The sequence below is a fragment of the Marinobacter sp. X15-166B genome (assembly GCF_001752365.1).
Taxonomy (GTDB): Bacteria; Pseudomonadota; Gammaproteobacteria; order Pseudomonadales; family Oleiphilaceae; genus Marinobacter.
In genome coordinates this window covers 3033575-3090525 of sequence record NZ_MEIY01000001.1, presented here as the reverse complement: position 1 = coordinate 3090525, position 56951 = coordinate 3033575, and the positions used below count along the sequence as shown (strand labels likewise).

Genomic DNA, 56951 nt, shown 5'->3' with positions numbered 1-56951 from the left:
GTTCCAGGCGGCGTCACTCAGATCCGGCGGGGTCAGTTCATGGTCCTCTGCCCACTCGGTCAGTCGGGCAAGCCAGTTTTCCACGTGGTTGCTGCGCAGTTTGCTGCCGTTGAAGGCCTTGCGGTTGCGCGCCTCAGCCAGAATGGCGGTGAAGTCTGTAACGTTGGCGGGCAGCTCGGCCCGCGCCGTCGCGAACACCCGGCGGCGCGCCGCCACGAGAGTTCCCAGCAGTTCCTTCGGTGTGTGGGTGGCAGCGGGCAACAGGCCCAGGTATTTCTTCAACCCTGAGGCGGCCGTCTGCAGCGCCTCCGGCGTGGGTATCGCCTGCAACCAAAGCCCCGCTGCGTCTTCATCCAGGGGGCTGACAAAGGTACGCCAGTAATCCCGGGTAACCTCCGCGACCAGCTCACTTTCGTCGGTTTCCAGGGTCTGGCTGAACAGCCCGCCGCTGTCGAAGGCGTGCTCTTTCAGCATCCGGTTGCACCAGCCGTGGATCGTGTGCACCGCGGCTTCGTCCATGGACTCCGCCGCCAGTTCCAGCAGGCGCGCCTGCGCCGGCCAGGAGTCCGGGTCGTAACTGTCACGCAGCGCATACAGGGGATCGCCGTTAACCTGCCCTGCCGGGTCCGGGTGCGCCGGTTGGCGGAAAACACCGGCTGCTTCCGCCAGCCGTTGGCGGATCCGGTCACGGAGTTCCTCGGTGGCCGCTTCGGTAAAGGTGACCACCAGAATGTCACTGGGGGCCAGACTGCGGCCCACCCGGGCAATCTCACCATGGGCCAGCACCGCGCGGACATACAGCAGGGCGATCGTAAATGTTTTTCCCGTGCCAGCACTGGCTTCAATCAGCCGGCTGCCGGTTATCGGGAAACGCAGCACATCCAGATTATCGGCCATGGTTACCGTTTACCTCCCTTGCCTGCAGCCGTGTTGCTCTTGACCCAGTCCCACAAAGGCCGGTAAAGGACATCCACCCAGTGCTCAAACCCGCCACCGGCGATCAGCTCCTCAAAGGTGGGGTAAGCACGGCCCAGAGCCGGCGACCGACTGACTTCCCCACGGGTCTGGTAACCGTCCTCATAGGCCGCCCGCGCGTCGGCCCGCGCCTTGTCATCGCCTTTGTGCTGGCCACTGAGCCACGCAAACGCGGTGTTGGGGGCCACTGGCAAAGGCTGCGCCATCCCGGTAATCAACGCCATCAGCAAGCCACTCAGGTACTCTCGTGCCTGGGCCGAGGGCAGCGGCGCCAGCGTCAGGTCACCGGCCTTGCTGAGCAAAAACGTGTTACAGGGCTGGGGTAAAATCTGACAAGCCACCAGATGTCGTACCCAGGGTTCCAGAAAGTGCGACCAGCGGTACTGGTTCTTATCGGTGGTCAGGCCGCTGGTTTTCAGCTCAATGATCGCCAGATCCCCGCTTGGGCTCCGCCTGATTCCCCCCACCCAGTCTTCCAGCTGAATCCGCTGGCCGCCGTAGTCGAACGCATCGGCGTACAATTCCAGCTCCACCTCCTGTGGGTACTGGGCCAGCCGCTCATGGTAGCGCTCATAAAGCGCCGGCAAGTCCTTTTGCAACCGTTTTTTCTGCAATTGGCCGATGCCGCCGAAAGGCAATTCACCCCGCGCCTGCTGGCGATCGACCCAATAGTCCAGTTGCACCGACAAGTGGGTAGCCAGATCTCCGGCGGCGGGTTTATGAATCACCTGCCGAATCAGTTCGTCGGTCAGTGTCCAGTGCTCCAGACCACCCAGGACAAACGGTTCGTCATCGTCCGCCCGTGCTTCCAGAGGGGTCATATGCACCCCCAGCCGTTCCCGGAAAAAGGCATCGACGGGGTTTCTCAGAAAACGAATCACGGTCGCGAGTGCCATCGGGGTGTCCGCAAACCCGTCAGGCAATCCGGCCAGAGGTGGTGGCGGGCTGTCGATGGTTGCGGCCTCCTCGGCACGCACGTGCACCTGGCGCCACTCACTGGCGTAGCTGAACAGCTCCCCCTCACCCGCGCCCTTTGCGTCGGCGGTAAAATAGCGGGGACTGAAGGGTTGCAATGGATGTTCGGTGGTTAAGCGTGCTGCCAGCGCTGGCGTGTCGCGCTGTGCCTCCACCGGGTGGATGGCGGTCAGATGGTCCCGCAACTGGGCCACCAGAACGGACGGCGGCCTCTCAGAATTGTCATTAACACTCCGCCCTATCCAGCTGATATAAAACTGTTTTCTTGCAGATAGAAACGCTTCCAAAAACAAATATCGGTCGTCCTCCCGACGGGAACGGTCGCCGGGACGGTAGTCTGCGGCCATCAGGTCAAAGTCCATGGCCGGCTGGGTACGGGGGTAGTCGCCGTCGTTCATCCCCAGCAGGCAGATCCGCTGAAAAGGTATCGCCCGCATCGGCATCAGGGTGGCAAAATTAACCTTGCCGGCGAGAAACCGCTGACTCAACCCACCCTGTTCGAGCCCTCCCAGCCAGACCTCGCGGACCACCACCAACGGCAGCGGTGTGTTGTCCAGACCGGCACTTTCGCAGGCCGTCAACCAGGTTTCCACGACACCGTCGAGCCGGCTGAGCACCAGACTGTCTTCTTCGTCCAGATCAGCCAGAAACTCCCCGCGCAGATCCCGCAACAGCCGCGCCCACTGGGTCGGGGTCTGGGGTTGGCTCAATGTCTGCCACCACTGCTGTAAACGGCGCACCAGCTCATGCAGCTCACCGGCCAGCCGGCTTTCCAGACCGCCCACTTCGGGGTAAGGCTCGATGCCCCGCCAGGCTGCGGACTCCCCCGCCGCATAACCCAACAGCATGCGTTGCAGACCAAAATGCCAGGTGTTTTGCTCCATACCATCGGGCAATGCCAGGGCGTGGCGCTGACGACCATCCAGCCCCCAGCGGATGTTGGCCCCGCGGATCCACTCGTGGAGTTGTGGCAAATCCCCGGACGCCAGGTTGAACCTTTGTCTTACCGCAGAAATGTCCAGCAAATCCAGCACGTTGCTCACCGAAAGACGGGATTCCGGCAGGCTCAGCAGTATTTCCAGGGCGATCAGCACGGGGATTTGGTGGCGTTGCCCCTGATCCGAGACGGTGAATGGGATGTACCGGGGATCGGCGCCGTCCACCTGCCCGAACACCGACTGGATATGAGGGGCGTAGGCGTTAATGTCCGGCACCATCACAATGATGTCTTGGGGTTTCAATTCAGGGTCCGCACTGAAAGCGGCAAGCAACTGATCGTGCAGTATCTCGACTTCACGCTGGGGGCTGTGAGCGATGTGAAACACAATGGAGCGGTCGCCGGCGGCGACGGCACAATGGGTTTGTACGGATTCCGCCACCGGACGCAGGTTCAGGATGTCGTCCTGCACCTGCTGCAGCAACGTCGCTGACTGCGGGTCCCTGACCGGGCTGGAGAAGACATCGATACTGCTGAACCAGTGGCGGTAGTCCGCCTGGTTGTCGTACTCATCCAGCAGTCGGATGTAATCCCGCCCCTGTTTGCCCCAGGCCGCCAGCAGCGGGTGGGCGTGCAAATGCAGGTTGTGCTCGTCGAGTACCGCAGGCATGCCCGCCCGTTGTTTGCCGCGTTTATTGGCGGCCTGCAGCAGGTGGCGGTCTTCGACAATATCGGCCCAATAAAACTGGCACGGGTTGTGGACGCACAGCAGCACTTGACTGCACTGCCCCAGATACCGCAGTACCTCCAGGGTTTGTTGGGGTAAAGAAGACACCCCGAAAACAATAATCCGCTCGGGTATGCCCGCAGGCCGGTTGTCGGGGCGCAACGAGCCGGCCTGCCGGACGAAGGCGTTATGGATATCCGCACGGCTGGCATTGTCCAGCCCCGGGTTCCCACCGGCGGGGGGGGCCGCTTCAATATCCTTGATCAACTGGCGCCACAGCGCCGGTTGCCACAGCTGATCTTCCGGGACAGGCTTGTGGTCGCTGCCCGCGACCGGGATCAGATCATGACCGTCACGCCACTGTTCCAGCCAATCGGCACGGTAGACCTGATATTGGTCAAACAGATCCGCAACACGCTCGGCCAGCTGATACAGTCTGCGGTCTCCTTCGGCGCCCTCCAGAAAACGCGCCAGGGGCGCAAAGCCGGGTCGGTCAATGACTTCTGGCAGCAGTCGAAACAGACGCCAGGTGAGGTTGTCTTTGTCATAGGGTGAGGACACGGCCACCGTGGCGCTGCCCAGGACCGCCCGGTACACCTGCCACAGAAAACGCGACGGTAACGAGAAGGTCATGGCAGCAGCAATGCCCAGGCCGGCCAGTTGCGGGTCGTCGTCATCCCGCGCGAGGGCCAGCTTCAACCATTGCGCGATGCCATTGGAGTGCACCAGAAACACTTCCTGGGCCAGTGGCGCCAGCGGGTACTGGCGGATCACCTCGACAACCAACTCGCGCAGATCTTCCAGCCGGTTGGCGTGTATTACCTGAAAGCCTGCTGGTACAGTGCCCTGCGGCACACGCTGTCGGGTGGTCGGGGTTTGAGCCATGATTGTCCTGTGTGGTACCGGTTCGGATGATGTAATGCATGAGAATACCGTTACAATCAACACTATCCAATCTTTACGCAAAATCAGCACGTTGCTGTAAACGGTGCTGGTCACACCACAACCTGCAGGAGGCAGTGCGATGAGACGCTGGAACGGCTGGGGGGATGAGCAGGTCAACGTCGAGTTACCCAGGCCGGGTGGCCAGTTTCTGGCAGCCCGGATCGGCCCCGGCCGACCCTTGACCGACGCCAGTCTGGCATCGGTGTGCCAACAGGTGCCCACAAGCCGGCTGCCGCAACATCCGCTGATCCGCACGGACGCCGAAACCCGGGTGCGTCATGCGCGGGGTCAGAGCCTGCCCGACTGGCTGGCCATGCGCAGTGGGAAGTTCGGCAGCTTCCCGGATGGCGTCGCCTTTCCGGAGACTGCGGAAGACGTGCAAACCTTGCTGCAGCTGGCCCATCAACATGGCTTCTCAGTGATCCCCTACGGCGGCGGCACCAGCGTGGCCGGTCACATCAATCCACCAGCTGGTGACACTCCGGTGCTTACCGTTGCCATGGGCGCCATGAACCGCCTGCTGGATCTGGATACGGAAAGCCAGATCGCCACTTTCGGAGCCGGCACACCAGGCCCCCTGGTGGAATCCCAATTACGCGCCCAGGGTTATACGCTCGGCCATTTCCCCCAGTCCTTTGAATTGTCCACCCTTGGCGGCTGGGTGGCCAGCCGCTCCAGCGGACAGCAATCCTTGCGCTATGGCCGCATCGAGCAACTGTTTGCCGGCGGCCGGGTCGAAACCCTGCGGGGCACGCTGCACATCCCCAGTCTGCCCGCTTCCAGTGCCGGCCCGGATATTCGGGAGATGGTGCTCGGTTCTGAAGGCCGTATTGGCCTGATCAGCGAGGTCAAGGTCCGGGTCACGGCCTTGCCCGAGCGTGAGCAGTTCTACGCGGTCTTCTTTCCGGACTGGAACCGGGCCCGGGCCGCAACCCGCACCCTGGTGCAAAACAAAGTCGCGCTGTCCATGCTGCGCCTGAGCAACCCCGAAGAAACGCAAACCCAGCTGGCCCTGGCGGGCCGGCCCCGTCTCACCGGTGCCCTCGAACGGGTGCTGGCGTTTCGCGGGGCGAAGGACCGGAAATGCCTGATGACCTTCGGTACCACGGGGTCACGCAGCCAGTGCGCCCAGGCGCTGAATGAAACCCGGCGGATCTGCCGTCGCTTCAACGGTGTTTACACCGGTACCCATCTCGGCAACAAATGGGCCGAAAAACGGTTCACCATGCCCTACCTGCGCGAGGCGCTCTGGCGGCGGGGCTACGTGGTCGACACTCTGGAAACCGCCACCGACTGGGACAACCTGGACCACCTGGTGAACACCATAGAGACCAACCTGCGCGCCGGGCTTGCCGATGACGCCGAGCAGGTGCACGTGTTCTCCCATTTGTCCCACCTCTACAGTCAGGGCAGCTCGATCTACACCACTTACGTATTCCGGGCAGCCGACAGCTACCAGCAGACCCTGGAACGCTGGCACGCACTGAAGCATTCCACCTCGGCGCTGATCGTCGCCAATCGGGGCACCATCAGTCACCAACACGGGGTTGGCAAGGATCACGCGCCCTATCTGGCGGTGGAAAAAGGCGAGCTGGGCATGCTCGCCATCCGCAATCTGTGCCACACCTTCGACCCGGAAGGTTTGCTGAATCCGGACACCCTGCTCAGCACACCGCCAGACCCGAACGGCGGCACCCATTGACCCTGACTGCAACCGTCACATAACAGGAGGACCGGCGTGGTTTTCAGATCCCGTGAAGAACGTCTGACCCACATCCAGGAGGATGCCAGCGGGTTTGATATCGTGATCATCGGTGGCGGCATAACCGGTGCGGGGATCGCCCGCGAAGCCGCCGGCAGCGGTTTACGTACCCTGTTGGTGGAACAGCACGATTTTGCCTGGGGCAGTTCCAGCCGCTCCTCGAAAATGGTGCATGGCGGTCTGCGCTACCTGGGCAGCGGCCGCCTGCGCTTGACCCGGGACGCCGTTCGGGAACGGGAACGGCTGCTTCACGAAGCGCCGGGCCTGATCGACCCGATGCGTTTCTTAATGCCCCATTACCGCCGCCAGTTTCCCGGCCGCCGTACGATGGGCCTGCTGCTGAGACTGTATGACCGCCTTGCCGGCCAGTCATCCCGGCGCTTTTTTACGCCGGCGGAAACCCGTCAATGGGCCCCGGGGCTGATTACTGACGGCCTGACCGGTGCCAGCAGCTTTGTGGATGCGGTCACCGACGACGCCCGGCTGGTACAACGTTTACTGGAAGAAGCCGCCCGTGACGGCGCGGTGTGCATCAACTACCTGCAAGCCGTTGGCATTAAGAAAACCGGCGAGCGGGTGCGCGGCGTTACCCTTCAAGACGCTGCCGGTGCCACCCGTACGTCGTTTGAGGTCAGCACCCCGGTGGTGATCAACGCAACCGGTGTATGGGCCGGCGACCTGTGCGATGACCGCACCCAGCGTCCCTCCATCCGGCCCCTGCGTGGCAGTCATCTGGTCATCCCCTTCTCGGTGTTGCCGATTTCCTGCTGTGTTTCCCTGCTGCACCCGGACGACCGCCGCCCGGTCTTTGCTTTTCCATGGCTGGGCGCAACCATTCTGGGTACCACCGATCTCGACCATACCGCCGACCTGAACCTCGAACCCCGCATCAGCAACGACGAAATCGATTATCTGCTGCGGATTGCCAGCACCCTGTTCCCCGGTCTGGAGGTATCACGGAGGGATATTCTGTCCACCTGGGCGGGGGTACGTCCGGTGGTCAGTTCCGGCAAAGGGCTGGCCCCCTCCAAAGAAAACCGCGAACACGTTATCTGGGGCGATCAGGGCCTGATCAGCGTGACCGGTGGCAAGCTCACCACCTTCCGGCAGATTGCCCGGCAGGTACTGACCCGCAGCCTGCCCTATCTGGACGCCAAATCCTTGCGGGAGGAATCCGCCCGGCTGTTCAGAAAGCCCCCGGTGCTGACCAACACCAGCAAAATCGGTCGCCACAGCTGGAAACACCTGCGTGGCTCTTACGGCAAACTGTTCCCCCAGGTTTTGGCCTGTGTGCCCACCACCAGCCTCGGCATGACCGTGGGCACCACCGCGACCTTGTGGGCTGAACTCATCTGGGCGGCCACCCACGGCAGTGTGGTCCATCTGGATGATTTGCTGCTCAGGCGCACCCGGGTGGGGCTGCTGCTGCCCTACGGTGCCCAGGCCTTGCTGCCGGAAATCCGGCGCCATTGCCAGCCGGTACTGGGCTGGAGTGATGAACGCTGGCACCAAGAGAGCGAGCGGTACCTGCACATCTGGCGTGCGGCCTATTCAGTCCCGGAAAACTCATCGTGAGCAAACAATCAGGGCTGATTCTGGCCATCGACCACGGCACTCAGAGCATTCGTGCGCTGCTGTTTGACGCGCAAGGTGCACTGATTGGCAAAGGCAAGCAGGAGATTGAACCCTATTTTTCCCCCGAGCCGGGCTGGGCCGAGCAACACCCCGAATACTTCTGGGACAACCTGGGGCGGGCGTGCGCCACCCTGTGGCGATCCACCCGCGCCCACCCCTCGCAGGTTGTCGGCGTCACCGTCACCACCCAGCGCGGCACCGTGATCAATCTGGACAAACACGGCAAGCCGCTGCGTCCTGCCATCCTCTGGCTGGATCAGCGCCGTGCGGATGTCGACACCCCGATAAAAGGGTGGTGGGGGGTGGCGTTCAAAACACTGCGTCTGGAAGCAACCATCCAGCACTTTCGTGAACAGACCCAGGCAATCTGGATCCAGCAGAACCAGCCGGACATCTGGGCCAATACCGCTCATTATCTGCTGCTGTCGGGCTACCTGAATTACCGGCTGACCGGAGAATTCAAGGATTCCACCGGCAGCCAGGTCGGCTACTTGCCGTTCGATTACCGGCGGCATTGCTGGGCCAGGCGCGGTGATTTTCGATGGCAGGCGCTGCCGGTACTGCCGTCGATGCTACCCGAACTGGTGGCACCGGGGGCCCGTCTGGGTCAGCTGACCGCTGAGGCCGCCGCCCACATTGGCTGCCCCCAGGGCCTGCCGGTTATTGCCGCCGCGTCCGATAAAGCCTGTGAGATTCTGGGGGCGGGCAGTGTGTCTGCCGACACGGCCTGCCTGAGTTACGGCACCACCGCCACCATCAACACCACCAGCAGACGCTACGTGGAGCCCATCCGATTCATGCCGCCCTACCCGGCGGCCCTGCCCAATCATTATTCCACCGAAGTGATGGTCTACCGGGGCTTCTGGATGGTCAGCTGGTTCAAGCGGGAGTTCGGACTGCCCGAGCAGCGTCTGGCCGAAGCACGCAATATTGAACCGGAAGTGCTGTTCGATGAGCTTGTACGTGCGGTACCCCCGGGCTCCATGGGGCTTATGCTGCAACCCTACTGGACCCCCGGCGCCCGGCAACCGGGGCCGGAAGCCAAAGGCGCCATGATCGGCTTTGGTGATGTCCATACCCGGGCGCATATTTACCGGGCGATTCTGGAGGGCCTCGCCTATGCCATGCGTGAAGGCAAGGAGCGCATTGAAAAACGCAGCGGTGTGCCCATCCGGCGCCTGCGGGTGGCCGGCGGCGGCTCCCAGAGTAACGTGGCCATGCAGTTAACTGCGGACATTTTTGGCATGCCCGCCGCACGGCCCCATACCTACGAAACCTCCGGGCTGGGCGCGGCCATCACCGCCGCAGTGGGCCTGGGACTGCACGCCGATTTTGACACCGCTGTGGCCGCGATGACCCGCACCGGGGATGTGTTCGAGCCGCACCCGGATGCGCACCGGCTTTACGATCAATTGTACCGGCAGGTGTATCTGAGCATGTACCGGCAACTGCAGCCGCTGTATCACCGCATCCGGGCCATCACCGGTTACCCGGCCTAACCCCGCCGGGGCGCTCAGGCCATGATCTCCTTTGCCCAGTCTGGCAATGGCAAGCGGTGGGTAACCCAGTCACTCTGCTGCCAGGAGGCGATGCGCACATAGGGCGTGTCCAGACTGGAGTTATCAATGAGAAACAGCTCGTCCACCAGACCCACAAGCTGCCTGACGTTGTACAGGGTGCGTGGAATCCGCGCCCGGATCTTGTCTTCAGGCACCCGATGCCCCCCGGCGGCAACCCGCGAGTGCACCCGTGCGGCATTCAGATCGGGGGTTTGCAAATGAAAATAAAACACCCGCACGCGGTAGCCGGCAGCTTTTGCGGTGGCGACAAAATCGATTTTGGATGGGTGGGAAAACACCGTTTCGAAGCAAAAACTGTGGCGTTCTTCAAGCAGCCGAATCCGTTCCTTTTCGGCAATCAAGGCCGCTTCGTAACTGTGCTTTTCGGGCTCTGCCGGCCACAGGGTGCGGGCAAACAGATCCGCATTGACGAAAGGAATCTGTTTAGCGTGCAGAAAACGTTCATAGAAGGTCGACTTGCCCGACCCGTTGCCGCCTGCCAGAAGCCACAGATCAGGCGGCGTCATCGCGGTCATTCAAAGGCTCGAATTGACCGTTTTTAAAGCTGCCGATAACTTTTTGGCCGCCGGGGTGCAGTGCCTCCAGATATCCGGGGTGTTCTGTCGAGGCCTGATACAGCGTACGGCCCCGGGCGAGCGTCCGGGACAGCTCACCGGATTCACGGACAGCGTCTACCTCCGCCCAGATATCCTCACTGGTCACCGGTGCCGGGGTGACCGCTTCCACCTTGACCTGGCGGATGCCTTGCGCGATCGCGATCAGATCTTCGGCGCTCACCTTGGCGGCAATGGCCCGGCCAATCTCCGCCCAGAACTCGATCTGTTTGGGGGTCGAGCGCCGGTTAATCCGTGCTTCCGCTGCAGCCTGCTGCACTAACGCATCGTCGAGACGAACAGGAGTCGTCATACTGACCTCCAGCTTTCTGGCTTAACCACAAGTTTACAACGGCCCAAAAACGAGCTTTTGTTTCACACTACCACACCTGTTGCAGAACGCAACAACGGAACTCTATGACCGCAAAATGCCCCCGGTTAGCCTTCCCATTGCGGCGTGACGCTGCGCATAGACCAGGACGGCCCCCCAGGTTTGCAGACTTTACCCGGGTTAGTGCTCTGGCTGCCCGGCAACTCAGGAGTCGTTCCAATTCAGCAGAGCAAACTAGACACCATGCAGGGGTTCACTTAAGGTTACTTAAAGCTCTAAAACTTATAAAAACAAACCCTTCAGTCCATTCGGGATACCTGTTTATCACCATGAATCTTCCACCACTTCGATTGTTAGTGAACAGCAGCCTGATCCTGGCGTCGGCGATCACCAGCGTTCACGCTCAGCCGGCCGCCGATATAGTCGTTACAGCACCGTTGCTGGAACGCGAGTTATATGACACCCCGGTTGCCATGTCTGTCGTCAGCGGGCAAGACATACAGCGGGGCCAACAGCAGCTGAAACTGGATGAAACCCTGAACCAGCTGCCCGGTGTGTTTGTGCAGAACCGGGAAAACTTCGCCCAGGGTGAACGCATTTCCATACGCAGTTTTGGTGCCCGGGCACCGTTCGGGGTGCGTGGCATTACCGTGGTCGTTGACGGCATTCCTTATACCTTGCCGGATGGCCAGGCCCAGTTGGACGCCATAGATCTTGATACTGCAGAACGGATTGAAGTGATTCGGGGCGCCTCCTCCGTTCTGTATGGCAACGCCGCGGGCGGGGTGATTCGGGTTACTACCGCCGACGGTACCCAGCCCCCGGACCAAACCCGGGTGCGGGCCACGGGCGGCAGCGATGGCTTCGGCAAACTGTCGCTCAGCAACAGCCGCAGCGACGGCCCTTGGGCCCACAGCATCAGCCTCTCGGCGCTCAACTTTGACGGCCACCGAGACCAAAGCGAAGTTGAGAAATACCTGCTGAATACCAAGATTCGCCGGGATCTGGGTAATCAGCGCTCGCTGACCACTATCATCAACTTGTTGGACAACCCCCGGTCAGAAGACCCTGGAGCACTGACCGAAGCACAGGTCAACACTGACCGCACACAGGCCGGACGCTTCACTGAGGAATTCGACACCGGCCAAACCGTCGACCAGCAGGTGTTAGGCTTGCAGTACCGGGACGGTTCCGCCGGCCACGGTGAACTAAATCTGCGCACGTTTTATCTGTTACGAAACTTTGAACAGCAACTGCCCTTTCCTGGTGCCAGCCGCATCGATTACGACCGGGACTATTTCGGGATCAGCGGCGATTATCGTCAGTCGGTGCAGCTGGGCAATCTGCCCCTCACCTATATAGCGGGTCTGGAGGCCCGGCGACAGGAGGACGACCGTATCCGCAGACGCATGAGCTTTGCGGGGGAATTGCAAGGGTTGACGGCTGACGAGATGCAAACTGCGACCAGCCTCAGTGCGTTCCTGCAGACCGACCTGCTGCTCACTGACCGGCTGGGTTTGTCGGCGGGCGGGCGTTTTGACCGTATCCGCATGAAAATTGATGACCGCTTCGACGCTGACGATGACCAGTCAGGCAAGCGTTCCTTCAGCGAGTGGAGCGGTTCCGCCGGGTTGAGCTACCGGTATGCGCTGCTGCAACAGGCTTACGCCAACATCAGTACAGCCTTCGAAACCCCCACCTTTTCCGAGTTCGCCAACCCGGATAGCTCCGGCGGGTTCAATCCGGACATAGAGCCGCAAACCGCAACCAACTATGAGCTGGGTCTGCGCGGCGCGCTCACGAAGGGAGTCGATTACGATCTGGCTCTGTTCTGGGTGGATGTCCGCGACGAGCTGATTCCCTTCGAACAAGACGGCCGGACCTTTTACCGTAACGCCGGCAGTACCAACCGGAAAGGCATCGAAGCCTCGGTCATCTGGCTGTTGGCACCGGCCTGGACAATTGACACGGCATTAACACTGGCGCGCTATACCTTCGATAACTACACCGTCGACGGCAACCGCCTGGATGACAATCGCCTGCCCGGGTTGCCCGAACAGACGTGGAGCACACAACTGACCTGGGAAGGGCTGGGTGGGCCCTTCGCCACTCTGGAAACCCGCTACGTAGGCGATATGTTCGCGGACGATGCCAACGAGGTTAAGGTGGACCACTACTGGCTGATCAACCTGAGGGGCGGGACTACGCTCTACTCCGACCGGCAGACGCAACTGAAGGCCTTCGCCGGCATTCGCAACCTGACGGATAAGAACCACTTCGCCAACGTCCGCATCAACGCCAGCAACGACCGTTACTTTGAACCGGCGGCCGGACGCACCTTCCACGCCGGATTGGAGTTTGCATTCTGAGCTGACCTCCACGGGCCATAACGCTGCCGTTACTGAACTGCCAACCTGGCGGTTCAGTAACGGCGCCTCACTACAGCTCCGGCAGTGCGGTTCCTTCCGGCACCCGCACCTCAAAGCCCGATTTCACACTGACCGTCCCGCCCGCAGGCACGGTACGCTCCCAGGCCAATACACCTTTTTTATCGTCCACATCCCGCACAACCGGCTCACTGATTTGAAGAGGCTTTACCGTCAGAATGTCCTCCTGTGACACCGGCAACCGGTCAAACACCCGCACCTGGATGGGGGTTGGGTGGTGGTTGGTGAGCTCGAAGCGGTTTTGTCGTCGCTGCACATTCTCGCTTTTCCATAGGCCTTCCTCGCCGCTCAGTTCCAGCTCATTGATCACCGCCACCCGCAACGCCTCATCCACGCCGAACCCGAGCGTCAACTCTTCGCCATCGGCGAGTTCCGGTAGCCGGTATTCCCCCACACTCTGGGCGTCCCGATACAAAGTGACTCGTCCGGCGGGTATGGGAGCGTCTGCGGTGAACTTACCGGTAGCGTAGACGTAACCGGTAGGGTCCAGCACCGGCGCCGTCCAGGTGGCCACCGTTACCGGTATCCGGTGGTGGGCGACGGTCAGTCGCTGGCCAGCGGTGCCACTGGGGATGGCCACCGGCTGGGGCAACCGGTAGCTTTGGGTAAAGGTGCTCTGGCGTTCCACGACCGCGCTGCTGCCCATCAGGGCTTCGGCCTGCATATCCGCCAGGGGTGCTGCGGATTTCATCCGGTAAGGCTGGGGTTGCTGCGGGCTGACCACCCAGGAATGGAGTGGCGGCATCGCGGTACCCCGGCGGGCATTGGCGGTAGCCAGGTGCAGCTGCACCCCGTCCCAGTCGGTGCCGGTGGTCTGCCGCACCACCGCCATGTGTTCCAGAACCAGTTCACCGTCCGGCTGGGTGTCTGCTTCGACCTGCAAGCGAGCGTTGTATTCGCTCCGCCAGCCGGCTTCGGGGGTCTGGAACCGGAGCGAGACTTGCAACTCGCCCGGATTCTGGGCCTGATAGCGCACCAACACCTTCTTGGTTGCCTTGGCACCCTGCTTGATCCGGGACAGCTCCCGCTGCAGGCGGTCTCGGGTAGCGAGGTCGTCCGCCATGGTTGCGCGAATGCTGCGAATTTCCGTCAACGCGTTTTGGGTGCTCTCCTTTACCGCTGCGGCCAGGTCCTTCAGTTCGGAGGCTGACAGCTCCTGAGGCGTCTCCGCCGCTTTGGTCATCAGTGTAACCTGCTGATTCCAGGCCCGGATTGCGTCTTCCTGCGCCTCAATGCGCCGGGAAACCCTCGTCAGTTCGTGACGAATGCGGCGGGTGTCGGCGGCCACAAACTCCGCCTGCTCCACTTGATTGACTTGCACCTGCAGGATCCGGGCGCCAGCAACGCCGGCAACCGCCACCTGCAGACTTTGCTCCTGCAGACTGACGGGCAGTCCCGTAATTTCCACAACGCCTGTTCCCGCGGCGACCGTTTTGCGCTCTTCCCAGGTGAGGTCCGCATGGGACGGGAAAAGGGTTGCCAGGGTCACTTCGGCCCCGGCAGCCATGGGCATGGCGGCAATAGCCAGAGCCATCAGGCGGTGTTTATTCATCGGGAAGTCCTTTTGTTGGAAGCGTTTTTTGGTTATGCCATAGCAGTGCATACCATAGTGTATTAGTCTGCCTGACGAAAATGCAGTCGGGCCCTGTCCATCCTGGGGGCCAGAACAACAATCGCTGACGGAGGTGCAGATGCACGACGATATCCATTTTTACGAACCCACCAACGGCCACGGGCTGCCCCACGATCCGTTCAACGCGTTGGTGGCCCCGCGTCCCATCGGGTGGATATCCACGCAGAACCGCGACGGGGTGCTCAATCTTGCGCCCTACAGTTTTTTCAACGCGTTCAATTACCGTCCGCCCATCGTCGGCTTTGCCAGCATTGGCTACAAGGATTCGGTCCGCAATGCTGAGGAAACCGGTGAGTTCTGCTGGAATCTGGTGACCCGCTCGCTGAGTGAGGCAATGAACGAAACCTCGGCGACGGTGACACCGGAAGTGGATGAATTTGCCCTCGCCGGTCTGACCCCGGCGGACTCCCGGGTGATTGCCGTGCCCCGGGTCGCTGAAAGCCCGGTTTCGCTGGAGTGCCGCCTGTCCCAGGTGGTGCAACTGGCGGATTCCAATCAGAAAAAAGTCGACACCTGGGTGGTGTTCGGTGAGGTGGTTGGCGTTCACATTGCCCGGGAATTGCTCCGGGACGGTATTTTCGACACCGGGGCAGCCGAGCCGGTGATGCGTGCCGGTGGACCGGGCGATTATTTCAGCGTCGGGCCGGACCAGAAATTCCAGATGCGCCGCCCCAAACCCTGACCAACCGACAGCGGCAGCCTGCAGGGCCGCCGCGCATTGCGCCCGCTTCGGGCAGAAGGACTTCCTGCGAACACCTGAATCGCCATGAACTCAACCGCCGCCAGAAAAGACGCCAATCCGACGACTACGCCAATGACCGCAATCGGGACGGTTAACCAAATCACCAGCGGCTGCCATCGCCTTTTTATAGGCGATAGCCGCTGATGTTTTAATGTTTCCGGCGTAACAAACCTAAGGGCCCTTTGTCTAAGCAGTAACGGCAAGCAGACACCTTGAACTTGTCTTGCTTGCAACTTTCAAACTGCAAAGGGGTAGTAGTCATGAAGACCATCACTGCGATTCTGGCCTCTGTTTTACTGGCGCTCTCTGCCAGCAGTGCAGTTGCCATGGACGGTCTGGCGGACCGTATTAACGAAGCTTCGAGCTATCCGACCAAAACCATTGACGATAAAGCAAAAACTGCTGATATGGTGACCAAAAACCATGGTGCCGTGGCAGGCATACACCACCCTGAACGGTAACCAGGCACAGAAACCAACCGGCATCGGAGCCCGCCTCCGCGGCCGGTTTCGCGTTTGCACCCAGGCAAGCCACTGATTGAGCCCGTCTGTCACACCGGTCACCGCAAGTTGCTTCCGCCCGGATTTCAGAACACCGTTCCTGATGCCATTGCTGATGGCATGCTGCAGCGCAACGGCGTCAGTCCGGACGTCAATGCGCTGGCGGCGATCGTCATCGGCGTGGCCTTGCGCAGTATCATTGTTGTTGCGCTGTCTCGGTTGGTCACAGCTGTTGCATTAGGTGGAGCATTAATACTAATATAAATAAGCAGTTGACGGGCTCGGCAAGACCTACTTGACGTGAACGTCAACTGCGGACTTCCGCTTTTTCCGAGAATCAAAAAAACAATTCCATAAGCTACATTCCAGGGAAGATAAAATGAAAAAAACCACCCAATTTTCCATTACCGGGCTAGCAGCTGCGGTCGCACTTACCGCTTTCTCAACGACAGCGTTGGCCCAAGAAAAATGGACCATGACCACTACCTGGCCGGACAACCTGGCGCTGATCGAAATCGATCGCCACTGGGTTGACCTGGTCAACAAGCTTGCCGGGGATGAGCTGACCATCAACTTCCGTGCCGGCGGAACCTTGATGCCCGGTACCGAAGTCTTTGATGCCACCGAAACCGGCAGTATAGAAGCCGCCGGCGACTGGCCCGGTTACTGGGCAGGCCGCAACCCGGCGTTTTCACCGCTGGCGACCACCACCAGCCTGTTCAACGGCGTGGACTACCTGAACTGGATCCAGCAGTGGGGCGGGTTCGACCTCTACCAGGAAGTCTACGGCGACTACAACATGGTGTACCTGCCGTACGGCATCACCAACAACGAATCCGGATTCATGGGCCGCACTGCCATCAAGAGCCTGGCGGATCTCGACGGCAAGCGCGTGCGTCTTTCCGGTCGTGACCAGGGGCGTGTACTGGAGCAACTCGGTGGTTCCCAGGTCACCCTCGCCGGTGGTGAGGTTTACCAGGGCATTGAGCGTGGTGTGATCGACGCGGGTGAGTTCTCCACACCGGGTGTTGACTACGAGGCCGGCTTTGCCGAAGTGGCTCAGCACTGGGCCACGCCCGGCTGGCACCAGTCGGCCAGTGTCTTTGGCGTCATGATCAACAAAGACGCGTGGGACAAACTGTCTGAGGAGACTCAGGAAAAACTGAAGATCGCCGCTGACGCCACCATGGCCTGGTCACTGGCCTGGTCCGAGCGCGGTTCCACCGAAGGCACCGTCAAGTTCCGCGAGGCGGGTGTACAGATCAACCAGTTCTCGGCTGAAGATCTGGCCCACATCCAGAAGGTCACCAATGAAGTGATCGTTCGCGGCGCCTGTGAGAACAAGATGCACGCCAAGGTGTATCACTCAATGGTCAGCTACCTGGAGCATTACGCCAACTGGCGTGATGTGTCAGCGCCATTCAACATGAGCCGCACCATCGAAAACCTGCCTTCGCTGAAAGAAATCGAAGCCTGCCTCTAAGGCCCTAACCGCCGCCTCGGTACCCGATACCGGGGCGGTTCTTTTGGTATTGATTGCGGAGTTCCCTCATGAATGCAATTGCCAAGGCAATTGATACGCTCAATGAACTGTTCGGGCGGATCATTGCACCACTAATTGCAATTATCACCTTAGTGGTGCTTTACGATATTGCATTGCGCACCTTCACCGGTCGTCCCAGCGACTGGGCGTTCGACATCACCAAGATGCTGTTCGGGGCCCATTTCATGCTGATGGCGGCATACGGGTTGCGCCACCATGTTCACGTCGAAGTTGACGTGGTCAAACGGTTACTCTCACGCAAGAAGCAATCGATACTCGACATCATCGGTTATCTGATCTTCTTTGCGCCCTTTATGTGGATGCTGATCAACCTCGGCTGGAGTTTTTTCATGCGTTCATTCAGCCGCGGTGAAACCACCTACGGCATGGTGTCGATTCCGGTCTGGCCGATCAAGGGCGTCATCTTTATTGCGGCGGTTCTGATTCTGCTGCAAGGAATTGCGATCGTCATTCGCGCTATTCAGGAACTGCTGGAGGAGCAGGCATGAATATAAGTCCGGAAATGCTCACCCTGGTCATGTTTGCCGGGTTGATGGTGGGCCTGTTCATGGGCCACCCCCTGGCGTTTGTACTGGGTGGCGTCGCAGTGATTGGTGCCCTCTTGGGCCCCGGCCTGAACGTGATGGGTACCCTGATCAACAACATCTATGGCAACGCCATGGACAACTACGTGCTGGTGGCAATCCCCCTGTTTGTGCTGATGGCGCGTTTCTTGAACGACTCGGGGGTCACCGAGAAAATGTTCGACGCACTGCGCCTGTTGCTGGCCAACCTGCGGGGTGGACTGGCGTTGACGGTGGTCATCGTATCGGTACTGCTGGCGGCCACCACCGGCATCGTGGGTGCCTCAATCGCGGTGATGGGCATGATCGCGCTGGTGCCCATGCTCAAATACGGCTACAACAAGGAGCTGAGTGCCGGGGTCATCATGGCCAGCGGTTGCCTGGGTATTCTGATCCCGCCCAGCATCATGCTCATTCTGATGGCCAGTTACTCGCCGGTCTCGGTCGGCGCCCTGTTTGCGGGTGCCCTGGTACCCGGGCTGATGCTGGGGGTGATGTACGCCCTTTACGTGCTGATCATCTGTTACATCAAGCCGCAGTATGGTCCGAAGGTGCCGCCGGAAGAACGCGCCCAGACCAGCACCCGTGAACTGCTGGTGATGCTGGTCAAGTACGTTGTTCCGCCCATGGCCCTGATTCTTGGCGTGCTGGGCGCGCTGTTCACCGGTATCGCCACAGCTACGGAAGCCTCGGCCATCGGCGTGTTCATCGCCTTTGTGCTGTTCATGACCTTCGGGGACCGCAAACTCTCGACTTGCTACAACACCCTTATCGATGCCAGCAAGACCACCACCATGGTGATGCTGGTGATGGTTGGCGCCACGGCTTTCACCGGGGTGTTCTCCCGCGGTGGCGGAATGAGCGTGATCAGCGATCTGGTGCTGGCCATCCCCGGCGGTACCATGGGGGCTTTGTTCCTGATGCTGTTTCTGGTGTTCGTGCTGGGGATGTTCCTCGACTGGACCGGCATCGTGCTGCTCAGCTTCCCGATCATGCTGCCCATCATCGACGCCCTCGGGGTGGACATGTTGTGGTTCGTGGTGATGGTCGCAGTGGTCCTGCAGACGTCGTTCCTGACGCCACCGTTTGGCTACGCCCTGTTTTACCTCAAAGGGGTAGCGCCCGACGGTGTGGAAATCCTCGACCTGTACAAGGCGGTGATTCCGTTCGTGGCGCTGATCGTGCTTGCCTGCGTCCTCATGGCGTTCTTCCCCTGGCTGATTACCGGCTTGCCGGCCATGATGCTGGGCTGACCTGCCCGTGCCAACCGCCCGCCGCTGCACAGTGGCGGGCGACTCTCCGCTCGTCTACTCCCCCAATAACCGGTCTTTGGCCTCATTCACACGGGCCGCCAGATAATTGCTGCCGCCGCGGTCCGGGTGCATTTTCTGCATCAACCGTCGATGGGCCTGAATGATTTCCTCCCGGCTGGCGCCCGGCGCGAGCCCCAGAATATCCAGTGCTTCGCTTTCGGTCAGCGGTCCGCCACCGCCTTGGGGGTTATGGTCCTGATGCTCTGCGTCATCGCCGCCCGGATCGTCGGCGCGCCAGGAATCCCCGAAGCGCCGGTCCAGATAGGACTCCAGCAACCGGGCCGAATCTTCATCGTGGGCGCGGCAATAGCGCAGCAGAGTGATGAATTCGTCCTCCCCCAGATCCGCCAATGCCCGGCCCGCCATAGGCCCTTTCAACACCGTGCCGCTCATGGTGCCGGAGTCGTGATCCAGGGTCATGCTGAGGATCTCGCTGGCCACGTGAGACTGGTTGCCCGCAGTGGCTCCGGGGTCGCCGCGACCGGCGCCGGCCACCCCCCCCATCAGAATCGAGGTCAGTATGCGCCGCACCGCCGGCCACAGGAACGCCAGCAACGCCACCAGAAAATGCAGGCGGCCGGTGATCACCATGGTAATCACCATCAGGGTGGCGGCCACCACCACTAGTTTGAGGACCGCGTAAGCGCGCTGATTGGCCGGCTGCTGGCGTAACCAGACCCAGGCAAGCACGGTCATTGCGACTACCAAAAGCGTCAGTGGCACTCGGATACTCCGGGCCCGTGGGCCCACCGGTTCATGGGGACTCTGCGTTATCTGATCTGCCGGGTCAGACGTTTCACTTCCGGGGAGCTGCGGCTGGAAAAATCTTGCAGCGCCTTGGCTCCTCCAGAAGCATAGACCGCCACCGCGGCCATAAGATCCTTGAGCACCCGGGGGCTGTTACGGTCAAAGGGGGCATAGGCGCCCCCCGACAGTTTGCTCACTTGCTGAAACACCGCCCGGGCGTGAGCGTCCCCTCCCTCGTGAAACATGAACACCGGGGTGCGCAACATGCCCAGCTCGCCGGCCAGATGACAGAGGTCGTCCACCGGCTCCTCGCAGCAATCACCGATGAACACCACCGCCTTCACCGGTTTGGCCCGGGTCTCATCCCGGGCATGGGCCAATACCCGGCTGATCTGGGTGTGGCCGCCCAGACAGGTGACGGCGTTCATCAGTTGGAGCAGTTGCCCCGTCTGGCTGACAAAACCGGTCGCTTTGAACTCCCGGAACCCCCGGTAATAGCACAGCTGGATCGACAGGCCGCCCAACGCCCGGGTGGCCAGGAACAGTTCACTCTGCAGATGGCACGCCTGGTCCCACGTGGCCTCCCGGCTGGCGGTGGCATCCAGCGCAAAAATCAACCGGCCCTGCCCGCCGCCGCCCTTGGGCAGGGTGCGCACTTGATGGATAAACTGGTCGATCGCCTGCTTATCCGATTTGGCACGAAGTTCTTTGTCAGCCATACACGGTTGCCCCCTGACTTGCCCGGTACTGATTCAAGCTTAGAAGATCCCTTCACCTTTCACCGCGCGGCCCTCGCGCCTCCGGCCGGTCTCACTCACGAAAGCGCTGGATGAACGCTTCGGATTCCGCGATTGAGGTTTCCATTGCGCGAATCAGGCTGTCCACATTCTCGCGGATCTGCCCCAGCTCCCCTTCCAGCGCGCCGATGGCCTGGGCGTTGAGATTGTGCTTGAGATACAGCACCTGATCTTCAAACGCCTCCAGCACCGGGTCCATACGCTTTTCCACCCGGTGCATGCGGGCGATCAGACTCTGGTAGCGGTCGCGGGTTTCTTCCAGACGTCGTGCGCTGTTCTGACGCAAAGACGCACTCTCGTAGCGGCCCAGCTCATCTTCCCATTCATCGAACAGATCCTCGGACACATCTTCAACCTTCTCAATGCGCTCCCGCACCCGCGCTGCCGCCTGGCTACTCTTGTCATAGGCGGCACTGATCACGTCATACTTTTCCTGCAACGCCGTATCCGGAGTGTCGACCACGCTCTGGAACTGCTCCAGCGACGAGCGAAAGGTTTCACTGGCGTCACTTTGCGCATCGCGCGCCTCGCCCACCCGGTCCACCAGTATGTCGCGTTTCTCCACGCCCAGTTTCTCCATGGCACTGTAGTACATGGAACTGCAGCCGCTGAAAATCAGCAGCTGACAGCACAGACTGGCCAGCCGGGCGGTCACGGAAAGTCGATTGGTTTGTGTCAACATGGTGTGGGTCTGTCCTTTTGGCTGCGTGCATGTGTGATCGACCACAGGTACCCCTACTATCCTACACCGCCCGCGTGGCGCCCCGAAACCCTCAAAAACTGGGGCCGGGCAGGGTTTTATGTCACCATCGAGACTGACAGCAACCGGGAGCGCGATATGCTCGAGTTTCGCCATGTCCACAAAACCTACGCCACCCCCCAGGGCCCCCTGAGGGTGCTCTGCGGTGTCGACCTGCAGTTGCGCGCCGGAGAAAGTCTGGCGCTGATGGGCGAATCGGGCAGCGGCAAATCGACCCTGCTGCACCTGGCTGCAGGGCTGGATCTGCCCGACCGGGGCGAGGTGTCGCTGGGGGGGCAATCGCTGGCCGGCCTGGATGAAGCCGGCCGGGCGCGGCTCAGACGGGGAGCGCTCGGGCTGGTGTTCCAGCAGTTTCACCTCATCGCCAGCCTCAATGTGGCAGACAACCTGCGCCTGCAGGCCCGCCTGGCGGGGCGGGAACAGCCGGACTGGTCGGCCCACCTGATCACGCGTCTGGGGCTCGCCGGGCGCGAACGCCACTACCCGGAACAACTGTCTGGAGGCCAGCAGCAACGTCTGGCCATTGGCCGTGCTTTAGCCCCGCGCCCCGCGCTGCTGCTGGCCGACGAGCCCACCGGCAATCTGGATGAAGCCACCGCCGACACGGTGCTTGAATTGCTACTGGAACTGGTCGCCGAAAGCGGCAGCAGCCTGCTGATGGTGACCCACAGCCCCAAAGTCGCCGCGCCGCTGGATCGCCGCTTGATGCTGCGCCACGGCCAGTTGCTGGCTGAATCCGCTGGCAGCGACCATCAGGACAGCCGCCGGCCATGCGCCTGATGGGAGTGGCGCTGGCCACGCTCTTGTCCCACTATCGCCGTCACCCCGGCCAATTGGCGATGCTGCTGATGGGTCTCTGGGTGGCCGGAGCCTTATGGAGCGGGGTGCAAGCGATCAACGCCTCCGCCCGGGATAACTACGCCCGCGCCGAGGCGTTGCTGGGCGACGACTATGCCCGCCTCGAACGGGAAGACGGCCAGCCCCTGACCCGCGACGATTTCATCCGCTTGCGCCAGGCCGGCATCCTCGTCTCACCGCTGATTGAAGGGGAACTGACTACCGACGATGGCATGCAACTCACGCTCATCGGCATCGACCCGCTCACCCTGTCCGGCGACACAACGCTGACCCGAAGCGGTGCCCCGGGGGCGTTGCAGCACTTTCTGTCGTCCCCCTGGCAGACCCGCCTGGCCCCGGACACCCGTGCCCGGTTGGGCAGCCAGCCGACCGTACACGGCGGCACGGCTCTCCCCCCGATGATTGAAGTGCCGGCGCTGCCCCCGGACACCCTGGTGATGGATATTGCCATCGCCGCCCGGTTGCTCGGTACCGGCGACGCCATCACCGCCCTGCTCGGCAACAGAACGGCCCTGACCGCCGCACCCGACGGATTCGTCCTGACACCCGCGGATGCCCGCGCCTCCCCCCGCGAGCTGACCCAAAGCTTTCACCTCAACCTGACGGCCATGGCGCTGCTGGCGCTGGTCGTCGGCCTATTTATTGTGCAGGCGGCACTGGGGCTGGCGCTGGAGCAACGTCTGAGCCTGTTGCGCACACTGCGGGCACTGGGCGTGTCAGGGCGCACCCTGGTGGCCTTACTGGTGGTGGAACTGGCGATCCTGGGACTGGCAGGGGCGTTGGCGGGGTTGCTGAGCGGCGTATGGCTGGCCCAAACCCTGTTACCCGATGTGGCCGCCACCTTGCAAAACCTTTACGGCGCCACTGTCAGCGGCACCCTCAGCCTGCCCTGGCATTACTGGTTGGGCGGTGTGGCGGTATCCCTCGGTGGGCTGGTCATTGCCGGCAGCGGAGTGCTGTGGCGCGCCAGTCGCCTCAGCTTGCTGGGGCTGGGCCAGGCGCAGGCCTGGCGCCGCGGATATCAACGCCAATTGCGGGTCCAAACCCTGCTGGGTGCGGTCGCCGCCCTGGCGGCGCTGGCCTTGGGGCTTACCCCCGATACCGGTCTGATTGCCGGATTCGGGCTGGTCGCGGCCATTCTGCTGGCCGCCGCCCTGTGGCAGCCACCGCTGCTGGCGTGGCTGTTGGCCATGGCGCTGCGGGTGTTGGAAGGCGCATCCCGGCCGACGCGCCGCCTGGCCCTCACTCAATGGGCGCTCGCGGACCTGCAATTACAACTGCCACGGCTGTCGCTGGCGATGATGGCCCTGCTGATTGCCCTGGCGGCCAACCTCGGGGTCAGCAGCATGGTGGGTGGCTTTCGGCTGACGTTCCTTGACTGGCTCGATCAGCGATTGATTGCGGACATTTACCTCAACCCGCCCGCGGCGCAATTTGACGATATCAACCGCTGGCTGGCCCAGCACCCGGCGGTGCACGAACGCCTGACCACTGCCAACGCCGACTCGGAACTGCTGGAGATCGGTGCGCCCAACGCGCGCCCCCGCCGGCCCGGCCTGCCGCTGCCGGTGTTTGGCATCACCCCGGGTGAAACACTGATGGTGGACTGGCCCTTACTGGCCACCTTGGGCGATCGGGACGCCGCCTGGCAGACGCTGCAACAGGGCGGTGTCTTTATCAACGAGCAGCTGGCCCGCGGACACCACATCACCCCGGGGGACCGCGTGACCCTGACGACTCCCGGGGGCCGTCAATCCTTTTCCGTAGCGGGCATCTACCCGGATTACGGCAACCCGAGGGGCGAGCTGGTCATGACCACCGCTCAGGTGCGCCGTCTGTTCAGGGTGCCGCCCCGCTCCATGGGTATTGTCATCCAGCCGGGCGAGGACCCCGGCCAACTGCGCCAGCAACTGATGACGCGCTTCGCCCTGGCCCCCCACCACCTGCGGGACCAGCGGCAGCTGAAAGCCACCGCCACTGCCATCTTTGAGCGCACCTTTACCATCACCCGGGCGTTGAATGGCCTGACCCTGGCGGTGGCCGCCCTGGCCCTGCTGGCGACCCTGCTGGCCCAGGCGGAGGAACGGCGCCGGCGCCTGGCCACCCTCTGGGCGCTTGGTGTGCCGCGGCACCGGTTACTGACCACCCAACTGGTACAACTGGCGGGAGCAGCACTGGTGACCGGTTTACTGGCCGTTCCCCTGGGCATCGCCATCACCGCGTGCCTGGTGTGGGGCATCAATGTGGCCGCCTTTGGCTGGCGCCTGCCGCTGCATGTGTTTCCCGCTGAAATCAGCCTCACCCTGCTCACCGCGGTGCTGGTTGCGTTGTTGGCGGCGGGCCTGCCGCTGCTTAAACTGTGGCGCACCCCGCCCCGGGCGCTGCTCGCCGAGGAGGAGGCCGGATGAGTCTGCGATCGCACCCCGTGAGCGCAGGATTAACCCTTCTGTGCGCCCTGCTGCTCGCCGCCTGCGACCCGGCTCCGCAAACCGACCGGTACGGCGACGGTGGCCCTGATGCCGGCCGAGCCGGCTTTGCCGGTCTGGGTGCGGCTAACGACGGCTACGCCCACGCCCGCCCCGGCACCCGGCTGAACTTTCCCGGAGACCATGGCCCGCACCCGGGTTTTCGGATCGAATGGTGGTACCTCACCGCTAACCTGGAAGACGCCAGCGGCGAACCGCTGGGCATGCAATGGACCCTGTTCCGCCAAGCCCAGCAGCCCGATACCGACACGGCTCCCGACCCAAGGGCCCAACCCTGGGCCACGGACCAGTTGTGGATGGCCCACATGGCCCTGTCCCGTGGTGCCAGTCACCGTGTCGCGGAACGCTTCGCCCGGGGCACCAGCCGGCCCCGCCCGCAGACGGCCCGCCAGGCGGGCGTCACCGCCCAACCCTTTCGCGCCTGGCTGGACAACTGGCAACTGGAAAGCCTGGCCACTGACCCCACCATCGACGCCCTGAGCCACCTGCGCCTGAACGCCCGGGCCGAGGACGCCAAGGGCCCTTTTGGCTACCGCCTCGACCTCCGCGCCGAAGGCCCGCTGGTGCGCCATGGCCTGGAGGGCTTCAGCCAGAAATCCGCCGATGGCCAGGGCTCCATGTATTACAGCCAGCCCTTTTACCGTGTCCACGGCGAAATACTGCTGGACGGCGCGCAGCACACCGTGACCGGCCGGGCCTGGCTGGACCGGGAATGGAGCAGCCAGTTGCTGAGCCCCACTCAAACCGGCTGGGACTGGTTTTCATTGCATCTGAACAGTGGCGCCCGGGTAATGGCCTTTCGCCTGCGCGGCGGCGGGGACAACAACGGTGATTATTATTCCGGCAGCTGGATCACGCCCGAGGGCAAGGTGACCCCGCTGAAGGCCGACACGCTGAAGCTGGAGCCGCTGGCGCGCGCCGAGGTGGCGGGCCAGACACTGCCCGTACGCTGGCGCATGACCCTGCCCCAACAGGACCTCACGCTGGACATTGCCGCCCGCCACCCCAACCGCTGGATGCGCACCAGCGTGCCCTACTGGGAAGGTGCGGTCACCGTCAAGGACGCCACCACCGGCGCGCCCCGCGGCCAGGGCTATCTGGAAATGACCGGGTATTGAAACCGTCGCTGCCCTCCTCCCCGTCATCCGAGCGAACACCCAACTGTAAGCGTGAGTCAGTACGAATCATTTTTTAACCAGTACTACTGTGGGAGCAAATCAAAGCTGCCACATTATTACGTGGCAGCCTCTCGGGGGTTGGGCTAAGCTTTTGTTTTATAAGGTTTTTTAAGCGAGCGTTTGTGGGGCTCAGAAATTGTAATAGTGCAGCGGTCAGGTTTCTGCAATAACGAAGCGGTCTACCCAAGAGCTGTTAAGTTGCAAAAAATATGAATCAGTTTTACGGGAAAAACTGGAAAATTGATCTGTTGCCAGATTGGACTGGTGAGCATGAGGAAGAGTGCTCTTTAGTTTTCCATTCTGAGGGCATTGGGGCCTTGCAGATCAGCAGCTATTCGAAGGATGGTGCAGTCACTGATGAAGATTTGAAGGGGCTTGCTCAAGAGCATTTGGAGGCTGGGGCGAAATTAATTGATGTAGAGGCCGGAGATTTTAAAGGCTTCACGCTAGCTTTTGGTGTGAAAGGTGAATTTTGGCAACTCTGGTATGTCGCGAACGGCCCGAGAGCTCTTTTCATGACCTACAACTGCGATGAATCCGACCGCGCTGACCTGCCCCCAACTTTCTAATCCACTGTGATCTTAGCAATGTTCATCAAAGACTCTCCGATGCTTGAGCATGAAGTAGGGGGCAGGTCAGTTGCCGAAAACTTTACAAACTTGCGCCAGTTGATCGCAGCTGATGGCAAAACAACAAACCCTGTAGATCAGGTCCGGTGAAGAGTTTATCTACAGGCTCGTTATGGCCCACAGCGGATGAGTCAGTGTAAGATCTAACCCTAGAAAACCAATGGAGAAATTGGCATGGAATGCCCCGATATTAGCAGTCTCAAATTAGACAGAGCGGATGAAGAGGCTCTCGACGAAATCAGGAGAGCCCAGCGTGCCGGGAATCTGCTCGAAGTCGTAATGCCCGCCGGCGTGATGGCGACCATATTCCTTGGTAATAATGCCGCGCAAGCCACCTACAACATCCACTCTACCGATTAAGTTCTTTTTGCCCGCGCCATGAGTATCCTTCCTGACATGATCCGTGCGAGAGTTAGTCAGGTTGCCAAAATCCGAATTCTCACTAGTAGTCTCAGCTATGAACAACGGCAATTTTGGGACGCGGTAGACAAAGGCTGCGGAGGATATTGAGATGCTGAAGCTATTTGTGTCTGGGCTATTGGTTGCACTCTCGTCGTTGTCCGTGGCAGAAGCACCGGATGGAAATCATCACCACATCACGAGCAAAATCGCGGAGTACACTCAAGCATTTGACCGTTGTAATCAGCTTGTTAAGAGAAGGGATCTACCTAGTGAAGAAATAATCGCCAAACTGACCGGTTTCACTCAGCGTGATATCGAGCGCCTGCTGATGTCAAAGGCCGCATTGTTGCGTCACGAATGCGAAAAACCAGAATTGGCGGAACTCGCTTACACAATCCTGATCACGGAAAATGAGGAGCTTCAGCAACAAACCCGAGAGGCCATCTCAGCCATCAAGGTGCTGGCGTTCTCTGGCGACATTCGAAAATTTCAAGCGATTTACGAGTCCGTCCCCGCTGAAATTAGGCGGACACTAGAAGAGGTTGGCTATTTTGACCGACCTTTTGACGATCGTAAGGTACTCGATGCAATCCGCGAATAGCCATAACAATGCGGTCAACGAGACGCCAATTACGCTGCGCTCCGTTGGCGCCCATTACCACTGGGGGTATATTCTCTTGACCGCACCTGTTGACTGGTGCTAAAAATGATACCTGTTCTATTTTGGAGTATGTGTCATGCAGGTAAAGTTTTCAGAAGACGTTGTCCCCCTTTCAGATCTAAAGATTAATCCTGGAAAGGTAGTTAATCGAGCTCAGGATACGCATCGCCCAATCTTGCTTACCAGCCGAGGCCGTGGCGTAGCTGTGGTTCAAGGGCTTGAGGAATTCGAGAGAACTGCCGAAGAACTTCGGTTTGTTAAAGCTGTAGCGCAAGGTCTCATGGATGTGCGCGAGGGCAACACTGTTTCGCTGACTGAGGCAAAGAAAGCACTGGGTATTCGGTAAATGGAGCTACGCATCGCCCAGTCTGCTCTTGAGGATTTGCAAGACATTCAAACGCACTATATTGATGAGGGTGTGCCACAAATCGGTGATGAATATGTCGTTGCCATGCTGGATCATACCGAAATGCTGGTGCCTCACCCTGATTCCGGCCGAATTGTTCCCGAGTTTGGTTTGAGCCATATCCGAGAGTTAATCCATGCGCCTTTTCGAGTTGTTTACCTGAGGCAAGAAACCGAGGTTGTGCTCATTCGGGTCTGGCGAAGTGAGAGGCAGCTTGAGTTACCCGAAAGCTAAATATAACCAATGGCTGTTGTCGGACGCGCCTACGCTGCGCTCGGGCACGTCGCAAAGCCAGGCGTTGGGCATCACAGCGGGACCAGTCATGTCAGAGGTAATTCTTTCGAGGCTAGCGGAGGCAGCAACTGAGGCCAGAGCTCACTACCAGGTTTGGTGGGCAATTGAGCACGACGGCAGGAAAAGCTTCCTTGCGCAGCTAAACCACTACTACGACTTCTTTGAAGCAACTCGCATCGCGCACTTTCGAGCCATGATTGTTGCCGCATGGAAGCCATTTGATTCAAACTCACGCACGGCATCTTTTAGCGCGCTCCTAAATTCGAATCCGTCCTTCTTGACTCCTGGACTGGAAACGGCGATCAGAGCCCATATTGCGCCGTCTAAAATGATCACGGCGCTACATCAGGTTAGGCACTTGTTTGTCGCTCATCGGAATGCAGCTCAAACGGCAGAGAAGATTTTTCGACGCGCAGATGTCACGCCATTTCAGCTCAGCGACCTAATCGACGGCTCCGCTGATATCGTGAGAGAGCTGCAGCGTAGCAGCGGCATCACGAACACCGTCTTTGAAAGCGATCGTGGTTACAAGTCCACCATTGAGCTCTTCGAGGCACTGGCAAAGTGATGCCCAACCATCGAAGCCACGCGCGTTAGCCCTCAAGGAAGCATGGCGATGATCTCGACAGTGGAAATTGAACAGCGTAGGACATCAGACCAGTTAAAAACATTCGTGAAAGACGTTCGGAAACGGATTGAGTCATGCCCCGGAGAGTTGCGACGCGCTCAGAACGGCGAAGGGCGCTACAGAGAATTTATCAACGAGGTCTGGCCACTCTCCCAATTCGCTCACTTGCTTTATCCGCCTGGGACGTTATTTCTTCCAGTGCTTGGAAACCAAGGTTATGACGTTGAAGTTTTTGATGAAGAAGGTGAGCCCCTGGATAAAATCGAAATCGCTAAACCGCATGATGGCCAGGCGAACGCAGAAAATAACCGCCTCCTGAACGAACGGAGGGTTGGCCATATTCGGGTTTGTGATTTTGGAGGCCAGTTGGACGCGCTGAAACCCTGGATTGCGAGCACCGCAGAAAACAAATCACTCAAGGACTACAGCGATTGTACTCTTGTACTTGTGGCGTTGACCGATCCACCATTCGATGAAGAGCTGCCAATCTTAGAACAACGGTGTATCGAGTTCGTGCAGAGGTTGAAGCAAATGGCCTATCGCGCAAAGCGCGCGTTCTTGGCTGTTCCATCGCTAGATAAGTGCTTTGAAATTCAGGGCTAACAAGGCGGTCAACCGGACGCCAAAAGCTTACCGCTTTTGGTTCCCTCCGCTGCTGCTCTGGCGCCGGTTACCTCAGCGTTCGAGGCCATGAGTGTGGTTCTGTTCCAAGCCTTTAGTCACTAGGAGGCACCACAAAAAAGGAGGCAATCCATATGCTGTCGATACCATTCACCGTCCGGCGTTCCATCGAAATCGACAAACCGCCAGACTCGATCTTCACCTCGATCTCTGACTTCAATACCTGGCGTAGCTGGTCGCCTTGGCTGAGCCAGGAACCCGAGTGCCCGGTGGAGATCGGGGGCGTCCCCGGCAAACCCGGTCACAAGCAGTCCTGGGACGGGAAGAAGATCGGTTCGGGGCACATGGAACTCTCAACAGTGGTGCCTGGTCAGACGCTCGAGTACGATCTCTCCTTCGTCAAGCCCTGGAAGAGCCAGTCCAAGGCCGCCTTCGAGTTCGAGCAGGAAGGCCAGGCGACAAGGGTAACTTGGTCCATGGAAGGCACCCTCCCGATATTCCTGTTCTTTATGAAGAAAAAGATGTCTGCCATGGTGGCAAAGGACTACGAGCGCGGCCTCGCCATGCTCAAGAAACTGCTGGAAGCCGAGACCTGAGCAGGCTCGAACAAGCAAATCCAGGCGACGGGTAAAGGCGTGACCTGCCCCCCCAATTTTACGCATGTGAACACGTAAAGTATGGCTCTGGCTGAGGCTAACCCACGAGGTGGGGGGAGCCCCCCAGAGGGGAGTCATGTGTTCCTCCTCTGTGTTATGAGGAAGGAGCGTCAACTTCGTGCTTACATGCTGGAAAACAGCTGACCCTACGCGCCACACAAATGCCCTTGCCTCCGCTTCGCGTCAAGGTCACCGGTGCGCTTTGCGTTAGCACCTCAGGACCGACGGCTATCGTTCACCTCATCCGCAAGCCAAGCCTTGATCAGCGATTGATAAGCCATATCCCGCTTGTTGGCGTCGATTTTGATCCGGTCAGGCAGAGTTTCCGGCAACCGGAGTGAAATCGTCTTGGTAGAAGGTTTCAGCGTCGGTATCGTCTGCACAACGACCTGTTTTACGCCGCTGCGCGGCTCCAAAATCGCCGCAAAGTTTCAGCGTTAACGCGGAAAAACCGAGCCGTGGCACCGGCAAGCCATCCGTATCAAAATTGAGTAACACGAAAATACCCGGCAGCGTAAGCCGAGTACCTGGAGTCAGTTGGTTATTACGAATCACAAGTTCCGGGATTGGGTGGTGCCTTGATAGAGGAATTTGAGGTCCGGGCCGGTTTGATTGGCGGGTCACCATAAGGCTGGCAGATCGAGTTGCCGCCAGATATTCGCAGATCGCCCCGAACACAGTAGACCGGTTCCTGAAAACGAACAATCCGCAACAGCTCCAGCCCGGGACCTTTGATCACTCTGTTCATGGTCTGGCGTAGTTCAGATCAGGCGGTGAAAAGGCTTTTCCTGCAGACTCGTCAGGCACTCTAGAATACGTAAATGAATCCGACGCCTGCTTCGGCTTCATAGTTGTTGCGTGAGATTGGGCTATCCTCAATTTCACTGCTATAGCGCTCATAAAGCACTTCGCCGAACACCTGCCAATTCTCGTTGATATAATTACGGTAATTGTAATGGGCTCCAATCGAGCGAAATCCGCCACTCAGGTCGGTCTCGTTCAGTCCCGATGCAGCAGACTGTCCTGCGTCTATGCCAAAATCTTTATTGGCATATTCGCTGTCGTGAAAAACCACGGCGACAGAAAAATCAGAACCGGTTCCGTCGTTCTGTTCGCCGAAGCGCCGCCCCACCCCAAAAATACCAAGATTTCCGTTTTCACCGGTTATCAACCGACCATCCAGCCAATAACGCCAATCGGCAACAAAAGCACGACGCGCTTGCAGCACAAACTCCAGACTTTCATCTGCATCGCCGAGTCCGTCCAGTCGACCGTCATCGGAATCACTCTCGTCTCTGCCCTCATCGTAGGCCACGGCGGCCTCAATCAGCCAGGTGTTAGAACGAAGACCACGCCACCCCAGCGACTCACCCGCCCAATAAAAAACATCATCGCCTCTGCGCCACTGTACCGCACCCGCAGGCTGGACTTCGAAGCCGAATTCATCCGACCCTTCATAGGCAGGTTCGTATTCAACACCCAGGCCCAACCCCAAGGCCCAGCCATCAGTACCCCTCGTGAAGTCGGCGACCGAGGGCAAGGGCACCACAGCTGCTTTCCCGTCTTGTGCTGATGCTGTGAGCATGAAGAAACCATGCATGAACATTACCAGCAATACACTCGTCACCTTTTTCATTTGAACCCCGCACCCGTGTGTGTCAGCACAAATTGAAGCCGTAAGGTAGGTGGATATGACCTGAAGTATAGCAGCGCTTTTGCGTGCGGGTACTACGGCGAACGCAGCAACTGCAGATGCCTGGCGGCCACCTGCAAGTCAGCCACAAAACGCTCCAGGTCATGGGGACTCTCGCCATTGCGCAACAAATACGCCGGGTGGACGGTGATCAGGTAATGGCGACCCTGCCGGGTAATTACCTTGCCCCGATCACGCGTCACTTGCATGCCCTGCCCTAACTGCGCCTGCGCGGCGGTGGCACCCAGGCAGACGATGATGTCCGGCTGGACCTGGTCGATCTCTGCCGCCAGCCACGGAGCGCAGGCCTGGATCTCTTCCTCGCGGGGGCGCTCGTGCAGGCGGCGCTTGCCGCGGGCACGAAACTTGAAATGCTTGACGGTATTGGTGATGTACAACTCGTCCCGGCGCAGACCCGCCGCGGTCAGCGCATGGTTCAGCAACGCCCCTGCCGGGCCGACGAACGGCTTGCCCGTCAGATCTTCCTGGTCCCCCGGCTGTTCGCCGATCAGCATGATTGGTGCGGGTACGGGTCCCGCGCCAAACACGGTCTGGGTCGCCGGCTGCCACAGGGGGCAGTTACGGCATTTCTGCGCTGCCAAGGCCAACTGCTGAATCGATCCGGGTTCACTGTGTTGAATCGCGTCATTCAGTGTTTGCTCAGGTGCGGCGGGACGGGGACCGCAGCGGAGCTGCTCCGCGGTTTTAACCTCGTTTGTCATGGTGTCTACCCGGTTGCCCGACTCTCGGACCAACTCCGGGATCAGCCGGGCTTCCGGTAAGTTCTTCCAGTACTTTTGCGGCATCTCCGACAGCATGGCCTGAATTTTCACCCGGGCCGGGTTGAATATACTGCGGTAATAACAGCGCCAGGTTTCTTCCACCAAATCGTCGCCAGGCGCTGCTGCCTTGTCCGCCCCGGCGCTGAACCACACCTCGCCCCTGCCCTCCCAGTGCGCGCAGCAATCGGGTGTCAAAATCGACCAGCACATATTAGCGAAGCGCCGCTGAAAAAAAGGTGCGGCGTACTCGACGATATAATGATCCGGTTCGAACCAGGCGATGTAGCGCGGGTCGCCGTCTGCACCATCGACGGCCCGAAAACGCACGAAGGCTTTCATTTTATGCACATCGCGACTCACCGCTTTGGCGTAATAGTGCAGCTGGACAACAAGCGGGTCACTGCTGAGCGCCATGAGATGGTGTTCGCCATGGGTCATCCGCCACAGCAAGTGGTACAGCAGCGCCCAGCGGTCGCCGTTGCGATGACAACTGGCGGCGCGGGCTTGAGTCAGGAAGGGTTTCGGTACGCGAATGTTTGCGTTGCCGGCCGTCGCAATCGCCCGTGACTGGGTCTCATCGGCTTGCCACCACACCCGCTGCGGCGGCACCTCATCCAGCAACAACTGCCGTGCCCGCTGTTGCCAGCTGGTAAAGTCTGGATGGATGCGCACGGCGGTCAGGGCGGGCGTGTCCGCATCATCAAATAGCGATTTTTGCGTCATAACGGCACCGGTTCACCTTACCACAGGGATAGTTGCTGCGCGGAAGGGGTGTAGCGTATGCGCAGCCTGTCGCTGTCGAGCTCATTGAGGGAGGGGTGATGATTCGCGCAAACGACGAAGGGCATCGCCTTTTTCACGCCGGCGCGCATGGCAACGAGGTCTTCCAGACGCACTTTGTGAAACCTGCGCATCTTCAGTATGCGGTCAACGCTTTTCACACCAATCCCGGGGATACGCAGCAACCGTGCCCGGGAGTCGCGATTCAGGTCGACCGGGAAGAAGCCACGATTGGCGAGCGCCCAGCCCAGCTTGGGATCGACCTCAAGGGACAGCATGCCGGGCGCCCTGCCCGGCTCCGCAGACTGGGTGATTTCATCGGCCGTGTAGCCGTAGAAACGCATCATCCAATCGGCTTGATACAACCGGTGCTCCCGCAACAACGGCGGTTGCCGGACGGGCAATCGCAGCGACGCATCCGGAATGGGGCTGAACGCCGAATAATAGACTCGCCGAAGCCCATAACCGGCATACAGCTCCGACGAGGTTTGCAGGATCTGCGCGTCGGTGGACGGTTCTGCGCCCACGATCATCTGGGTGGATTGCCCCGCAGGTGCGAACGCCGAGGGTTTCCCCTTTTCAGAACGACGGGATTGCCTGCGCCAGTCTTCCCGATCCGCGACCGCTTCGTCTCGGCGGGCCCGGATGCGCGCCATCGACAGCTTGATGGTACGCTGGTCTTTTTCCGGCGCCAGGTCTGCCAGGGCCTGCTGCGTGGGCAGTTCAATATTGATGCTGAGACGGTCGGCATAGCGGCCCGCTGCGGCCAGCAATGCACCGTCGGCATCGGGGATGGTTTTTAAATGGATGTAACCGCGAAAATCGTGTTCCTCCCGCAGCGCGCGCGCGACGGCAACGAGCTGTTCCATGGTGTAATCCGCATTACGGATCACACCGGAGCTTAAGAACAACCCTTCAATATAATTTCGCTTATAGAAATCCAGGGTCAGACTCACGACTTCGTCGACGGTGAATCTGGCCCGCTGCACGTTGGAGGAGTTTCGATTGACGCAATAACTGCACTCGTAGATGCAATAATTGGTCAACAGGATTTTCAGGAGGGAAATGCAACGGCCGTCCGGGGCATAGGAATGGCAAATCCCCATACCTTCGGTAGAGCCTACCCCACGGCCCGTCGACGAGTTCTTGGCATCTGTACCACTCGACGCGCAAGACGCGTCGTATTTAGCGGCATCGGCCAGGATAGCGAGCTTTTCGATCAGATCCATACTGTATAATTATACAGCCCTGATGTCAGTGCGCCACTGCAAGAATCTAAAAATGATGTAATCGTAGCGAGGCAGCCTGCATCAATTTCCGGGCGCCGACGCTGCGACGCTCAGGGCATAAGCACATCCGGCGCCCCCACCGCAGGCAGCTCGATCAGGGCATGGCTTTTATCGGCCCTGCCCGTCAGGGCTTTCACCAGTAACTTGTAGGAATCCAGGTCGAAGGTGACAGACTGGCCGCGCAAAGACAGATCGTAGAGTTCGTGTTCCTCGTGCAGTGTGGTGACGTGTATCCAGTTATAGACCACCAGAATGTCCGATTCCGCTCCATTACCCCGGCGCTCGACAATCGCTACCGGCCCTTTCCACGGCCAGGTTTGTAATCGCAACCGGTGAAAGGCAATCTGCACCCTCAGATTGTAGCGGGTAGCGTCTTCCATGCCTTCACAGGCGCCCTTGCACCGCCCCAGCGCGCGCTGAAAACAGGGACCATCCCGTTCCGGTTCAAGGCCAAGCAACCGGTTACACAGCTCGTTTTTCACAGCAATGCCGCTTAACGCTCGCTCGGCATCGCGCTTGCTCCGAAACAGCCCAAAATAACTGGCGAGCCGATGGGGCACTATCTCCCGCACCAGGCGCGCCTGCAGGTAACCGGAATCGTTCGGCACCAGCTCGATGCTCACCAGCTTTTTCGCCGCGCGGGAGCGGCGGTTGAACAGGGGGTTAAGCGTTTTGATCTGGCGAAGCTCCAGCAACAGTGCCCCGAGCTCGCCGGCGGTTTCTGTGTATTCGACCCTGCGCAAGCTTTCGGATATACGCACGCCTCGACTGGTGTTGTGATCACCGGAGAAATGGGAAGCCACACGCTGGGCAATATTGGTGCTCTTGCCCACATACAGAAGCACATCGTTTTCGCCGTAAAATCGATAGACCCCCGGGCCCCGGGCCCCGGGGTAAGTCTTGCAACGTGTCCGCCGGAAGGTGCGAAGGGATGCTCGGTCTTTGCAGCAGGGTGGCAATGGCCTCCTCCAATTGCGCAGCGCCTTTGTCCGCCAGTGCCTGGGTGAAAAACGCGAGCATTGCAGAAACATCCCCCATGGCCCGGTGCCGCTGCACCGGGGCCAGGCGGTGGCGTTCAATCAGCGCGTCCATGTTGTGCCGGCGAAATTCCGGATACAGGCGCCGGGAAAGCTTCACCGTGCATAAAACCCGCGCAGAAAACAGCCGCCCCAGGCGACGGTATTCCGATTTGATAAATCCGTAATCGAAGCGTGCGTTGTGGGCCACAAATACTGTGTCCCGCAGCTTCTCTTCGAGCGTATCCGCTATGGTTTCAAACGCGGGGGCATCGGCGACCATGGCGCTGGAAATACCGGTCAACCGTTCGATAAACGGCGAGATCCGCACCCCCGGATTGAGCAACGTTTGCCACTCCCCCACTACCTCGCCCGCGCGCCAGAAGCGGATCCCGATTTCAGTAATACGGTCACGGGACGAATTCCCACCGGTGGTTTCAATATCGAGAAACGCAAACGTGGTCTGCTGGAGATAGCTATGCCTGGAGGCCATCGAACCATCCTGATACGGTCATAAACACGCTGTTACTGGTATGGGTTCAGTATTTCATACGTCATTAAGCCAGATGAAGCTTACCTTGACGACAAATCCGGTGAGGTGCAGCTATCCTGTAAGGCACGGGGCCGGCGATGGCGGTATCCTTGTCGATCGACACTGCCGTGCGGACTCCGGCGAACAAGCCGCCCCTGCTACCGTAAGCGGCAGACCTGAGTTGGAGGACCTCATGCGCATCGACGTACAGATCGTAAACGCCTTCATTGACGGCACCAGCGGCGGCAACCCGGCCGGTGTTGTGGTGGATGCAAATGCCCTGACCGCAGCGCAGAAGCTGAAGATTGCCCAGCAGGTCGGTCATTCGGAGACCGCGTTCGTTTCGGCGTCCCGTTCGGCAACCATCAAACTCGAGTTCTTCACGCCCACACGACAAATCGCCCACTGCGGGCACGCCACCATTGCCACCTTTGCTCTCTTGCGACAACTAGGCATCGTCGGCGAGGGCCGCCTTTCCAAAGAAACGATTGATGGCAATCGGGACATCCTCGTGGAGGGTGACACGGTCTTCATGGAGCAGCGGGCCCCAACGTACACACGAGTCTCCGTTACATCTGCACTAGGCGTGCAGGCGCTTACCTCGCTCGGTCTTTCGCAAGCGCAGGTACTGAGCGGACTCGATCCGTTTGTGGTCAACACCGGGAACGGTTTTCTTCTCGTACCCCTGGCGGACGAGCGCTCGGTGGCTGACCTGAAACCAGACCTTCGCCTGGTGGAATCCCTCAGCAACGAATTGGATCTTATCGGGTATTACGTCTTCTCGACCACGACCCAGATACCGGGCCGACACGCTGGCGCCCGCATGTTTGCTCCGCGGTTCGGAGTGCCCGAGGAAGCAGGAACCGGAATGGCGGCAGGCCCGCTGGCGTGCCTTCTGCACGATCATCTCGGCGTGGCGGACCTGGAGATACTGATTGAACAGGGCCGGCTGATGCAGCCTCCTTCGCCGAGTGTCATCAAGGTTGTACTCGACGTTGCCGGTGGCAGGATCGCTGGCCTGATGGCCGGAGGCACCGCCCGTGCGATGTCGTCTGTGCGGGTTGAGGTTTAAAAGTGCCGGGCACACCCGGTATCACCAAACGGTCAGTGTTCCGTCCCGGCAAAGGGCACGATCCTCCAACGGTTATGTGATATGAGCGCAGAATGATGGCCAATATTGATAATCTGTTTGAATCACTTCCTGAATCGATTGACGAAGAAGTGTTCACTGAAATTATTCGTGGAGAGACTATCAAAATAGAGCGGATTGTTTCCAAAGGCCATACGTCTCCGAAATCCGGCTGGTACGACCAAAAAGCCAACGAATGGGTTGTGCTTCTCAAGGGTGAGGCAAAGCTAGCCTTTGCAAACGGCAATGATGTGCATTTGATGCCAGGGAGTCATGTCAACATCCCGGCTCATACCAGGCACAAAGTACGATGGACAACCCCGGAGACAGAAACCATCTGGCTGGCCATTCATTACACCTAGCCATTTCACCTGCCGGCAGGTGCTTGGGGTGCCCGTTGTTCGCCACTGCAGTGCCAAACCTCATGAGCGGCGCTCAACGGCCCGATTTCCCTGCGCGCAGGCGTGGAACCCTTTGTGAACATTGGCCGTCTGCGGATGCATGAAAACAATCGGCGCACCCCAGCCCAATACTTGTCCGTTCGAGTACAATGAGATTTAAAAAAGGGAGGTCGGTATGCAAGGTACGTTTACACGGCGAGTCGCCCCCTACGTTGGGGCCGAGCTGGCGAATGCCCGGCGGGCCCGGTCAGCTGGTGACCGCCAGCAGGAATTTGCCCACCTGGAACGGGCCCATGTGCTGGGTCAGGAATCCACATACTGGCACGTCAAGGTCCATACCCTGATGCTGTCCTGGGCCATGCGGAACGGCGCTTTGCGGGAGATATGGGGGCAGCTGTTCCGGATTGCTGGCGCGGCCACCAAAACCGCCTTCGGGCTGGTGCCGCAAGGCAACACTGGCGGTGCTGATGTCAGTCCGTTCAAGACAATGCCCATAGCGCCAGAGCTGGCCGCCTTGATCCAGAAGGCGAAGGCCGGAGAATAGGCCCCGGGGTCGGACAGATGCCTGTAACCCGGTCCACTCGCTAAGCCCCCGGTGCAATCTGCGTTAAATGAATAAACAATGACGAGGCAGAATGCCATGACACCCAAACTCCACGCTATAGACCATATTCACATTCACGTTTCGGACCGGCCAGCATCGGAGCAGTGGTATAACCGGGTTCTCGGTCTGCGGCGGGACAACAACCCGGACTCATCGGTCACAGGCGACGGCCCCCTGACCCTCTCAAATGATGAGGGCAGCGTTCACCTTGCGTTATTTGAATCCGCCAGCGACCAGCGCACCGTGGTCGCGTTTGCAACATCAGGCCACGAATACATGGCGTGGTTTGCCCACCTGAGAAAAGAAGGGCTGCAGGTCAGTCATGTTGATCATAAGGTGTCTTGGTCGGTGTATTTCAGAGACCCGGACCACAACCCCTATGAAATAACAACCTATGACTACGAACGTGTCAAACAGGCGTTAGAGCGTAGCTGACACCAAAGATCAACAGACCATTTTGCGCAACAAGGGGACAACCATGCAATCTTCACGGATACGAATCGGCCTGCCCCTTGTCTGGGCGCTGCTGGCGTCTGCCGGCTGCGCCGCGGCCGCTGATCGGGTGATCGAAGGCAATGCGGGGTCGCGGCTCATGGCCGAGAGCTTCGGTACCTTCAGCGAACCCTGGGCCATGACCTTTTTACCGGACGGAAATCTTCTGGTCACGGAAAAACCGGGCACTTTGCTCCTGGTCCGGCTGGACGACCGCGCAAAGCTGGCCGTCGCGGGTGTGCCCGAGGTCGCGTATGCCGGCCAGGGCGGTTTGGGCGACATTGTGCTCCATCCCCAGTACGAGGATAACCACTGGGTCTACCTTTCATACGCCGAGCAGGATCCGGCCCGCAACAAGGGCGCCGCTGTGGCCCGGGCGCGCTTGAATCCCGCGAGTGCACAGCCAACTCTGGAAGACTTTGAAGTCATCTGGCGCCAAACCCCCAAAGTCACCGGCAGTGGGCATTACTCCCACCGGTTGGCCTTCAGCCCGGACGGGCATCTGTTCATCACCTCCGGTGATCGGCAAAAGCAGACGCCGGCGCAGAGCTGGGAGCAAAATCTGGGCAAGGTCATCCGTATCAACGCGGACGGCTCCGTACCGCCAGACAATCCGTTTCAGGACAAGGGAGCACTTGCCCGGACCTTCTGGTCACTCGGCCATCGCAATCCGCTGGGTATAGCGTTCGACCGACAGGGGCAGCTGTGGACCCATGAAATGGGCCCCAGACACGGCGACGAATTTAACCTGACCATAGCGGGCGAGAACTACGGTTGGCCGGTGGTCTCCTGGGGGGATCAGTACTCCGGCTTTCCCATTCCCGATCACGACCGGCGACCGGAATTCCATGCCCCGGAAGTTTACTGGGTGCCGACTGTGGCCCCTTCAGGTCTGGCCATTTATTACGGCGCCATGTTTCCCGACTGGCAGGGCCAGGCCTTTATTGGCGGACTCAGGTCGGAGTCGCTGTTACGAATCAGCATCGAAGGTCATCAGGCCGAAGAAGCAGAGCGCTTTGCCATGGGTGAACGCATCCGCGAGGTGGAGCTGGGGCCTCACGGCGCTCTGTGGGTATTGGAAGACAAGCCCGACGGTCGCCTGCTGCGGCTTACGCCTCACCAGTGAGCGACGAAACAGTCCTGCCGGCAGCCGTCTATCCTGTGGCTGGAGCGCATTCGGCAGTTTCGGGGCCAGCCGGCCAGTCGCTTGGGCCCGAGCGCGATCGCGGATGGCGTAAGCTCGACTGGCACTGGCGCCTGCGTGCAGCTTTGGACCGGGGCCCCTTGCGCTATTTTATACATCAGCACTACGGATTGGTGACCCTATGCAGTTAACCAAAATCGAAAAAAACAAATTTTCGCTATGGAAAAAATACCGGAATGCGGTTTACAACTCCGTGTCCGACGAATTCCATAGCATGGAAATGGAGCGAATCTACCAGGATAACGAATGGTTTTGCCATTTCATTGCAGACGAAAACCATCACATTATTGGCTTGGTTGAATTATCATCTCGAAACGTGGTGGATGGCTGTTTGAGCAGCCCCGTGGCCTATATCGAAGGGTTATATATCGAAGAGCAATATCGCGGCCGGGGTCTGGGCAAAAAGCTTATCAAATCCATACTGGACTGGTGCAAACAAAACGGTTTTACTGAACTGGCAACCGACACAGAGCTGGACAATCTCGACGCGCAAAAGTTTTTTCATGCGGTTGGTTTTAAAGAGACTTTTCGAATAGTCGAGTTTTGTAAAAAAATCACATGACGCATGTCCGGACCGCCCAGGTCGGCGCGGCCCGTCGGTAGAAATTGAAAAAAATGGCCGTTTTCTGTGTAGAAGGACCGAGTTATGAGCCTCGCCAAAGATCCGATCGGCGCGCGACCGCCTCCCGCCTCCAGCGCACCCCTGCCGACCCATACTCTGGATGAGGCCGCGGATCGACTCGCGAATTTTCTGGACCGTCACCCTCGCACGTTTGTGCTGACCGGCGCTGGCCTGAGCACCGATTCCGGCATCCCGGATTATCGCGACCGCAACGGCGCCTGGAAACGACGACCACCGGTGCAGCATCAGGACTTCATGGCGCATCTCCAGGTACGCCAGCGGTATTGGGGCCGCAGTCTGATCGGCTGGCCAGTCGTCCGCGACGCCCAACCCAACAGTGCCCATCGGCACCTGGCCGAACTGGAACGCCGCGACTACATAGGCCAGGTGGTCACCCAGAACGTCGATCGCCTGCATCAGCGAGCAGGCAGCCACCAAGTGATTGATCTGCACGGTCGCGCCGATGAGGTGGTGTGCATGGGTTGTGGCGAGCGCATGGCCCGATGTCAGGTGCACCAGCGCTGCTGGCAACTCAACCCGGATTTTCGCCACTTTACCGCCCAGGCTGCACCGGATGGGGACGCTGACCTGGAACTCGATTTCAGCGAATTCCGCACCCCCGATTGCCATCAGTGTGGTGGCATCCTCAAGCCGGATGTGGTGTTTTTCGGTGCCAATGTGCCCAAACCCCGGCTGGCTGCAGCCCTGGCGGCCCTGCAGTCCAGCGATGCCCTGCTGGTGGTCGGCTCTTCGCTGATGGTGTTCTCCGGATTCCGGTTCTGCCGCCACGCAGCGGACTGGGGGATACCGATGGCCACCTTGAACCTGGGCCATACCCGCGCAGACGGTCTGGCCGACCTGAAGCTCAACGCCCGCATCACTGAAACCCTGGCGCTCACTCTGGCGCGCCTGTAGCCTGACAATATCCGCTCACGCGTCGCCCGATGGAGGGTAGCTCATGCAACTTGCAGGTTCGTGTCACTGTGGCAGCGTCCGTTTCACCCTTGACTCCCCCCACCCCTACCCGTTCAACCTGTGCTACTGCTCGATTTGCCGGAAAACGGCAGGCGGTGGCGGCTTTGCGATCAATCTGGGCGGAGACTACGCAACTCTGGCGGTTGAAGGCGAGAAGTTCATAAGTGTTTACCAGGCCGTGATCCCGAATGCCAACACCGGAGAACCTCAGCAAAGCCCCGGGCAACGGCACTTCTGCAAACAGTGTGGGAGTGCACTGTGGCTGTGGGATCCGAGATGGCCGGAGTTGGTGCATCCGTTTGCCTCCGCCATCGACACCGATTTACCCGTGCCCCCCGAGCGGACTCATATGATGCTGGAATCAAAAGCCAGCTGGGTCAATGTGCAGACGGCCCCACACGACACGATGGTAGATGAGTACCCACGCGAATCGCTTGCCGCTTGGCACCGCCGATTAGGCCTGGAGGATCGGAACTCTTGAAACCGTCACCAGTCTCCGGTCCCGACGTTACCAAAAGGGCCCCAAGATGAAACTCGTACTGATGGGCAATGCCGGGGCGGGCAAAACAACCTTGTCCCGAAAACTGGCCGCCGGTCGTGATATCCCGTGCCTGTCTCTGGATCAGGTGGCGTTTACTGCCGGCGTCCACCGTCGGCCACTGGCTGATAGCATAAAGGCCGTGTTGGACTTCATAGCAGCCAATGACAACTGGATCATAGAGGGTTGCTACGCCGATATTATCGAACCGATTCTTGCGCATTGCGAAACACTGGTGTTTCTCAATCCAGGTCTGCATGCCTGCATTGACCATTGCCGTAAGCGTCCGTGGGAGCCGGAAAAAATTCGGTTCGCGAGCAGAGCAGGAGCAGAATCTGGCAAACTTGATAGACTGGGTGTGTGCGTACGAACAACGAAGGGACGAATATGGCTTGCAACAACACCGGCGTTTGTTTGACGCCTTCCCGGGTAACAAAGTTGAATTCACAAGCGTGGTGCCCGATGCAGCCCGGCAAATCCATGCAGCCGGCGTGTGAGCCACAGCCATGACACCTCTGTCGCGCAAAGAACGCTGGCTGTTCTCGATAATTTTACCCTTGTGCGCCATGACCGCCGGCTACTTTCTGGTCATTGCGACGACCGACGGTCAAGGTTCATCGATCGGGTTCCGCGCCATTGGTGTCCTCGTCGCCTTCCCCATCGCCGTGTTGGTGACAGCCCTGCTGAATTTCCTGTTTGTCTTTTCCCGGAAAACAACCCGCTCTGCTTCATTCGCTGCCGGAATGGTGGTGCCCATCCTGCTTCTTTCAATTGAATACGCTTACCTGTGGCAAGTGTGGGAGCAGTACCCGGGTATAAGCTAGTGTTGCAGTGTTCCGGCCGGAGTGGCGGCGGCCCACCCCGGCTGCTAACCTCGATTACAGGGTGCCTGCAGGTCGCCAGTGGCAGACTGCAATTTGACCATACGGTAAGTATAGATACACTTGTCACATAGTCGTATCGAGCAAGAACAACAATGACTTACACAAAGGATCAATAATCATGAGAAAAAAACCTTCCCTTCGTTCGCTTTGTGTTGCAGTTGCTCTGGCGGGTTTGCCGCTGGCCGTACAGGCCAAAGCGCCCCAGATCAGCCAGTCGGTGTATATGGATGGGCTGGAAAGCCCCTGGGATCTGGCCTTCATGCCCGACGGCACCATGTTCTTCACCGAAAAGTGCAAAGGCCTTTCGGTCCGGCTACCCGATGGCACGGTGAACAACCTGCTGGGCATGGGTGACACCGACGGCTATTCCATGAACGGCGAAGACCTGTTTTGTGACGGTCAGGCCGGCATGAACGGGGTCACGCTGGATCCGGACTTCGCGGACAACCACACCATCTACGTCTATTCCGCCTCCCGTACCGGCGACAACCCCGCAGTCAACCGGGTGTTGCGTCTGAATGTCAGCGACGACCTGACAAGCGTGTCGGAGCGCACCGACATCGTCACTGACATTCCGTTCAAACAAGCCCCCAGTGACCACCCTTTCGGGGGCTCCGGAGCCCACAACGGCGGACGCATCCGCTTCAGTCCGGATGATGGTTTCCTGTACGTCACCACCGGTGATAACCACAACAGCAGCCTGCCGCAATTTGGGGACAACCTGGGTGGCAAGGTGTTGCGCATTGACGGCAATGGCGAAGCCGCGCCCGGCAACACTGAGGCCACCCCGGACGGGTTCGACCCGCGCATCTTTACCTACGGACACCGCAACGTTCAGGGCATCGCCTTCCACCCGGAAAGCCACCAGCCAATCATCACCGAACACGGCCCCTGGCATACCGATGAAGTAAACGCACTGGTGCCCGGAGCCAACAGCGGATGGGACCCGCGCCCGAACATGGCCGGCCGGGGCGATTGCCCGGACGACTACTGCGGATACCAGCCCAACCAGAACGAGGGAATGGATCGCAAGGAGCGCGCGGCATACATGTCAATGACCGACCTGGAAACCTACCCGGACGCCATGCAACCACTGTGGACCAACGACGGTTATTCCCAGGGCATCAGCAGTGCCGCCTTCCTGGAAGGCGAACAATGGGGTGACTGGGACGGCCGTCTGGTGGTCAGTTTCATGGGCATCGGGTTTGGTGGTACCCCGGTAGGTCAGCGCATCAACGTGATTGATCTGGCGGCCGACGGGCCCACCATTAACGACATCGCTGAAATGCCCATGCCGGAGGGGTCCGCCCGCTTCCGTGGGCTGGTGACGGGGCCGGATGGCGCGCTTTATGTCGCCGTGGACGAAGGCCAGGTCCACCGGTTCACTGCTGAGTGATTGGCTGACTGACTGCACTGCCCTCGGGCAGTGCACTACCCACCGGAATTGGAAGTAGACCTTATGAAACGAACAGTGCTGTTTGCGATGACCATTGCTCTGGGCCTGTCCCAGGCCCAGGCGGCAAATCCGGAAGCGGGCAAGACCCTCTATGCCAGTAACTGTGCCCAGTGCCACGGACCAACCGCCAAGGGCATGGCCAGCTTTCCCAAGCTGACCGGGCGAGACGCCGACTACATCACTGCGCGGCTGGAAACCTACCGTGCGGGCGAAAAAGTCGGGCCCAACTCTCTCCTGATGATTCCGAATGCACGTGATCTCAGCGACGACGACATCGCTAATCTGTCCGCTTTCCTGTCCAGCAATCCCAACTAAACCTTGCTTTTGGTGATAAGCCTTCCCTGGGTCCCGGGTTCACCGGGTGCACACAGGCAGGGCTTTCCCCGGCTTCGCCAAATCCCGGCTGATCTGCCCTCGTTTACCCATTGCATGAACCACACCTCGGCGTGGGGTGAGCACGTGGCGGTAACGCTGACCCTCGGCTAAGCTTTTCAGATAAATCGACAGGTCTGCCGGTGAACCCGACCCCGTGATCTCTGCACCCCGACACTGGAGTTTTAACGTGCGCCCGGCCCGCTACTCCGCTCTGTTTATTCCCACCCTGCTTCTGGTCGCGCTGGCATACGGCGCGCTCCGCTGGTGGCAAGGGCCCGAGGTGCAAGGCTATGTGATCCAGGCAGTTCCGCTGGTACAGACCGTGGTGGGCACCGGCCGGGTGATGACCGAGTCCCGCACACAGATCGGCAGCGAAATTACCGCGGTTGTAAAGGAACGCCTGGTACAGGAAGGTGACAAGGTGCTGCGAGGCGACACGCTTCTGGTGTTACGGGCCGATGACCTCGCCGCCCAGTTGCGTCAGGCCGAGGCGGCTCTGGCCGAGCTGGCCACCAGCCGGCGTCCTCAAGCCGAGGTGGCGCTCAGGCGCGCGGAGTCGTTGCTGGCACAGGCGCAACGAGAGACGACGCGGCGACGGGATCTGGCCGACCGGGCGCTGCTGTCCAATGAAGCGCTGGAGCAGGCCGTGCAGGCGGAAATCCTGGCGCGCAGCGCGTACGACACCGCCCGCCTGCGCGCCGCGGCGCTGGCTCCCGGCAACGCGGAGGAAGTGCTGCTACAGCAGCGGGTTGCAGCTCTCAAGGCGCAAGTCGCCAAAACTCTGGTGCGGGCCGGTGTGGCCGGTACCGTGCTGACCCGCAATGTCGAACCCGGCGATCTGGTTCAGCCCGGCCGCGTATTGTTCACCATTGCCCGCGAAGGGGGTACCGAAATTCGGGTACCCTTCGATGAGCGCAATTTGTCGCGTCTGACCTTGCACCAGACGGCCATGGTCGTCACCGATGCCTACCCGGGCCAACCGTTTCCCGCCCGAATCACCTTTATCGCCCCCAGTATCGATCCGCAACGGGGCACCGTGGAGGTGCGCTTGACCGTCGATCCGGTACCCGATTTCCTGCGCCAGGACATGACCGCGTCGGTGAATGTCGAAACCGGGCACCGTCCGCGGGCGCTGGCCGTACCCAATGATGCGCTCGACCGTGTGTACAACGATCAGGCCCAGGTACTGCTGCTTCGCAATGGCAAGGTGCATCAACAGGAGGTAACCCTGGGCCTGCGCGGTCTGGCCATGACCGAAATCGTCGCCGGTCTGAGCGCTGGCGATGCGGTGCTGGCAGACGGCACGGCTCCGCTGGCCGACGGCACGCGGGTACGGTTCAGGGAACGCAAGGCGCCGGTCAGCCGCGAGTCCGGCGACACCGCCACCCGCAATGAATTGCCGGTGAACTTCAATTGAGGCGCCCGTTGCGCAGTCTGTGGATCGAGTGGACCCTCGCAGCGGGTTTTCTGCGTGAGGGACGTACCCAGTCGTTGATGATTACGGTGGGCGTAGCCGTGGGGGTGGCGGTGATTGTGTTTATCAGCGCCCTGATCCAGGGACTGCAGGCCAACATCATCGAACGCACCTTGGGGACCCAGGCTCACATCCGCTTGTTGTCACCCGATGAAACCAATGTGCTGCTGCCGGTGCCCTCGGGTACGGTGCACTTGGTGCAGGAAGACCAGCGGGCCCAGCGGCTCCGCTCGATCAACAACTGGCAACAGATCATCGCGACGCTGGATCAACAGCCCCTGCTGACCGCTGTCTCGCCGGTGGTGTCCGGACCGGCCTTTGTCCGGCGTGGCGAAGCCCTGGAGTCGGTGGCGCTGGTAGGCATCGATCCGGACCGTTATCTGCGGATCATTCCGCTGGCCCGTTACCTGGTCAGCGGGCAACTGCGCGTGGGCGCCGGTGACGCTCTGGTCGGCACCATACTGGCCGCTGATCTGGGGGTGCGGGCAGGCAGCAAGTTGCGGCTCGATACCGGTCAGCAGAACAGCACCGTGGTGAACATCGCCGGAATCTTCGAGCTGGGCGTACGCGAACTCGATGCGCGCTACGTCTATCTGGATCTGAAACAGGCGCAGTCGTTGCTGGAGCTCCCCGGCGGGGTCACGGTCATCGATCTCACGGTCACGGATATCTTTGCGGCCGACACCCTGGCCGCGCAGATTGAACGCCTCACCTCGCTGAACGCGGAAAGCTGGATCGAAACCAACGCGCAACTGATGAATGCCCTCACCGCACAAAGCCTGTCTACCAACATGATCATGGTGTTTGTCGCCATATCGGTGGCCTTCGGTATTGCCAGTGTGCTGTCGGTCAGTGTGGTGCAACGCACCCGGGAAATCGGCATATTACGGGCCACCGGCGCCACGCGTCAGCAGATCTTGCGGGTGTTCCTGATCCAGGGCGCTTTGGTCAGTTTGCTGGGCTCAAACGCCGGAATCGCCATCAGTTACGGGCTGGTGTGGGCGTTCAACACCTTTGGACCGGGTTTGTTCTATATACCGGTCCCCCCGATTCTGGTGCTGCTGGCGATCCTGCTGGCCACCGGGACGGGGGTGCTGGCGGCTGCGGTGCCTTCGCGGCGCGCCGCCGGCCTCGACCCGGTGGTGGCCATCCGCTATGTCTGATCCCGCTAATCCGGTGCTGCGTCTGGAAGCGCTGCGTAAATCCTACAACCCAGGCTTGCCCAATGAAATCGAGGTGTTGCACGGAATCAACTTGAGTATCGGTCGCACTGACTTTGCCGCGCTGATCGGCCCGTCCGGATCAGGGAAAAGCACGCTGCTGAACCTGATCGGCCTGCTGGACACGCCCAGCAGTGGCGAACTGTATCTCCTCGGTCAGGCCACCAGCGGGATGGACGATGCCGGTCGCACCGCCCTGCGCGGCCACGCCATTGGCTTTGTGTTCCAGTTTCACCACCTGATTCAGGCCTTCACCGCCCTCGACAACGTGCTCATGCCGCTGATGCTTGCCCATGGCAAGCCCGACAAGGCAGCGTTGCAGCGGGCCCGGGAGCTGCTCGCCGGGGTGGGGCTGGAAAAATTTGCCGCCAGCAAACCCAATCAACTGTCGGGCGGCCAGCAGCAGCGTGTGGCCATTGCCCGGGCGCTGATCACCGAGCCCGCCCTGTTGCTGGCCGATGAACCCACCGGCAACCTAGACACCCAGACCGCGAGCGAAGTGTTTGAGCTGTTCCGCCATTTCAATCGGGAGCGCGGCTGTGCGGTGCTGCTGGTCACCCATGACCCGCGTTTGTCAGCGACCTGTGACCGCACCATCAATCTGGTGGACGGGCAGATAACGGATTACGCAGCAGCCCCCGGATCCTTCAACTAAGCTTTTACGTGGGGATTCTGCTGTGCCCCGGACGCTACGAGCACTCGCTCATTCTGAGCCAGGCAGGGGGACCCGGACATGTATGCCCGTCATTTCACATTCAAATCTACTGCAGACAACAGACCATCGGTTGAAAAAATAGCGGACGACATCTATGGCTATACCAAATCTTTGCAGGGTTTTGTCAGTGCCACTTACACGGTATCGGAGGATGAAACCGAGTATGGGTCCTTCACCGTCTGGCAAACCAGGAAAGACGCTGAAGCAGCGGCCGAGTCAATTCGGGAAAAGGTAATGCCCCAGCTCGAAGCCATTGTCACCGCGCCGCCGGAGGTGTCGATGCTGGAAGTTTACGAGCCGAGGTCGTGAAATGCCCAACCACACACCCGGAAAGCGGCCGGATCGCGGCGCGGAAACAACACAGGATTAACGTCGGTCATGCTCGGAACTGCTTAATAAATTTAAAAAAACTTTCAATACGCTAGCGCTTTTCTGCTTCTACTTCTATTTTTATGGAGGTACCTGTTCTCAGCGTGGAGAGTAAGCCAGTGACTAAACAACGTGAGCCGGTTGTCGGTGTCGTCGGTCTGGGTGCAATGGGGCTGGGCTCTGCAACGGCGATACTCAACGCGGGGTTGTCTGTAATAGGCTGCGATGTCTCCTCGCTTGCCCGTGAGGCATTCATCACCCGGGGCGGTCGCTGCGTTGCCACACCCGCAGATCTCGCGGACCAATGCAACGTTGTGGTGCTGTTGGTGGTCAATGCCGATCAGGTGGAATCGGTGCTTTTCGGTATCGACGGCCTCGCCGCCCGACTGGCACCGGGCAGCCTCATAGTGCAGTGTGCGACAGTAGCACCCAGTTACGCCAGAACCCTTGGCGTGCGGCTGTCTGAAGCAGGGTTACTCATGCTCGATGCCCCCGTCAGCGGTGGTGCGGCCAAGGCCGCCACCGGGCAGTTGTCGATCATGTCTTCCGGCGAACCGTCAGCCTACACCAGGGGGCAAGCGGTATTAGACGCTATGGCCGCCACCGTCTACCGACTGGGCGATGCGCCGGGGCCCGGTTCCAGCGTGAAACTGGTCAATCAACACCTGGCGGGCGTCCATATCGCTGCCGCCGCCGAGGCCATGGCCCTGGGGATTCGCATGGGACTGGACCCGGAAACCCTATATGACGTGATAACCCATTCAGCGGGCAATTCCTGGATGTTTGAAAACCGGGTGCCTCATATCCTCAGTGGCGACTACACCCCGCTGTCCGCTGTCGATATTTTTGTCAAAGACCTGAACATCGTGCACCAGACCGGACGGGAGCTGGCCCTCGCCATGCCCGTAGCAGCCAGCGCGTTGCAACAATTCACCGCCGCCAGCGGGGCCGGTCTGGGCCGTGAAGACGACTCAGCCGTGATCAAGGTGTACCAGCGACTCTCCGGGTTTGCGTTGCCGGCAGCCAACGACCCAGCCGGTCAGGAGTCTGAATAATGGGGATAGTACTCGGAGCAGTCGCAGACGATTTTACCGGCGCCACCGATCTGGCCAACAATCTGGTCCGCGCCGGGATGCGCACCCTGCAGGTGATCGGCGTCCCCCGGGTGGCGCTGGATCTCGCAGATACAGATGCGGTAGTGGTGGCGCTTAAGTCCCGATCATGCCCTGTGCAAGAGGCCGTCAGTGATTCTCTGGCGGCGCTGAATTGGCTTGGTGGTCAGGGAGCGCGGCAGATCTTTTTCAAATACTGCTCCACCTTTGACTCCACCGACGACGGCAATATTGGCCCGGTTACGGATGCCCTGCTGGACCAGCTCGGTGCCCGGCAGACCGTCATGGTACCGGCGTTTCCCGCCAATGGCCGCACCGTCTACCAGGGCCACTTGTTTGTCGGCGACCGGCTGCTCAACGACAGCGGCATGGAGCACCACCCGCTCAACCCGATGCGGGATGCTGATCTGGTGCGCACCCTGTCCCGCCAGACCCCCCACCCCGTTGGGCTGCTGGCCCATGCCACTCTGACGGCGGGTGCGGCGCAGGCACGGGCACACCTCAACAAACTGGTATCGCAGGGCGTCCGCCAGGTCATTTGTGACACCCTTGATGAGGCCGATCTCAGGGTGCTGGCGGCGACCGTGGCCGAGTGCCCACTGGTCACCGGGGGGTCGGGGCTGGGGCAGGCTTTACCTGCCGAATACCGCCGGCTCGGCTGGCTGAAAGAGGTAGACAACGCCGGCCAGCTGGCACCGGCCAGCGGCACGTCGCTGATACTCTCCGGCAGCTGTTCCCGGGCGACCCTGTCACAAATTGAACATTTCCTTTCCCGCTATGAAGGGTTTGCTCTGGATCCCATAGCGTTGGCCGCCAGCGATGAGCAACTCGACAAAGCGCTGGCGTTTGCCCGTGATCGTCTGAACAACACGGACCCGGTACTGATTTACGCTTCAGCCACGCCCGACCAGGTCAAACACGCGCAGGATCAACTGGGGGCGGCCGCCGCCGGCGAGCGGGTCGAGCGCGCACTGGCCACACTGGCGAAAGCATTGGTTTCCGAAGGCGTAGGCAAGTTATTGGTGGCAGGCGGAGAAACCTCGGGCGCGGTGGTGTCTGCGCTCGGCATCCGCCAATTGCGCATCGGGTCACAGATCGACCCCGGCGTCCCCTGGACCCAGACGCAACTGCCGGGCCACCAGGCACCGTTGTCGGTGGCCCTGAAATCCGGCAATTTTGGTGGTGTCGATTTTTTCTCGCGGGCCTTCGAGGTACTGGCATGAATTCCATCAACCGGTTACGGGAACAAATTGCCCTGCACGGCCAATCGCTGTTTGATCGTGGGCTGACCATGGGGTCCAGCGGCAATATCAGTGTCCGCCTGGAGGACGGGGGTTGGCTGATGACCCCCACCAACGCGTGCCTGGGCCGCCTTGATCCCGCCCGTATCTCCCGTCTGGACCGCAACGGCCATCTGATGGATGGCGATCAGCCCACCAAGGAAAGCTTCCTGCACCAGGCCATGTATGGTGAACGCCCACAGTCCGGGGCCATCGTGCACTTGCATTCCACCCATTCGGTGGCGGTGTCCTGCCTCCCCGAAATCGATCCGCACAACTGTATTCCGCCGTTGACGGCTTACTACGTGATGCGGGTTGGCAAGTTGCCACTGGTGCCCTACCACATCCCCGGTGACCCTTCGCTGGGCGATGCGGTCAAAGGGCTGGCAGGCGCACACAGTGCCGTGCTGCTCGCGAACCACGGCCCGGTGGTGGCGGGTAAAACTCTGGACGCCGCGGTCTATGCCACCGAGGAACTGGAAGAAACCGCCAAACTGTTTTTGCTGTTACGCGGTCAAAACCCTCGCTGCCTGAGTGCCGAGCAGGTGGCGGAACTGGAGGCGCGTTTTCCGCGCGACTGATACCGATGCTTGATGACACAAGGGACAACCCATGATTCGACTGGCCGCCAATCTGAGTATGCTGTTCACGGAGCATGACTTTCTCGGCCGGTTTCCAGCCGCGGCAAAGGCGGGTTTTCGCGGCGTCGAGTATCTGTTCCCGTACGCCTACGAGCCTGAAGAGTTGCGCGCTGCCCTCGACGCCCACAACCTTACGCAAGTATTGTTCAATCTGCCGCCGGGCGACTGGGAAGCGGGCGACCGGGGGCTGACCAGCCTCCCCGGCCGGGAGCAGGAATTCAAGGAGTCGGTCAGCATGGCCCTCCGCTACGCCGAGGTGCTCGGTTGCACCCGGCTGCATGCCATGGCGGGTCTGCTGCCCGACGACGCCGATGCGGATGTTCGCCGCGCCCATCTGGACACCTATGTGCGCAACCTGCAATTTGCTGCGGGGGAACTCGCCAAGGTGGGTAAAACCCTGCTTATCGAACCCATTAATGGCCGCGACATGCCGGGTTTTTTTCTTCAGCGCCAGGCCCAGGCAAGGGACATTGTGACGCGGGTGGGCGCAGCCAACCTCCGGGTGCAGTTCGACGCCTATCATTGCCAGATCGTTGAAGGTGATCTGATCCGCAATCTGGAAACCCAGTTTCCCTACATTGGCCACGTGCAGATTGCCGGCGTACCCGAAAGGCACGAACCCGATCGCGGAGAACTCTACTACCCGGCAATCCTGGACCGGCTGGACACGCTGGGTTATCGGGGCTGGGTGGGGTGTGAGTATCGCCCGCAGGGGGACACCTGGGCCGGTCTTGGCTGGGGGCACGCTTACGGCCTGACTCCCTGAACAAGTCAGGCCCCGTTGCAGCTGAACACCGTACTTCAATAACCACAGGGGCTTTGTCATGCGCATTCTTATCACCGGTGCCGCCGGATTTCTGGGTCAACGCCTGATCCGGGCCCTCGCGCAACGCGGCACACTCGGCGGCCAGCCACTTGCGCACCTGATTCTACTTGATCAGGTAACGCCCGCTACGCCCGCCGGTATGCCCTGCAAAGTCACCGCTCGCGCCACCGACCTGACTGCCCCCGGAGCACTGGATGCGGCCCTGGATGACCGTCCTGATGTGGTGTTTCATCTGGCCGCGGTGGTCAGTTCCGCGGCCGAAGCCGACCTTGACCTCGGCATGGCGGTAAACTTTGATGTTACCCGCACCCTTCTGGAAGCTTGCCGCGCCCGGGGCCTCTCTGATACCCGTCTGATCATGGCCAGCTCGGTCGCCACCTACGGTGGTGATTTGCCCCCGGTCCTCGACGATATGACCGCGGTCACCCCGCAAAGCTCCTACGGCACACAAAAAGCCATGAGTGAACTGCTGGTCAACGATTACAGCCGCCGAGGTCTGGTGGACGGCCGTGTGCTGCGGTTGCCTACCATCGTTATCCGACCCGGTCGCCCCAATGCAGCGGCTTCCAGCTTTGCGTCCAGCATCTTGCGGGAGCCACTCAACCATGAAGAGGCCGTGTGCCCGGTGCCCACGGACCTCGAATTATTTGTGATGTCGCCCGGCAAGGTCATTGAAGCCCTGTTACACGGGGCCGGGATTCCGGAGCACGCCTTCGGTCCGTGGCGCAGTCTGATGTTGCCCGGCATTACCGTCAGCGTCGCCGGAATGCTGGACAGCCTGCGCACACTGGGCGGCGACGAAGCCCTGGCCCGCGTCAAGCATCAGCCCGACCCCAGGATCGAGGCGATCGTGGCCAGCTGGCCAGCCCGCTTCGATACCCGGCGGGCGCAGCAGCTGGGTTTTAAAAGCGATAACAATTTCGGGGAAATCGTCGAGGCGTTTCTCGACGACCGTGCCAAGCCTCTCTGACCGATGGACAGAGAGATCCACAACTGTGTCACTGCAAATTGAGAGAACAACAATGACAAACACATTCGCACCTCGTCGGCTCGCCATGTCCATGGGTGGTATTACAGTGGCGTTGGCCATGCTCGGCGCAAGCGCCCAGGCGGCGCAAACCGTCAACCTCGGGCATACCCTGTCGGACACCTCCCATTACTCGGTCGGCGCCGACGCTTTCAAAGAAACCCTGGAGCGCCTCAGCGATGGCGAATTCAAGGTCGTCGAACATGCCTCGGGTGCCCTCGGCGGCGAGCGCGCCATGATAGAAGGATTACAGATCGGCACCGTGGATGTGGTGATTACCTCCACCGGGCCACTGGGTAATTTTGTGCCCGAAACCTACGTGCTCGACCTGCCGTTCCTGTTCAAGGACTACGAGCAAGCCCGTTGCGTACTGGATGGTGACATCGGCCAGCAACTTCTCGACAAGATGGGCAACCACGGTCTGGTGGGGCTGGCCTGGTCGGAAAACGGCTTCCGCCACATGACCAACAGCAAACAAGCGATCGAGGCGCCGTCGGACGCCAAGGGTCTGAAAGTGCGCACCATGGAGAACAAGGTACACATGGAAGCCTTCAAACAGATGGGCGTGCACCCGACCCCGATGGCCTTCCCGGAGGTGTTTACCGCTCTGCAGCAAGGCACGGTCGATGGTCAGGAGAATCCCATTACGGTCATCGTCGCCACCAAGTTCTGGGAAGTGCAGGATCACCTGTCGCTGACTGGCCACGTCTACTCACCGGCGGCCGTGCTCGGCTCCCCTGTTCTGCTTGATGGCCTCAACGAGGAACAACGGGGCTGGTTTCAGGAAGCGGCAGCCGCGTCGGTAGAAGCGACCCGTGAAGAAGTATCCCGCCTGGAAACAGACGGCGTGGCACTGCTCCGTGAGAATGGCATGACCGTTAAAACAGACATCGACAAGGCACCGTTCCAGGAAGCCGTGAAGCCCGCCTACAAGATCTATACCGATCAGTATGGCAGCGAGATGCTTGACCTCATCCGCGACAGTGACTGCTGATCCGTTTGTCGCGCAGGCCCGATGTCAGCGGCATCGGGCCGTCAAGATCCAGGGGTGACCGTCATGGTTAAGCTGTTTTTACGTTTCGAGCAATGGACCACCCGGCTGGCCCTCGGCGTCGCGGTGGCCATGCTGATCATCTCGGTGTCGCTCGGGTTTTATCAGGTCATCACCCGGTTTCTCCTTGACGCCCCCTCTACCTGGTCGGAAGTCATATCCCGTTCGGCGATGATCTGGTGCGTATTTATGGGCGCTGCGGCGGGTTTCCGTGGGGGGTTCATGATGTCGGTGGAGGTCGTTTACAGATTGTTGCCGGCCCGCACACTGGTCTGGCTCGAATGGGTGATTGCACTCTGCTGTGTCGTTGTTTTGCTGGTGCTGATTTATTATGGCGGTGCCATGACCTGGCGGGTACGTAACCAGATGCTCTCCGGTCTCGGGGTCTCCATCGCCTGGGCTTATGTGGCCATGCCGACCGGTGCGGTGTTTGCCCTGATCGCCGTGGTAGCCCGCCTGCTGGCACAGACCACCGGCCGCGAAAGCATCGGCCCGACGGAGAGCGAAACCGATGTTCCCCAGGTTTCGTCACCCATGGTTGAACGACGCGCCACCCCGGTTCCGTCCACTTATAACGAGGGGGTGAACTCATGAATGCGGCCATCGGAATTGCGCTGATCATTCTGTTCAGCCTCGGCGTACCCATCGCCGTGGCCATCGTGTTGGCCTCCATTATCGGTATCGAGTTTTTCTCCCGTCTGCCCCTGTTGCTGGTCCCGCAACAGATGTTTGTGGGTATCGACAACTTCCCCCTGATGGCCATTCCGTTTTTTATTCTGGCGGGCAATCTGATGGCAGCGGGTGGCATCTCCCGCCGGCTGGTCGATCTCGCCAAGTCCATGGTGGGCGGCCTTCAGGGAGGCCTGGCCATGACCTGCGTGCTCACGTGCATGATGTTTGCCGCCGTCTCGGGCTCAAGTGTAGCCACCACGTTTGCCATCGGTTCGATCCTGATCCCGGCTATGGCGAAACACGGTTACCCGCGCCCGCTGGCCGCTTCCATACAGGCGTCGTCGGCAGAACTGGGGGTCCTCATCCCGCCGTCCATACCGTTGATCCTGTTTGGCGTCAGCACCGACACTTCCATCGGTAAACTGTTCATCGCCGGCATTGGCCCCGGCTTGTTGATCGGCAGTGCATTGCTGTTGTACCTCTACCTGTTCTGCAAGCTGCGGGGTTACGGTTTGCGCGATCATGAGGACCGTCAGAGCTTCCCCATTGCGTTGCAGCGGGCCTGGATCGCCATGCTCATGCCGGTTGTCGTGATTGGTGGCATTTACGGCGGCATCTTCACGCCAACCGAGGCGTCGGCGGTGGCGGTGGTGTATGCGGTCATCGTTGGCGGATTTATCTATCGTGAACTCAGTCTGGCGGAACTCTGGCCAATTCTGCGCCACAGTGTGATTTCAACCGCGGCGGTCATGCTGATCATCGCTGCCGCGGCCCTGTTCAGCTTCCTCATCAGCCGTTCCGGCTTGCCCACGCAAGTCGCGGCCTGGGTGACCGTGGTCTTCGACAACCCCATCTCCTTTCTTCTGGCGGTCAATGTCATGCTCCTGATCGTGGGCATGTTCATTGAAACCTCGGCGGCAATTCTGGTGCTGGCGCCCATTTTCACCCCGATTGCCGTGCAATACGGCATCGATCCGGTGCACTTCGGGCTGATCGTGGTGGTGAATCTGGCCCTCGGTATGTTTACTCCGCCCCTCGGCGTCAATCTGTTCGCCGCCTGCGCGGTGGCCAAACTGTCGGTCGACAAACTCATCCCCTGGCTGATGCCGTTCGTGCTGGTGGTTTTGGCCTGCCTGATGGCGATTACCTATCTTCCGTGGATCTCCCTGGGACTGGTTGATCTGCTGTACTGAGCGGCTGCCCGTTCAATACCGCCATCAGTTCCGGAATACTGGCCTGGTCGAAGCCGGATTCCAGCGCCCCGCTCAGCACGGCAAAGATACCCCGGGCGGCACGGTCTTCAGCCTCCAGCGACTCGGCCATCGCCACATAGTACCCGATGTCTTTATGGGCGTTAGCGATACTGAATTTAAACCCGGAGCTGTCGCGGGCCAGGATATAGGGTTGCAAGCGCTGCAGGATCGCGCCAGCACCCCCGCCCGCGGCG

General features: G+C 60.2%; 59 protein-coding genes and 1 pseudogene (2 of these 60 running past the window's edge). 45 read left to right on the top strand and 15 right to left on the bottom strand.

What is annotated here, in order from left to right:
• Positions 1-897 carry the beginning of an exodeoxyribonuclease V subunit beta gene (gene recB, locus BG841_RS14585; RefSeq protein WP_070058313.1) on the bottom strand. It extends 2847 nt beyond the left edge of the window, so only the first 897 of its 3744 coding nucleotides appear in the window; its start codon is at positions 895-897; its stop codon lies off the left edge, out of view.
• Positions 898-899: 2 nt separating this feature from the next.
• A complete protein-coding gene (gene recC, locus BG841_RS14580; protein ID WP_070058312.1) occupies positions 900-4499 on the bottom strand; it encodes an exodeoxyribonuclease V subunit gamma in 3600 nt (1199 codons plus the stop codon).
• Positions 4500-4638: 139 nt separating this feature from the next.
• Here recC and BG841_RS14575 point away from each other — a divergent pair, with 139 nt between their 5' ends.
• From BG841_RS14575 to BG841_RS14565, 3 genes are read left to right on the top strand one after another with little or no spacing between them, the layout of a single operon-like run.
• Positions 4639-6261: an FAD-binding oxidoreductase gene (locus tag BG841_RS14575; RefSeq protein ID WP_070058311.1), complete on the top strand. Its 1623-nt coding sequence runs from the start codon at positions 4639-4641 to the stop codon at positions 6259-6261.
• A gap of 36 nt (positions 6262-6297) precedes the next feature.
• Positions 6298-7896 (top strand): glycerol-3-phosphate dehydrogenase/oxidase, encoded by a 1599-nt coding sequence (locus BG841_RS14570; protein ID WP_070058310.1) that lies wholly within the window; start codon positions 6298-6300, stop codon positions 7894-7896.
• On the top strand, positions 7893-9455 hold the full coding sequence (locus tag BG841_RS14565) for an FGGY-family carbohydrate kinase (RefSeq protein WP_070058309.1): 1563 nt from the start codon (positions 7893-7895) through the stop codon (positions 9453-9455). The genes BG841_RS14570 and BG841_RS14565 overlap by 4 nt, the downstream gene beginning before the upstream one ends.
• Before the next feature lie 14 nt (positions 9456-9469).
• Here the strand turns inward: BG841_RS14565 and BG841_RS14560 are convergent, their stop codons facing one another.
• Positions 9470-10051: a zeta toxin family protein gene (locus tag BG841_RS14560; protein WP_070058308.1), complete on the bottom strand. Its 582-nt coding sequence runs from the start codon at positions 10049-10051 to the stop codon at positions 9470-9472.
• Positions 10029-10442, bottom strand: a complete 414-nt coding sequence (locus tag BG841_RS14555) for a TA system antitoxin ParD family protein (protein WP_070058307.1) — start codon at positions 10440-10442, stop codon at positions 10029-10031. The genes BG841_RS14560 and BG841_RS14555 overlap by 23 nt, the downstream gene beginning before the upstream one ends.
• A gap of 374 nt (positions 10443-10816) precedes the next feature.
• Between BG841_RS14555 and BG841_RS14550 the strand changes: the two genes are divergently transcribed.
• The gene (locus BG841_RS14550) at positions 10817-12829 is read left to right on the top strand and encodes a TonB-dependent receptor family protein (protein WP_228141673.1); all 2013 of its coding nucleotides are present in this window, start codon (positions 10817-10819) and stop codon (positions 12827-12829) included.
• 70 nt (positions 12830-12899) lie between these two features.
• Here BG841_RS14550 and BG841_RS14545 read toward each other — a convergent pair whose 3' ends face one another.
• A complete protein-coding gene (locus tag BG841_RS14545; protein ID WP_070058305.1) occupies positions 12900-14459 on the bottom strand; it encodes a DUF4139 domain-containing protein in 1560 nt (519 codons plus the stop codon).
• A gap of 139 nt (positions 14460-14598) precedes the next feature.
• Here BG841_RS14545 and BG841_RS14540 point away from each other — a divergent pair, with 139 nt between their 5' ends.
• The 6 genes from BG841_RS14540 (at position 14599) to BG841_RS14520 (ending at position 19162) form a co-directional block, all read left to right on the top strand.
• Positions 14599-15222, top strand: coding sequence for a flavin reductase family protein (locus tag BG841_RS14540; RefSeq protein ID WP_070058304.1), 624 nt, complete (start codon positions 14599-14601; stop codon positions 15220-15222).
• A 320-nt stretch (positions 15223-15542) separates the two neighbouring features.
• A complete protein-coding gene (locus BG841_RS14535; protein ID WP_070058303.1) occupies positions 15543-15743 on the top strand; it encodes a hypothetical protein in 201 nt (66 codons plus the stop codon).
• Between the two features lie 54 nt (positions 15744-15797).
• Positions 15798-16046, top strand: a complete 249-nt coding sequence (locus tag BG841_RS16955; RefSeq protein WP_141737108.1) for a hypothetical protein — start codon at positions 15798-15800, stop codon at positions 16044-16046.
• Positions 16047-16257: 211 nt separating this feature from the next.
• Positions 16258-17265 carry a TRAP transporter substrate-binding protein DctP gene (dctP, locus tag BG841_RS14530; RefSeq protein WP_228141672.1) on the top strand — a complete coding sequence of 336 codons (1008 nt, stop codon included), beginning with the start codon at positions 16258-16260 and terminating at the stop codon, positions 17263-17265.
• 68 nt (positions 17266-17333) lie between these two features.
• A complete protein-coding gene (locus BG841_RS14525; RefSeq protein WP_070058301.1) occupies positions 17334-17834 on the top strand; it encodes a TRAP transporter small permease subunit in 501 nt (166 codons plus the stop codon).
• Positions 17831-19162, top strand: coding sequence for a TRAP transporter large permease (locus BG841_RS14520; RefSeq protein ID WP_070058300.1), 1332 nt, complete (start codon positions 17831-17833; stop codon positions 19160-19162). The genes BG841_RS14525 and BG841_RS14520 overlap by 4 nt, the downstream gene beginning before the upstream one ends.
• Before the next feature lie 54 nt (positions 19163-19216).
• Here the strand turns inward: BG841_RS14520 and BG841_RS14515 are convergent, their stop codons facing one another.
• From BG841_RS14515 to BG841_RS14505, 3 genes are all read right to left on the bottom strand, one after another.
• The gene (locus BG841_RS14515; RefSeq protein ID WP_070058299.1) at positions 19217-19945 is read right to left on the bottom strand and encodes a DnaJ domain-containing protein; all 729 of its coding nucleotides are present in this window, start codon (positions 19943-19945) and stop codon (positions 19217-19219) included.
• Positions 19946-19992: 47 nt separating this feature from the next.
• Positions 19993-20688 carry a hypothetical protein gene (locus BG841_RS14510; RefSeq protein ID WP_070058298.1) on the bottom strand — a complete coding sequence of 232 codons (696 nt, stop codon included), beginning with the start codon at positions 20686-20688 and terminating at the stop codon, positions 19993-19995.
• A 91-nt stretch (positions 20689-20779) separates the two neighbouring features.
• Positions 20780-21448, bottom strand: a complete 669-nt coding sequence (locus BG841_RS14505) for a DUF2959 domain-containing protein (RefSeq protein WP_070058297.1) — start codon at positions 21446-21448, stop codon at positions 20780-20782.
• A gap of 156 nt (positions 21449-21604) precedes the next feature.
• Between BG841_RS14505 and BG841_RS14500 the strand changes: the two genes are divergently transcribed.
• The 11 genes from BG841_RS14500 to BG841_RS14450 all read left to right on the top strand — a co-directional run bounded on the left by BG841_RS14500 (position 21605) and on the right by BG841_RS14450 (position 30285).
• Entirely contained in the window at positions 21605-22306 is a 702-nt protein-coding gene (locus tag BG841_RS14500; protein WP_070058860.1) for an ABC transporter ATP-binding protein, read from the top strand.
• Positions 22297-24792 (top strand): ABC transporter permease, encoded by a 2496-nt coding sequence (locus BG841_RS14495; RefSeq protein ID WP_070058296.1) that lies wholly within the window; start codon positions 22297-22299, stop codon positions 24790-24792. The genes BG841_RS14500 and BG841_RS14495 overlap by 10 nt, the downstream gene beginning before the upstream one ends.
• Positions 24789-25988, top strand: coding sequence for a lipocalin-like domain-containing protein (locus BG841_RS14490; RefSeq protein ID WP_070058295.1), 1200 nt, complete (start codon positions 24789-24791; stop codon positions 25986-25988). The genes BG841_RS14495 and BG841_RS14490 overlap by 4 nt, the downstream gene beginning before the upstream one ends.
• A 269-nt stretch (positions 25989-26257) precedes the next feature.
• Entirely contained in the window at positions 26258-26617 is a 360-nt protein-coding gene (locus BG841_RS14485) for a hypothetical protein (protein ID WP_070058294.1), read from the top strand.
• Between the two features lie 234 nt (positions 26618-26851).
• The gene (locus BG841_RS14480; protein ID WP_070058293.1) at positions 26852-27037 is read left to right on the top strand and encodes a hypothetical protein; all 186 of its coding nucleotides are present in this window, start codon (positions 26852-26854) and stop codon (positions 27035-27037) included.
• A gap of 151 nt (positions 27038-27188) precedes the next feature.
• Positions 27189-27680, top strand: a complete 492-nt coding sequence (locus tag BG841_RS14475) for a hypothetical protein (protein ID WP_070058292.1) — start codon at positions 27189-27191, stop codon at positions 27678-27680.
• Between the two features lie 136 nt (positions 27681-27816).
• Positions 27817-28086, top strand: coding sequence for a type II toxin-antitoxin system Phd/YefM family antitoxin (locus BG841_RS14470; protein ID WP_070058291.1), 270 nt, complete (start codon positions 27817-27819; stop codon positions 28084-28086).
• The gene (locus BG841_RS14465; RefSeq protein ID WP_070058290.1) at positions 28087-28380 is read left to right on the top strand and encodes a type II toxin-antitoxin system RelE/ParE family toxin; all 294 of its coding nucleotides are present in this window, start codon (positions 28087-28089) and stop codon (positions 28378-28380) included.
• Positions 28361-29008: a hypothetical protein gene (locus BG841_RS14460; RefSeq protein WP_141737107.1), complete on the top strand. Its 648-nt coding sequence runs from the start codon at positions 28361-28363 to the stop codon at positions 29006-29008. Before BG841_RS14465 ends, BG841_RS14460 begins: the two co-directional genes overlap by 20 nt.
• A 48-nt stretch (positions 29009-29056) precedes the next feature.
• Entirely contained in the window at positions 29057-29671 is a 615-nt protein-coding gene (locus BG841_RS14455; RefSeq protein ID WP_070058288.1) for a hypothetical protein, read from the top strand.
• Positions 29672-29823: 152 nt separating this feature from the next.
• Positions 29824-30285 (top strand): SRPBCC family protein, encoded by a 462-nt coding sequence (locus BG841_RS14450; RefSeq protein WP_070058287.1) that lies wholly within the window; start codon positions 29824-29826, stop codon positions 30283-30285.
• 275 nt (positions 30286-30560) lie between these two features.
• Here BG841_RS14450 and BG841_RS16615 read toward each other — a convergent pair whose 3' ends face one another.
• From BG841_RS16615 to BG841_RS14430, 6 genes and pseudogenes are all read right to left on the bottom strand, one after another.
• Positions 30561-30728 (bottom strand): CopG family antitoxin, encoded by a 168-nt coding sequence (locus BG841_RS16615; protein ID WP_228141740.1) that lies wholly within the window; start codon positions 30726-30728, stop codon positions 30561-30563.
• Entirely contained in the window at positions 30658-31023 is a 366-nt protein-coding gene (locus BG841_RS17475; protein WP_228141746.1) for a hypothetical protein, read from the bottom strand. The genes BG841_RS16615 and BG841_RS17475 overlap by 71 nt, the downstream gene beginning before the upstream one ends.
• A 130-nt stretch (positions 31024-31153) precedes the next feature.
• A complete protein-coding gene (locus BG841_RS14445) occupies positions 31154-31981 on the bottom strand; it encodes a MipA/OmpV family protein (RefSeq protein ID WP_070058286.1) in 828 nt (275 codons plus the stop codon).
• Positions 31982-32073: 92 nt separating this feature from the next.
• The gene (locus BG841_RS14440; RefSeq protein ID WP_083260273.1) at positions 32074-33543 is read right to left on the bottom strand and encodes a UdgX family uracil-DNA binding protein; all 1470 of its coding nucleotides are present in this window, start codon (positions 33541-33543) and stop codon (positions 32074-32076) included.
• 17 nt (positions 33544-33560) lie between these two features.
• On the bottom strand, positions 33561-34829 hold the full coding sequence (locus tag BG841_RS14435) for a putative DNA modification/repair radical SAM protein (RefSeq protein WP_070058285.1): 1269 nt from the start codon (positions 34827-34829) through the stop codon (positions 33561-33563).
• 110 nt (positions 34830-34939) lie between these two features.
• Positions 34940-36398: pseudogene (locus BG841_RS14430) on the bottom strand (exonuclease domain-containing protein).
• Positions 36399-36630: 232 nt separating this feature from the next.
• Here BG841_RS14430 and BG841_RS14425 point away from each other — a divergent pair.
• The 24 genes from BG841_RS14425 to BG841_RS14315 all read left to right on the top strand — a co-directional run bounded on the left by BG841_RS14425 (position 36631) and on the right by BG841_RS14315 (position 56697).
• Positions 36631-37509, top strand: a complete 879-nt coding sequence (locus BG841_RS14425) for a PhzF family phenazine biosynthesis protein (RefSeq protein ID WP_070058858.1) — start codon at positions 36631-36633, stop codon at positions 37507-37509.
• Between the two features lie 92 nt (positions 37510-37601).
• Complete coding sequence (locus BG841_RS14420) at positions 37602-37928, top strand: cupin domain-containing protein (protein WP_228141671.1); 327 nt, start codon at positions 37602-37604, stop codon at positions 37926-37928.
• A 214-nt stretch (positions 37929-38142) separates the two neighbouring features.
• Positions 38143-38511, top strand: a complete 369-nt coding sequence (locus tag BG841_RS14415) for a DUF3703 domain-containing protein (protein ID WP_070058284.1) — start codon at positions 38143-38145, stop codon at positions 38509-38511.
• A 96-nt stretch (positions 38512-38607) separates the two neighbouring features.
• On the top strand, positions 38608-39006 hold the full coding sequence (locus tag BG841_RS14410; protein WP_070058856.1) for a VOC family protein: 399 nt from the start codon (positions 38608-38610) through the stop codon (positions 39004-39006).
• Positions 39007-39049: 43 nt separating this feature from the next.
• On the top strand, positions 39050-40189 hold the full coding sequence (locus BG841_RS14405; protein WP_070058283.1) for a PQQ-dependent sugar dehydrogenase: 1140 nt from the start codon (positions 39050-39052) through the stop codon (positions 40187-40189).
• A gap of 199 nt (positions 40190-40388) precedes the next feature.
• A complete protein-coding gene (locus tag BG841_RS14400) occupies positions 40389-40829 on the top strand; it encodes a GNAT family N-acetyltransferase (protein WP_070058282.1) in 441 nt (146 codons plus the stop codon).
• A gap of 84 nt (positions 40830-40913) precedes the next feature.
• Positions 40914-41804 carry an NAD-dependent protein deacetylase gene (locus BG841_RS14395; RefSeq protein WP_070058281.1) on the top strand — a complete coding sequence of 297 codons (891 nt, stop codon included), beginning with the start codon at positions 40914-40916 and terminating at the stop codon, positions 41802-41804.
• A gap of 43 nt (positions 41805-41847) precedes the next feature.
• Positions 41848-42345: a GFA family protein gene (locus BG841_RS14390; protein ID WP_070058280.1), complete on the top strand. Its 498-nt coding sequence runs from the start codon at positions 41848-41850 to the stop codon at positions 42343-42345.
• A 46-nt stretch (positions 42346-42391) separates the two neighbouring features.
• Positions 42392-42820 carry a hypothetical protein gene (locus BG841_RS16610; RefSeq protein WP_198929197.1) on the top strand — a complete coding sequence of 143 codons (429 nt, stop codon included), beginning with the start codon at positions 42392-42394 and terminating at the stop codon, positions 42818-42820.
• A gap of 88 nt (positions 42821-42908) precedes the next feature.
• Positions 42909-43226 (top strand): hypothetical protein, encoded by a 318-nt coding sequence (locus BG841_RS14385; RefSeq protein WP_070058279.1) that lies wholly within the window; start codon positions 42909-42911, stop codon positions 43224-43226.
• A gap of 178 nt (positions 43227-43404) precedes the next feature.
• Positions 43405-44682, top strand: coding sequence for a PQQ-dependent sugar dehydrogenase (locus BG841_RS14380; RefSeq protein WP_070058278.1), 1278 nt, complete (start codon positions 43405-43407; stop codon positions 44680-44682).
• A 63-nt stretch (positions 44683-44745) separates the two neighbouring features.
• Complete coding sequence (locus BG841_RS14375; protein WP_070058277.1) at positions 44746-45057, top strand: c-type cytochrome; 312 nt, start codon at positions 44746-44748, stop codon at positions 45055-45057.
• Between the two features lie 214 nt (positions 45058-45271).
• Positions 45272-46534 carry an efflux RND transporter periplasmic adaptor subunit gene (locus BG841_RS14370; protein ID WP_198929196.1) on the top strand — a complete coding sequence of 421 codons (1263 nt, stop codon included), beginning with the start codon at positions 45272-45274 and terminating at the stop codon, positions 46532-46534.
• Entirely contained in the window at positions 46531-47754 is a 1224-nt protein-coding gene (locus BG841_RS14365) for an ABC transporter permease (protein ID WP_198929195.1), read from the top strand. Before BG841_RS14370 ends, BG841_RS14365 begins: the two co-directional genes overlap by 4 nt.
• Positions 47747-48466, top strand: coding sequence for an ABC transporter ATP-binding protein (locus BG841_RS14360; RefSeq protein ID WP_070058275.1), 720 nt, complete (start codon positions 47747-47749; stop codon positions 48464-48466). Before BG841_RS14365 ends, BG841_RS14360 begins: the two co-directional genes overlap by 8 nt.
• A 78-nt stretch (positions 48467-48544) precedes the next feature.
• A complete protein-coding gene (locus BG841_RS14355; RefSeq protein ID WP_070058274.1) occupies positions 48545-48835 on the top strand; it encodes an antibiotic biosynthesis monooxygenase family protein in 291 nt (96 codons plus the stop codon).
• Between the two features lie 179 nt (positions 48836-49014).
• Entirely contained in the window at positions 49015-49950 is a 936-nt protein-coding gene (gene ltnD / locus BG841_RS14350; RefSeq protein ID WP_228141670.1) for an L-threonate dehydrogenase, read from the top strand.
• Complete coding sequence (otnK, locus tag BG841_RS14345; RefSeq protein ID WP_070058272.1) at positions 49950-51230, top strand: 3-oxo-tetronate kinase; 1281 nt, start codon at positions 49950-49952, stop codon at positions 51228-51230. Before ltnD ends, otnK begins: the two co-directional genes overlap by 1 nt.
• Entirely contained in the window at positions 51227-51868 is a 642-nt protein-coding gene (gene otnC, locus BG841_RS14340) for a 3-oxo-tetronate 4-phosphate decarboxylase (protein WP_070058271.1), read from the top strand. The genes otnK and otnC overlap by 4 nt, the downstream gene beginning before the upstream one ends.
• Positions 51869-51899: 31 nt before the next feature.
• Positions 51900-52694 carry a 2-oxo-tetronate isomerase gene (gene otnI / locus BG841_RS14335; protein WP_070058270.1) on the top strand — a complete coding sequence of 265 codons (795 nt, stop codon included), beginning with the start codon at positions 51900-51902 and terminating at the stop codon, positions 52692-52694.
• A 58-nt stretch (positions 52695-52752) separates the two neighbouring features.
• A complete protein-coding gene (denD, locus tag BG841_RS14330; RefSeq protein ID WP_070058269.1) occupies positions 52753-53724 on the top strand; it encodes a D-erythronate dehydrogenase in 972 nt (323 codons plus the stop codon).
• Between the two features lie 52 nt (positions 53725-53776).
• Positions 53777-54775: a TRAP transporter substrate-binding protein gene (locus tag BG841_RS14325; RefSeq protein WP_070058268.1), complete on the top strand. Its 999-nt coding sequence runs from the start codon at positions 53777-53779 to the stop codon at positions 54773-54775.
• A 63-nt stretch (positions 54776-54838) separates the two neighbouring features.
• Complete coding sequence (locus BG841_RS14320; RefSeq protein WP_070058267.1) at positions 54839-55426, top strand: TRAP transporter small permease; 588 nt, start codon at positions 54839-54841, stop codon at positions 55424-55426.
• Positions 55423-56697 (top strand): TRAP transporter large permease, encoded by a 1275-nt coding sequence (locus BG841_RS14315; RefSeq protein WP_070058266.1) that lies wholly within the window; start codon positions 55423-55425, stop codon positions 56695-56697. The genes BG841_RS14320 and BG841_RS14315 overlap by 4 nt, the downstream gene beginning before the upstream one ends.
• On the opposite strand, the gene BG841_RS14310 is transcribed toward BG841_RS14315, so the two are convergent.
• A protein-coding gene (locus tag BG841_RS14310) for an NAD(P)-dependent oxidoreductase (protein ID WP_070058265.1) crosses the window boundary here: on the bottom strand, positions 56648-56951 show its end. The gene runs 635 nt beyond the window's last position; the window shows 304 of its 939 coding nt (coding positions 636-939); the start codon falls outside the window, past its right edge; its stop codon occupies positions 56648-56650. The two genes, BG841_RS14315 and BG841_RS14310, sit on opposite strands and share 50 nt — an antisense overlap.

Bases quoted from the DNA above. Each gene is read 5' to 3' on its own strand.
- recC (WP_070058312.1), bottom strand. From the start codon at position 4,499: ATGGCTCAAACCCCGACCACCCGACAGCGTGTGCCGCAGGGCACTGTA.
- BG841_RS14575 (WP_070058311.1), top strand. From the start codon at position 4,639: ATGAGACGCTGGAACGGCTGGGGGGATGAGCAGGTCAACGTCGAGTTA.
- BG841_RS14560 (WP_070058308.1), bottom strand. From the start codon at position 10,051: ATGACCGCGATGACGCCGCCTGATCTGTGGCTTCTGGCAGGCGGCAAC.
- BG841_RS14555 (WP_070058307.1), bottom strand. From the start codon at position 10,442: ATGACGACTCCTGTTCGTCTCGACGATGCGTTAGTGCAGCAGGCTGCA.
- BG841_RS14545 (WP_070058305.1), bottom strand. From the start codon at position 14,459: ATGAATAAACACCGCCTGATGGCTCTGGCTATTGCCGCCATGCCCATG.
- BG841_RS14540 (WP_070058304.1), top strand. From the start codon at position 14,599: ATGCACGACGATATCCATTTTTACGAACCCACCAACGGCCACGGGCTG.
- BG841_RS14535 (WP_070058303.1), top strand. From the start codon at position 15,543: ATGAAGACCATCACTGCGATTCTGGCCTCTGTTTTACTGGCGCTCTCT.
- dctP (WP_228141672.1), top strand. From the start codon at position 16,258: ATGACCACTACCTGGCCGGACAACCTGGCGCTGATCGAAATCGATCGC.
- BG841_RS14525 (WP_070058301.1), top strand. From the start codon at position 17,334: ATGAATGCAATTGCCAAGGCAATTGATACGCTCAATGAACTGTTCGGG.
- BG841_RS14520 (WP_070058300.1), top strand. From the start codon at position 17,831: ATGAATATAAGTCCGGAAATGCTCACCCTGGTCATGTTTGCCGGGTTG.
- BG841_RS14510 (WP_070058298.1), bottom strand. From the start codon at position 20,688: ATGGCTGACAAAGAACTTCGTGCCAAATCGGATAAGCAGGCGATCGAC.
- BG841_RS14505 (WP_070058297.1), bottom strand. From the start codon at position 21,448: ATGTTGACACAAACCAATCGACTTTCCGTGACCGCCCGGCTGGCCAGT.
- BG841_RS14500 (WP_070058860.1), top strand. From the start codon at position 21,605: ATGCTCGAGTTTCGCCATGTCCACAAAACCTACGCCACCCCCCAGGGC.
- BG841_RS14495 (WP_070058296.1), top strand. From the start codon at position 22,297: ATGCGCCTGATGGGAGTGGCGCTGGCCACGCTCTTGTCCCACTATCGC.
- BG841_RS14490 (WP_070058295.1), top strand. From the start codon at position 24,789: ATGAGTCTGCGATCGCACCCCGTGAGCGCAGGATTAACCCTTCTGTGC.
- BG841_RS14485 (WP_070058294.1), top strand. From the start codon at position 26,258: ATGAATCAGTTTTACGGGAAAAACTGGAAAATTGATCTGTTGCCAGAT.
- BG841_RS14480 (WP_070058293.1), top strand. From the start codon at position 26,852: ATGGAATGCCCCGATATTAGCAGTCTCAAATTAGACAGAGCGGATGAA.
- BG841_RS14475 (WP_070058292.1), top strand. From the start codon at position 27,189: ATGCTGAAGCTATTTGTGTCTGGGCTATTGGTTGCACTCTCGTCGTTG.
- BG841_RS14470 (WP_070058291.1), top strand. From the start codon at position 27,817: ATGCAGGTAAAGTTTTCAGAAGACGTTGTCCCCCTTTCAGATCTAAAG.
- BG841_RS14465 (WP_070058290.1), top strand. From the start codon at position 28,087: ATGGAGCTACGCATCGCCCAGTCTGCTCTTGAGGATTTGCAAGACATT.
- BG841_RS14455 (WP_070058288.1), top strand. From the start codon at position 29,057: ATGATCTCGACAGTGGAAATTGAACAGCGTAGGACATCAGACCAGTTA.
- BG841_RS14450 (WP_070058287.1), top strand. From the start codon at position 29,824: ATGCTGTCGATACCATTCACCGTCCGGCGTTCCATCGAAATCGACAAA.
- BG841_RS14445 (WP_070058286.1), bottom strand. From the start codon at position 31,981: ATGAAAAAGGTGACGAGTGTATTGCTGGTAATGTTCATGCATGGTTTC.
- BG841_RS14440 (WP_083260273.1), bottom strand. From the start codon at position 33,543: ATGACGCAAAAATCGCTATTTGATGATGCGGACACGCCCGCCCTGACC.
- BG841_RS14435 (WP_070058285.1), bottom strand. From the start codon at position 34,829: ATGGATCTGATCGAAAAGCTCGCTATCCTGGCCGATGCCGCTAAATAC.
- BG841_RS14425 (WP_070058858.1), top strand. From the start codon at position 36,631: ATGCGCATCGACGTACAGATCGTAAACGCCTTCATTGACGGCACCAGC.
- BG841_RS14420 (WP_228141671.1), top strand. From the start codon at position 37,602: ATGATGGCCAATATTGATAATCTGTTTGAATCACTTCCTGAATCGATT.
- BG841_RS14415 (WP_070058284.1), top strand. From the start codon at position 38,143: ATGCAAGGTACGTTTACACGGCGAGTCGCCCCCTACGTTGGGGCCGAG.
- BG841_RS14410 (WP_070058856.1), top strand. From the start codon at position 38,608: ATGACACCCAAACTCCACGCTATAGACCATATTCACATTCACGTTTCG.
- BG841_RS14405 (WP_070058283.1), top strand. From the start codon at position 39,050: ATGCAATCTTCACGGATACGAATCGGCCTGCCCCTTGTCTGGGCGCTG.
- BG841_RS14400 (WP_070058282.1), top strand. From the start codon at position 40,389: ATGCAGTTAACCAAAATCGAAAAAAACAAATTTTCGCTATGGAAAAAA.
- BG841_RS14395 (WP_070058281.1), top strand. From the start codon at position 40,914: ATGAGCCTCGCCAAAGATCCGATCGGCGCGCGACCGCCTCCCGCCTCC.
- BG841_RS14390 (WP_070058280.1), top strand. From the start codon at position 41,848: ATGCAACTTGCAGGTTCGTGTCACTGTGGCAGCGTCCGTTTCACCCTT.
- BG841_RS16610 (WP_198929197.1), top strand. From the start codon at position 42,392: ATGAAACTCGTACTGATGGGCAATGCCGGGGCGGGCAAAACAACCTTG.
- BG841_RS14385 (WP_070058279.1), top strand. From the start codon at position 42,909: ATGACACCTCTGTCGCGCAAAGAACGCTGGCTGTTCTCGATAATTTTA.
- BG841_RS14380 (WP_070058278.1), top strand. From the start codon at position 43,405: ATGAGAAAAAAACCTTCCCTTCGTTCGCTTTGTGTTGCAGTTGCTCTG.
- BG841_RS14375 (WP_070058277.1), top strand. From the start codon at position 44,746: ATGAAACGAACAGTGCTGTTTGCGATGACCATTGCTCTGGGCCTGTCC.
- BG841_RS14360 (WP_070058275.1), top strand. From the start codon at position 47,747: ATGTCTGATCCCGCTAATCCGGTGCTGCGTCTGGAAGCGCTGCGTAAA.
- BG841_RS14355 (WP_070058274.1), top strand. From the start codon at position 48,545: ATGTATGCCCGTCATTTCACATTCAAATCTACTGCAGACAACAGACCA.
- otnK (WP_070058272.1), top strand. From the start codon at position 49,950: ATGGGGATAGTACTCGGAGCAGTCGCAGACGATTTTACCGGCGCCACC.
- otnC (WP_070058271.1), top strand. From the start codon at position 51,227: ATGAATTCCATCAACCGGTTACGGGAACAAATTGCCCTGCACGGCCAA.
- otnI (WP_070058270.1), top strand. From the start codon at position 51,900: ATGATTCGACTGGCCGCCAATCTGAGTATGCTGTTCACGGAGCATGAC.
- denD (WP_070058269.1), top strand. From the start codon at position 52,753: ATGCGCATTCTTATCACCGGTGCCGCCGGATTTCTGGGTCAACGCCTG.
- BG841_RS14325 (WP_070058268.1), top strand. From the start codon at position 53,777: ATGACAAACACATTCGCACCTCGTCGGCTCGCCATGTCCATGGGTGGT.
- BG841_RS14320 (WP_070058267.1), top strand. From the start codon at position 54,839: ATGGTTAAGCTGTTTTTACGTTTCGAGCAATGGACCACCCGGCTGGCC.
- BG841_RS14315 (WP_070058266.1), top strand. From the start codon at position 55,423: ATGAATGCGGCCATCGGAATTGCGCTGATCATTCTGTTCAGCCTCGGC.